The organism is Mesorhizobium sp. M0923 (assembly GCF_040319365.1).
GTDB lineage: Bacteria > Pseudomonadota > Alphaproteobacteria > Rhizobiales > Rhizobiaceae > Mesorhizobium.
Genome location: NZ_JAMYNW010000001.1, coordinates 618,767 through 675,505 on the forward strand (window position 1 = coordinate 618,767; position 56,739 = coordinate 675,505).

Genomic DNA, 56,739 nt, shown 5'->3' on the forward strand with positions numbered 1-56,739 from the left:
CTCCGGTACGCCCGGGTAGGGGCGCGATTTGCCGGGAATGTTAACGGTGTAATGGTCCAGAAACAGCTTTAGCAGGCGGTCGTGCTCCTCCACTGCCAGCGACCTGTGCTGCGCTGCATGGGCGCGCTCTATCATCACCCGGCCGCCATGGCCGACGAAGCGCTTGAAGCCGGCTTCGTCGACGGCCGTGAGCTGGCTGGCGGCAAGGCTGTGGTTGAGGCTGTCGAGCAGATCCGGCGCCGTGTCGATCAGCGTCCCGTCGAGGTCGAACACGATGATCGGTCGGGTCATGGCCTGTCCTGTGACGATTTGATTGCCGGCAGGCGATAACCGCTGCGGCCCGTTCAGGCAAGCCGGCTTATGCATCGCGGGCAAGGTCCTTTGACCAGCCCGGCAAAAATGCTACGAGCGCCGAAACGAATCTCGGGACCCGGCATGGATGCGAGGCAATTGAAGGTTGAGGCTGCGCGGGCAGCGCTTGCCCATGTCACGGACGGCATGCGGCTCGGCATCGGCACCGGCACGACAGCGGATGAGTTCGTGCGGCTGCTCGCCGACAAGGTCGCCACCGGCCTGACTGTCATCGGCGTGCCGACCTCGGAGCGCACCGCCGTCCTTTGCACCGAGCTTGGTGTGCCGCTGTCGACCCTCGAGGAAACGCCCGAGCTCGACCTCACCATCGACGGCGCCGACGAGATCGATCCGGCGCTGACACTGGTCAAGGGCGGCGGCGGCGCGCTGCTGCGCGAAAAGATCGTCGCGGCGGCCTCCGCCCGCATGATCGTCATCGCCGACAGCTCCAAGATGGTCGAGATGATCGGCCGTTTTCCGCTGCCCATCGAAGTCAACCGATTTGGCCTGCGCGCCACCGAAATTGCAGTTGGCGCAGTGGCTGCAAACCTTGGCCTTTCCGGCCCTGTTACACTGAGGATGACGGGGAGCCAGCCATTTGTTACAGACGGCGGCCATTTTATCCTCGATGCATCTTTTGGCCGCATTCCGGATACAAGAGCGCTTTCGAATGCTCTCCACGCCATTCCGGGCGTGGTCGAGCATGGTCTTTTCATCGGGCTGGCATCAACGGCCATCATAGCCGGCGGCGACGGCATCCAAACCGTCCATGCCGCCCGAAAACCAGGGAGTTTTACCGATCATGATGTTGCATAACCGGGTTGGCCGCTTTTTTGCCATTCTGGCGGCCTCGGCCGTTTTCGCGTTTTCGTCGCCGGCGTTTTCGCAGGATGTCACTGATGCGCATTTGAAGGCGGCGCGCGCCGCGGTCGCGGCGATCCATGCGACGGATACGTTCGACAACATCCTGCCGCAAGCTGCCGCGGCGCTCGAGCAGCAGCTGATCCAGAAGAACCCGGACATGCAGGAACTGATCGCCAAGACGATCAACGAGAAGGCGATGGCCCTGGCATCGCGCCGCGCCGACCTGGAAAAGGAAGCAGCGCTTGCCTATGCAAAAGTGTTCTCGGAAAAGGAGCTCACTGAAATCGCCGCCTTCTACAACTCCGATACCGGCAAGAAGCTGCTCGACAACGGCTCGATCGTGACGCGCGAGCTGGTGAAGGCTGCCGACATCTGGCAGAACGGCCTGGCTCGCGATCTCGCCCAACAGGTAGGCGAGACCCTGGGTGCAGCGGCGAATGCCAAGGCGCCGGCCGCACCTGCCGACGGTGCCGCCCCAGCCGATGGCGCTGCTCCTGCGGACGCGACACCGAATTGATCGCGAACTTCCGAGCGGCCTGACCGCCACTGGACCAGAAAGCCCGGCAAGTCCGGGCTTTTCTTTTGATGGTCGGCAGCCTACCTGTCTCGGTGTTTGAGGGGCAAGGAGTTCAGCCATGGCCGGTTACGACTACGATCTTTTCGTCATCGGCGGCGGCTCCGGCGGGGTGAGGGCGGCGCGCGTCGCGGCAGCACTCGGCAAGCGCGTCGGCATCGCCGAGGAATACCGCTATGGCGGCACCTGTGTGATCCGCGGCTGTGTGCCGAAAAAGCTCTATGTCTATGCCTCGCAATTCCCCGAGCATTTCGCCGACGCCGCCGGCTATGGCTGGACGGTGCCTGAGGCGCGTTTCGACTGGCAGACGCTGGTCGCCAACAAGGATCGCGAAATCAGCCGGCTGGAGGCCATCTACCAGAACAACGTGCAGGGCGCCGGCGGCGAAGTCTTTCACTCACGCGCCGTGCTGGTCGATCCGCATGTGGTGCATCTTCTCGGTGAGGATCGCACCGTTACCGCCGACCAGATCCTGATCGCTACCGGCGGGCGTCCGGCACCGCACCCGGCATTGCCCGGCCATGAGCACTGCATCTTCTCCAACGAGGCCTTCGACCTCAAGGAGCTGCCGAAGGCAATCATGATCGAGGGCGGCGGCTATATCGCCGTCGAATTCGCCAACATCTTTCACGGGCTTGGCGTCGACACGACGCTTGTCTACCGCGGCAAGGAAATCCTCAGCCGTTTCGACATGGACCTCAGACGCATGCTGCACGAGACGATGGAAAAGAAGGGGATAAGAATCCTCTGCCACGCCGTGTCAGAGTGGGTCAGGAAGCGGCCTGACGGCCGGCTCGACGCGCTTGTCACCGGCGGCACGGTGCTGACGGTCGATCAGGTCATGCTCGCCATCGGCCGCGTTCCCAATACCGAGAACATGGGCCTGGAAGGCGTCGGCATCGAGATGACCAAGACCGGGGCAATCCAGGTCGACGGATACTCCCGCACCAATATCGACAACATCTGGGCGATCGGCGACGTCACCCACCGCGTGCAATTGACGCCGGTGGCAATCCACGAGGCGATGTGCTTCGTCGAGACCGCCTTCAAGGACAAGCCGACGGCGCCCGACCACGACACGATCGCGACCGCGGTCTTTTCCCAGCCCGAGATCGGCACGGTCGGCCTGTCGGAGGATGAGGCGGCAAAACGCTTTTCGGATCTCGAAATCTACCGCGCCACCTTCCGGCCAATGCGGCACACGCTTTCCGGCCGCGATGAAAAGATGCTGATGAAGCTGGTCGTCGACGGCGCCTCGAAAAGAGTCCTCGGCGCCCACATCCTCGGGCCGGATGCCGGCGAAATGGCGCAGCTTCTCGGCATACCGCTGAAGGCCGGGCTGACCAAGGATGATTTCGATCGTACCATGGCGGTGCATCCGACCGCGGCGGAAGAACTCGTCACCATGTACAAGCCGACTTACCGGGTGAGAGATGGTGAGCGCGTCTGACGCGACAAGAACCCATCGCGGCAACGGGATTGCCGCGATGGAAGTGCGTGAGTTTTTTTACAGCAGCGTTCCGCGCAGGATCACCAGCGCCACAGAAAAATAAATCACCAACCCGGTGACGTCGACCAGCGTGGCGACGAACGGAGCCGATGCGCTGGCCGGATCGAAGCCGATGCGCTTCAGGGCGAACGGCAGCATCGATCCAGACAGCGAGCCGAAGGTGACGATGCCAACCAGCGTGGCGCCGATCGTCATTGCGATCAGCGGCCAGTGGGGGCCGTAGTCGTAGAAGCCGAGATACTGCCAGAGCGCGATGCGGCAAACGCCGACTACGCCAAGGATCGAGCCAAGCACCAGACCAGTCGGCAGCTCGCGCAGGGCCACCCGCCACCAGTCGCCAAGGCCGATTTCGCGCAGCGCCAGCGCCCGGATGACCAGCGAGGTCGCCTGCGAGCCGGAATTGCCGCCGGAGCTCATGATCAATGGAATGAATAGCGTCAGCACGATCGCCTTTTCCAGCTCGCCCTCGTAGCTCTGCATCGCGTTGGCTGTCAGCATCTCACTGACGAACAGCGCGCATAGCCAACCGGCGCGCTTCTGGATCATCGCCAGAAAGCTCATCTTCATGTAGGGCTCATCCAGAGCTTCCATGCCGCCGAAGCGATGCACGTCCTCGGTCGTTTCCTCGATCATCGTGTCGATGATGTCGTCGATGGTGACAATGCCGAGGAGTTTGCCGTTGTCCACGACCGGGACGGCGAGCAGATCGTATTTCGAGATCAGCTGTGCGACCTTCTCGCTATCGGTCAGCGGCGACACGGTAATAGGCGCGCGATCCGGCGCAACCGCCATGATCAGCTCATCCGGCTCACCGGCAATCAGCCGGCGCAAGCTGGTCGAGCGCAACAGGACATGCGTTTTCGGATCGACGATGTAGATCGCGTAGACGGTTTCGCGTGTCCGCTCCACCTTGCGGACGTAATCCAGCGTGCGGGCCACGCTCCAGTCCGGCGGCACGCTGACATATTCGGTCGTCATGAGCGAGGCGGCGCTGCCCTCGGGGTAGCCTAGAATGGCAAGCAGCGTCGCGCGCAGCGGCGGCGCCAGGCCGCCGAGCAGTTCGGAACGAGCCGGTTCGTTCAGATCGCGCAGTATGTCGGCGGCGCGGTCGACCGACATGGCCGCAAGCAGCCTGCCTGCCCTGCTGCGGGGCAGCGCCTCGACCAGTTCGGACGCGCCGTCGAGTTCAGGCTGGTCGAAGATCTCGACCAGCCGCTCGAACGGCACTTCGCAGAGCAGATCCGATGCTGTCTCGCGGGGCTCCTGATTCAAGGCCTCGACGATATCGGCGATGTGTTCGTTGGCAAGCACGCGGGCGATGGCGATAGCATCGCCGCCCGCGACAGGGGAAAACTCGTTCATGGCTCACTCCTTGCCGTCCGGCAGGACGTGAGCCGGTCAGGTCACGTCAAGCGGACGGCGGTTGCGTTCGACTGTGACTGTCGCCAGGCATGGCGCGGTGACCTTTCTGCTCGCGGGTTCGGGTTGGGATCTCTGCGAGCCGGCGCAACATAGGAGCGCGCCTTGCCGAGTCAATCGCGAGAGCGGGTCAAAACGGCGGCAAACCGACTGGATCGCGAGACTGTGATCGGGCTGCGTGGCAGGCTGGCTGGATGCCGGCAGTGGTGCCGCGGCTATCTCTGCTTCAGCCGGCGGGGAAAGCGCAGCCATTTGTCCTCGGCCGGCCGCGTCGGCTGCGTGAGGATGGTGGTGAGCTCGACCGGCAAGCTCGGAACCAGCGGCTTCTTGGTCGCGACGCCGTCGGCGATCGCAACCACGCTGTGGTAGAATTCGGTTCCCGCGACCGATCTCGGCGGCGTCGCCTCATGCATGATCGAGATCACCGTTGCGTCGGGGCAATTGTCCTTGATCGCCTGATGGAAGGCAATTCGTCCTTCAGGATCGAGCGCGCCGGTGGCTTCATCGAGGAACAGCAGTCCGGGCTGCTGCAGCACGATGCGGGCGACGACCAGCTTCTGTTTCTGCCCACCCGAAAGAACCTGATCCCAGATCTTTCCTTCACGGCTCTCATCGGCCAGATGCTCGATGAAGTCGCCGAGGCCGGCCTTGTGCAGGGCGGATGCGACTTGCCGGTCGGCGTAATCATGCTCGGAACCGGGCAGGCAGACAAGCTGCTTCAGCGAGACCTGCTGCAGCTTCACCTCCTGGGCGGCGTAGAAACTCCTGACCCCTTCAGGGAAGACAATGGTGCCGCGGCCATAAGGCCACAGGCCGTTGATCGCCTTGATCAGCGAGGTTTTGCCGCATCCGGATTCGCCCTTCAGGAACGTCCACTCGCCACGCCGGAAGCGCAAGTTTGCAGCGCTCAGGAACGGGGTGGCGTCCTCGCCCTGATGCGCCAATTCGAGCTTCTGGATGGTCAGGCCGAACACCGGGTTCTGGCGGTCATAACGAAAATCGGAGCGGCCGGTCAGCCCGTAGAATTCCTGCGGGTGCTGGACGTTTTCGATCGCATTTGCGAGTTCGGTGACTCGCTGGCTGTTGGCCCGCACCGCGGCGATGGCAGGCATGACGTGGATGAACCATGAACACTGGCTGATCAGTGAATTGACCATTTCAGAGCCAGTTATGTAACCCTTGAGATCGAACCCGTTGTGGATGAACGGCACTAGCCCAGGCCCGTAGGCCACAATGCGGGCGCCGATGAAATTGTAGATCAGCTCGAACGAATTGTAGCCTGTGTTGACGATGTTCAGCCGCGCCCAGGTGCGGTCGATGTCGACATAGCGCTGGCTGTGCACCGTCTTCTGCACGTTCTCGCCTTGCGATGCGGCGACATGAAAACTGCGGCGTAGGAACGTGATCAGCTCGCCGCGATAGCTGCCTTCGGCCTGCTGCATTCTGACATTGAGCCGTTCCAGCAGCCTGCCCAGCTTGACCGCGATCCAGGTGTTCAACGGCACGTAGGTGGCGACTGCCAGAAACGCGAGGACGGCGCTGCCATAGCTGCCGAGGAACTCCAACCCTTTGACCTCCGCCGAGTGTGCAAGCAGTTGCTGGCCGACGAAATACAATGAAGTAGCAACGGCCAGGACCCCCATGGCGAGGCCGATGGCTCCGCCCGTCATATCCTTGATCGATTCCTGGATGCGCTGGTCGATATTGTCGGGAGCGGCGGCGCCTGACGAACCATGCTGAGCGTGGAAATGCGTGTGATTGGAATCAAGCAGGGCTTCGTTGAACTGGCTGTCGAGCCAGCCTCGCCATTTGCGATGCAACGTTGCGGATACCAGGCTGCGGATACCGGTAAAACCCGCATCTTTGAGCACGACCAGGAGGACAAGTATCCCGGCATTGGTCAGCAATGTCTGAAGCGGCGTGGTGTTTGCGGCATCGTGGAAAAAGGCGATCGAGTTGACCAGCTCTCCGGATGCTACGGCAAACCATACGCCTGCCTTGCTGGAGAGCGCGGTGAGCAGGGCGATCACCAGTGTCAGCGTCCAGGCTTCCACCCAACGGTCTGAGAACCAGTAGGCCCGCATCAGTCCCCAGAAGCTGCGCATCGACGATACGGGCGTCAGGGGCGACTGCCTTGCGGCACCGCGGAGCCATTTTTCCGATATTGAATGTCGCGTTGGTCTATCGACCCGAATCACTAATCCCGCCCAAACGGTTTTTCTTTTGTTACGGACAGTAACACCAATTGATCATTTTCCATTAGCTTTTCTCCAACCGCAGGTGGATTGGCTGGCCGGCCGTTGCAGTGGAGCAACAGAATGAATGCTCACGGCGCTAAGCTGTCACGTTTCGAGGGGCGGAATATCAACGCAATTTCAAACAGTTACTTGCCCGCCCCAGAGCAGGTAGACACCTTCCCCTAGGGAAGGTCTTCACACAGCTTTGTGAACATAGAAGCGCCGTCCAGCAGTCGATTTTCACAAGCTGAACCGATCTTCAGCCCGCCTTTACGGTCAGGTCCGACCTCGTCGGTGGCCAGAACGTGACCGTATGATTCGTGGTTGAAGCCGCCTTGTCACGAACCCGTAATCAGCCAAGCAATGACTTCTCCGGCACAGTCTAGGATGCGGACCAACATCCATTAGACCATGCTTTTTTAGAGCGCGAACAAAACTGCGTTTGACAATGATGCGCTACGGATCGAACCTGCCGGGGCGCATCCACGTTTGAACCGGGGGGAGTTCTTCATGCTTGCACGGACTTTTTTTGCCGCGATGCTCGCAACATTTGCCTGGCTGCCGCAAACATATGCCGGCAGCCAGACCGTTCCTGCACACGCCGAGGGGCAGGTCGAGTTCAACACTCCGTCCGGCAATATCGGCTGCATCTATACGCCGAAGGGCGGCACCAGCACCTACGAGCCGCAGGATGGCGGACCGGAGCTGAGCTGTTCGCGTGTCGAGCCCAGCTACGACACCATCATCCTCGGGCCGAAAGGCCCGGCGACGCTGATCAAGAATCCGGGCGAGCAAGGCTGCTGCGGCGACGTCACCAAGCTGGCCTACGGCAATAGCTGGGGCAAGGGACCGTTTTCCTGCCAGTCATCCACCAAGGGATTGACCTGCACCGGCAAGCATGGCCATGGCTTTTTCGTCAGCAAGGCCAAGGTGACGGTGAAATAGTCCGGCTCAGTTCGCCGTTTCCAGCTCGCCGCGCGCCTTGGCCGCTGCAACCTGGCGGATCGCATCGGCAAGCGTATCGGCGTCCTGGGCGCCCATTACGGCATATTTGCCCTCAAGCAGAAAGCACGGCACGCCCGATATGCCCATGCGCGAAGCGGTGGCGATTTCGGTGCCCACCGCCTCGACATCAGCGTCGGTCGGCAGCAGCGTTTCGACCACGGAGGCATCCATGCCGGCCTCGCGGGCGGCTTCGATCAGCACGGCATGATCGCCGAGATTGGCGCCTTCCTCGAAATTCAGCTGGAACAGCCGGCGCACCAGCCGGTTCTGAACGGCCTCGCCGGCCGTCCCGGCCCAGCGAATGAGCCGGTGCGCATCCAGCGTATTGGGCGCGACCTTGATGGCGTCGAAGGCAAAGGAAATCCCTTCAGCCTCGCCCAACGGCTCGATCCGGGCATGGATTTCGCGGATGCGTTGCTCGCTGCCGAATTTCGCCACCATGTAGTCGCGGCGGTTCTTGCCTTCGGGCGGAATCGTCGGGTCGAGCTGGAAGGGCCGCCAGCGTATGTGAACGTCGATATCGACGGCGGCAATCGCCTTGTCGAGCCGCTTCTGGCCGATAAAGCACCAGGGGCAGACGACGTCGGAGACCACATCGACGGTAATCGAACTCTCGTCGTTCATCTTGATCTCCTGTTCTGAAGAGGTCACTTCGGTTTGCGCCACCAGGTCGGCAACTGATAACCGTATATGGGCGTCTTTTGCGGATGTTCCAGATAGTTCCAATAAGCGAGCCATTGCCGGTTGTTGTGCTGCGTCGGCACCATGTAGTTACCGGAGATCAACAGCCGGTCGAGGACGCGGACGGCGGCGACATAGTCCTCCTTCGAGCGAGCTCTCAACATCGCCTCGATCGCCGCGTCCACCGCCGGATCGGCGACGCCGGCGAGGTTGAACGAGCCTTCGGCGTTGGCGGCAGCGGATCCCCAGCGCCCGGTTTGCTCGATACCGGGCGACAGCGAGTTGTTGAAACCGGTCGAGCCGACCAGCACCTCGAAATCGAAACGCTGCTTGCGCGACTGGATCTGATCACCGTCGAGGCTGCGGATACCGACATCGATGCCGAGCTTCTCAAGCGTGCGCTGATAGATAGCGGCAAGTCGCTCTTCGTCCTGCGAGGCGGTCAGGATCTCGAAACCGAACGGCTTTCCCTCGGGATCGAGCATCGCGCCGTCCTGCACCGTATAGCCTGCGCTCTTCAGCAGCTTGAATGCGGCCTTCAGCACCTTGCGGTCCTGGCCAGAGCCGTCGGTGACAGACGGCCTGTAGGTGCCGTCCATGACATCTGCAGGCACGCGGCCGGGGTAGGGGGCCAGCAGGGCCTTTTCCTTTTCGCTGGCCGGGTGGCCGAGCGCGGAGAGTTCGGAATTCTGCCAAAAGCTCATCGTTCGCGTGTATTTGCCGCCGAATAGATTCTTGTTGGCCCATTCGAAATCGTAGAGCATGCCGAGCGCACGCCGCACGACCGGATTGGAAAATTTCGGCAGCCGCGTGTTGAACAGAAAACCGTTGACCACCGGCGGAATGCCGGTGTCGAAAGTTTCGGCGATGACCTCGCCCCGGTGGAAGGCCGGAAAGTCGAGATCGCGCTCGCGTTTGACCGGGTCGCTGTCGTCGTCGATGGCGCAGATGCCTTTCTTGAACGCTTCCTGCTTGGCGTTGGCGTTGAGGAAATATTCGATGGTGATCTGGTCGTAATTGTCGAAGCCGCGCTTGGACGAAACGTCCTTGCCCCAATAGTCCGGATTGCGCTTGAACACGATGCGCTGGCCAGGCACGACTTGCGCCACCGTGTAAGGGCCGCTGCCGACCACCGGCTTCAGCGTGGTCCTGTCGAATGTGTCCTTGTTGAAAGCGTGTTTCGGGATGATCGGCGTCAGCGCAATGATCAGCGGAAATTCGCGGTCGGCCTTGTCGTTGAAGGTGAAGCGCACGCTGCGGTCGCCGGTCTTTTCGAGCTTGGCAATCGCTTTCATCCGCTGGCTGTAAGGTGGCCGGCCCTTCTCGGTGAAGACGTCATAGGTGAACAACACGTCTTCCGGCGTCACCGGTTCGCCGTCCGACCATTTGGCCCTGGGATCGAGGTGGAATTCGATGCCCTTGCGCTCGGGATCCATGTCGGCGGTATCGGCTAGCAGGCCGTAGAGACTGAAGGCCTCGTCGTAGTTGCGCTGCATCAACGGCTCGAAGACGAGATTGCCAAAGGCTTGATCCATCATGCCGCGCGCCGTCGTGCGCAGGCTTTTCAGGATGAATGGATTCAGATTGTCGAAGCTGCCAACGACGCAATAGGTAATGCTGCCGCCCTTCGGCGCGTCGGGGTTGACGTAGTTGAAATGCTTGTAGTCGGCCGGCAGCGCCGGCTCGCCCTGCATGGCAAGCGCGTGCTTCGGTTCCGACAGGGTCGGTTGCAGGGAAAGGCCGACAAACAACATTGTGGCGATCAGCCAAATGACAACGCGGCCCATGACCGTCTCCTTCCCGATTCGATGCGCAGCATACATGAGCCGGTCGTGCACCGGCCAACCCCCTGAGCCAATCCTTCGGCCAAGATTCGCGAGGCTCGGGCTGGATTCGGCATCGCTTGCAGTGTAACACGCCGTCCGAAGTCATTCTGTTGCCTCATTTCGGCAACAGGTAGCTGGACCACACGGCGCGAAAAAGCCGGTTCCGGGATCATTTGAGAGGAATGCACGACATGACCAGCCTGAACAGCAACGCGTACCGCCTGTCGGTCATGGCCGCTGGCGTGGTCGGCATTCTCGGCGCCGGGATTCCCGCTGCTTCCGCGCAGCAGCAACAGCAGATTCCGCAAGGCTGGTTCAAGGCCTGCACCAAGCAGGAAGACGTCGACATCTGCAATGTCCAGAACATCACCACCGCCGGCAACGGCCAGCTCATCACCGGCGTCAGCCTGATCGAATTGAAGGGCAAGGTGAACCGCAAGGTGTTCCAGGTGACGGTTCCGACCGGCCGGCTGGTTCCTCCCGGCATCGGCCTCCAGATCGACGGCGGCAAGGCGCAGAAGCTCGACTATGTGATCTGCTTCCCGGACCGCTGCGTGGCGGAAGTGCCGCTGACCGATCAGCTCGTCGCATCCTTCAAGAAGGGATCGGCGCTGACACTGACCTCGATCAATTTCCAGAACCAGCCGAATCCGATCAAGATTGCGCTGACCGGCTTCAGCGGCGCCTTCGACGGCCCGCCGCTGCAGCAGTCGGACATCGAGGACCGGCAGAAGAAGCTCCAGGAGTTCGTCGCCAAGAACAACCAGGATTTTGCCAAGAAGCTCAAGGAAGAGCAGGAAAAGGCGAAGGCCGCAAACTGATCGACGGGTTTTCGAACCAAAAAAAGCGGGGTTCATGCCCCGCTTTTTTTGTTTGGACCGGCCGTTTGTCGGGCCCAGCCATGTCTCAAGCCTGTCCCAGCTCCCAGCCAGATCCCGACTAAGTCAATGTCTCAATTGGTGCTTCGGTTCGTAGCGCCCGTCCGGCCTCTTCTCGAACATCTCACCTATCTGTGGATGCCGGACCGGTTCGCCCGACCGGTCCTCGAGCAAATTCTGCTCGGACACATAGGCGATGTATTCCGTTTCCGAATTCTCGGCGAGCAGATGATAGAAGGGCTGGTCCTTGCGCGGTCGCACGTCAGCGGGGATCGCCTCGTACCATTCGTCGGTGTTGGCGAATTGCGGGTCGACATCGAAAATGACGCCGCGGAACGGAAACAGCCGGTGGCGAACCACCTGTCCGATCGAGAATTTGGCTGTCTTCATCGCACTCACCACTTGAACTTCTTGGACGCCACGCATCCTGGAACACGCAAGGAACGCTCCAAGACTTTAGACTCTAACGCATCGGTCCGGCAAAGATTGGTCCAGACCTTGCCGTCGACATGTTCGTTATTTGGCGCAGACTCTGCGTCAATTCAATCCCGAAGCGCGTGACGCCGGGTTGAGTTCGCAAGATGCGGAGCAAGGGCGGTACCCAAGATCGCTAGCGCTCAGCCGGTTTTCGCAATCCACCAAAAAATGCCGCAAAACCGCTGCCGGGTCGCAGACCCTCGCGCATAAAAAACGCCCGCAACGGCGCCAACCCTTCAAGCACGCCAAGACCAGCGCTGCGCGCCAACTGGGCCGGCAGCATGTCGGAAAGCAACGACATGTTGAGCAGGTTGACCGCGCTGCTGCGCGCCAGGATGTCCGGCCGCCGCTTGAAATCATAGGTCGCAAGCGCCTTGGCGGCGCCCGGGTCCGAGCGATTTCTGCTTGCGGTACCAATCAGGTCGTCGATGTCCCTGATGCCGAGATTAAGGCCTTGCGCGCCGATTGGGGGAAACACATGGGCGGCTTCGCCGACAAGCGCCACGCGGTGCTGCGCAAACCGCCACGGGCTCACCGCTGAAAGGGGGTAGACCTGTCGGCCGGGCTCAACCGACACGCGGCCCAGCATCGATTGCATCCGCTGTTCGACCCGCGTCGAAAGCTCGGCGTCGTCAAGTGCTGCAAGGTCCCTGGCGGTATCGGGCTCGAGCACCCAGACAAGGCTGGACCGGTTGCCGGGCAGGGGAACCTGTGTGAACGGACCGGTCTCGGTGTGGAATTCGGTCGAAGTAAAGGCATGGTCGCTGCGGTGACCGAAATTGAGCACCAGCGCCGCCTGCGGATAGGATCGGACCGATGTCCGGATGCCGGCTGCCTCGCGGGCCGGCGACTGACGGCCATCGGCGGCAACCGCCAACGACGCCTCAATCTCGCTGCCGTCGGCGAGAACGGCATGGGCATGGTCGGCATCGAGGCGCCATGCCTCCACCATCGACTTTCGCCACTCGATGCCCGCATGCGCGCCGACAGCCTCGGCTAGCGCGCGGTTGAGAACGCTGTTGGGCACGTTCAGTCCGAATTGCTCTTCGTCGATCTCGCTGGCGCGAAAGGTCACTGTCGGGCCGCGGATCAGCCGGCTTGTTGCATCGACGATGCGCATCACCTTGAGCGGCGCTGCGTGCGGCCTGATTCTATCCAGGATCCCGAGCCGTTCTAACATCTTCAGGGCAGGGTTCATCAAGGCTGTCGTCCGGGCATCGGGGCCGGCTGCCTCGGGTCCGACGAGCGTCACCGGAAAGCCGGTCTCGGCAAAGCCAAGCGCCGCGATCAGCCCTGCGGGGCCGCTGCCGGCAACGAGTATCCGTGCTGTTTCCCGATGATCCAAATTCGGCTTCCCGATTGCGAGGTGAGGCCTATCCGACCTGCCGGTCCATATAGGTCAGGTGATGTCGCTTGATCAACGCGGCGATTCGGCCCATTCGGTTGCCATGACCGGCCAACAAGACGATTTCAGCCACCTGGACGGTATCGGCCGTGCGATGGCGAGCGTTGCGCGCAGCCCTCGACTGACGGTGAGCGTTGTTGCTGGCATGGGCATCGCCCTTGCATGGCTCCTTCTCGGCGCAATTGCAGTTCGTGGTGCCGTAAAGCCGGCTCCCGGGCACCGATGCACCCGGTGACACTATGCTGAGATATCTGCCGCAACTGCCGCTGCCGGATTTCCTTGCGCGTTTCTTCGCCCTCTGCCTTGCGCCGGCGCCGCTTCACGCAAGCCTAGGCGCGCAAGGCGGGGCACTCACCGCGATGTGGCTGTTGATGGCCATCGCGACCATGCTGCCCTCCGCGGCGCCGATGATCCGGACCTATTGCGAGATCGCAGATACCGCTAGGATCAAGAGGGAGCCGGTCGCCCATCCGTTGGTCCTCGTCGCTGGATATTTAAGCGTCTGGCTTGCCGTCTCGGCAATGTTCGCAGCCCTGACGCTAGCAGTCGATGCATTCGCGTCACCCGGGCAGATGCTCGATCCGGCGGTTGGAATTGCCGGAGCAGCCGCGCTGTCGATCGCTGGTCGCTATCAGTTCAGCTGGCTGAAGGAAGCCTGTCTGGAGAAGTGCAGAAATCCGTTCTCGGTCCTGTTCGCCAACTGGAGCGCCAGGCCCATTCGCATTTTCCGGCTCGGCATGGAGCAGGGCCTGTGGTGCCTTGGATGCTGCTGGGCGCTGATGCTGGTAATGTTTGCCGTCGGCGTGATGAACGTGTTCTGGATGGCGCTCATCGGCCTGTTTAGCCTGGTCGAAAAACAGACGGCAGGCAATCTGCCGACGCGGCTGGCCGGCGCGATACTGCTTGTCTGGGCAGCCACGCTGCTAGTAGTCTCGACATGAGGGGGAGAATTCGATGACAGACCAAAACTGGGCAATGAAGGGAGAGCTCGTCCTCTCCTGCAATTGCACGGTTTTTTGCCCTTGCGTGCTGTCGCTCGGCAATCATCGGCCGACAGAAGGCTATTGCCAGACCTGGGCCGGATTCCGCATCGATGCCGGCCATTTCGGCGAGGTCGACCTGTCTGGTCTCAATCTTGGGCTGGTCATGGAAATCCCCGGCTATATGAGCCGCGGCAATTGGACTGCCGGCCTGTTCATCGACAAGCGCGCCTCGGTCTACGCTGTGAAGGCACTGACGAAGATATTCACCGGCAAGGCCGGCGGAACCACATCGCTGCTCTCGATCCTGGTCGGACAGTTCCTCGGCGCCGAGCAGGTGCCGATCACCTACGAGACGCGTGAGAAAACGCGCATCTTTCAGATACCGAAGATCATCGATGGCGCGGTGACGCCGATCACCGGCAAGGATCGCGACAAGGATACGGTCATCACCAATTCGGAATACTGGATCGCGCCGGAGATCATCGTCGCCAAATCCGACAGGAGCAAAATGCGGGCCTTTGGCCGCAACTGGAACTTTGCCGGCCGCTCGGCCGAAATCAGCAAGCTGGACTGGCGGGGACCGTGAGCAAGAAGACGACGGCCAGGAAAATCGCCGACCGGATTCCGCTGCCGAAGAAGAAAGTCACATGGCCGCAGGCGCGGGCGTTCTCGGTCCATCTCTTGACCGCGTCGGGCTCATTCCTGGCGTTTCTGTCGCTGGTCGCAGCAAGCGAGCAGCGCTGGACGGCGATGTTCTGGTGGCTAGGGCTGGCGCTGTTCGTCGACGGCATCGACGGGCCGATCGCCAGGAAGCTCGACGTCAAGGAAATCCTGCCGACATGGTCGGGCGAACTCCTCGACAACATCATCGACTACGTGACCTACGTGCTGATTCCAGCCTTCGCGCTCTATCAGCGCGGCTTCATGGGCGAGCGCCTGTCGTTCCTGTCGGCGGCGATCATCGTGGTGTCGAGCGCAATCTACTATGCCGATACCGGCATGAAGACGAAGGAGAATTTCTTCAAGGGCTTTCCAGTCGTCTGGAACATGGTGGTGTTCACGCTGTTCGTCATCGAACCCGGACAATGGGTTTCCTTCGCCGTGGTCGTGGTGGCCGGCATTCTCACCTTCGTGCCGATCCATTTCATCCATCCGGTGCGGGTGAAGCGGCTGCGGCCAGTCAATCTCGGCATGACGCTGCTTTGGTGTGCTTTCGGCGCGCTGGCGCTGGCGCAGGCCGCGCTTGCCTCCTTCTATGACAAGATCGGCGTGCTGGGCGAGCAGGTCAGCGATTTCATCAAGATCGGAATTACGGTCACCGGGCTTTACCTAGCTTGCATCGGCGCTATCATGCAGTTCTTTCCAAATCTCGGCGCCAAGCCGGACAAGAAAGCCTGATCCCAAGAGAGCTGGAAAATGTCCAAAGCGATCCGCATCCACGCCAATGGCGGTCCGGAGGTCCTGACCTATGAGGATACCGATCCCGGGCAGCCGGGCTCGGGGCAGATTCTGGTCAGGCACACCGCGATCGGTCTCAATTTCATCGACGTCTATTATCGCTCGGGCCTTTATCCGCCGCAGGGCGGATTTCCGCTGATCCCCGGCGGTGAGGCGGCCGGCGTGGTTTTGGAGGTCGGCACAGATGTCGACTGGCTGACGCCCGGGGATCGCGTCGCCTATGCGGTGACCACCGGCGCCTATGCCGGGCAGCGCGTGATCGCCGCCGACCGCGTGGTGAAGGTGCCCGACGGCATCAGCGACGAACAGGCCGCGGCTATGATGCTGAAGGGCATGACCGCCGAGTACCTGTTGCGCCGTACGTTCAAAGTGAAGGCGGGCGATACGATCCTGTTTCATGCGGCGGCCGGCGGTGTTGGCCTGATCCTCGGCCAATGGGCCAAGCATCTCGGCGCGACGGTGATCGGCACCGCAAGTTCGACCGACAAGATCGAGCTCGCCAAGGCGCACGGCTTCGACCACGTGATCAACTATCGCGAGCAGGATTTCGTCGCCGGTGTTGCCGCCATCACCGGTGGCAAGAAATGCGACGTGGTCTACGATTCGGTCGGCAACGATACGTTCCCGGCCTCGCTCGATTGCCTGCGGCCGCTCGGCACGTTCGTCAGCTTCGGTCAATCATCTGGGCCGATCCCGCCCTTCAGCATCTCATTGCTGGCGCAGAAGGGCTCGTTGTTCGCAACGCGGCCGACGCTGTTCGTCTATAATGCCAAGCGCGAGGACCTCGAGGCTTCCGCCGCCGCCTTGTTCGATGTCGTGCTCAGCGGTGCCGTCAAGATCAAGATCAATCAGCGTTACGCGCTCAGCGATGCCGGCAAGGCGCATTCCGATCTCGAAGGGCGCAGGACGACCGGGACAACGATACTTATCCCTTGAGCGCCCGCAGTTTCGGCCCGCCGACGCCGCGGTTCTTGCGAACTGCGCTTTACCGCTTGAGTTTCCGCTGAAATTCTTGAAGCTCTTTCAAGTCGTGAGGCGCTTACCGTCGAGAGCAGGGCGCGCATACGATGTTTGCGGGAACACAGAACATATCTGGCAAACCAGATGGAGGCACTGTGAGTGCAGATCAAGACGGCGCAAACCTGCTGGAGGTTCGCGGCCTCACCAAGATATTCGGCATGCTGACGGCGTGCGACCATGTCGATCTCAACATCGCCAAGGGCGAGATCCACGCGTTGCTTGGCGAGAACGGCGCCGGCAAGTCGACGCTGGTGAAAATGCTGTTTGGATCACTGGAACCGAATTCAGGCGAGATTTTCTGGAATGGCCAGGCAGTCCGGATCACCAGCCCCGGCACCGCAAAAAAGCTCGGCATCGGCATGGTTTTCCAGCATTTTTCGCTGTTCGAGGCGCTGACGGCGGCGGAGAACATCGCGCTGTCGCTGGATGACGGCTCGCCGATCAGCACGATCGCGGCCAAGGCGAGGGCGCTCTCCTACAGTTATGGCCTGCCTCTCGATCCGCTATCGCTGGTCGGTGATCTGTCGGTCGGCGAGCGTCAGCGTATCGAAATCATCCGCTGCCTGTTGCAGACGCCGCAACTCATCATCCTCGACGAGCCGACTTCGGTGCTGACGCCGCAGGAAGCCGATAAGCTGTTCGAGACGCTCGAGCGGTTGCGTTCGGAAGGAAAGTCCATCCTCTACATTTCGCACCGGCTGGAAGAGGTCAAACGCATCTGCGACCGCGCCACCGTGCTGCGTCACGGCAAGGTGGTCGGCCATTGCAATCCGCGCCAGGAAACCGCGTCTTCGTTGGCGCGGATGATGGTGGGCAACGAGGTTCAGGCTGTGGTGCGGGCGCCGGCCGAAGGTATCGAGACCGCGCCGGTGCTGCTTCAAGTCCGCGAACTCACCCGCAAGCCGGCGACTCCGTTCTCCATCCCGCTCAGGAACATCAATCTTGAAGTCCGCGCCGGCGAGGTGATCGGCATTGCCGGTGTCGCCGGCAACGGCCAGGGCGAATTCTTCGAGTCCGTTTCCGGCGAGGTGCTGCAGCAGGATGCCGGCTCGGTCCGCATCCGCGGCAAAGATGCCGGCGGCCTCACGATCACCGGCAGGCGCCTGATGGGCGCTGCCTTCGTCCCGGAAGAGCGGCTCGGCCACGGCGCAGCACCGCGCATGAAGCTTTCGGAGAACCTGCTTCTGTCGCGCCACGCCACCGATGGCAAGATGTTTGTCGGCGCCGGTGGAATGGTCAAGAGCGATGCAATCTATTCCGCTGCCCAGCGCATCATAAAGGCGATGGACGTGCGCAAGAGCGCGCCGGATCCGGAGGCTGCGGCTCTTTCGGGCGGCAATCTGCAGAAATTCATCGTCGGCCGCGAACTCGACCGCCGGCCAAGCGTCTTGGTGGTCAATCAGCCGACCTGGGGGGTCGACGCGGGTGCGGCGGCCCACATCCGGCAGGCGCTGATCGAGCTAGCGCGCAGCGGCTCGGCGGTGCTGGTGATCAGCCAGGACCTCGACGAGCTGTTCGAGATTTCCGATGCGATCACGGTCATGCACAATGGCGAACTGTCGAGGCCGCTGCCGATAACTGAAGCGACATTCGAGAAGATCGGGCTGCTGATGGGCGGCTCAGAACCCGGGCATGCCGAACATACGTTGGAGACGGCTTGATGCGCCTCGAACTTGTAAAACGCCCGCAGCGCTCGATGCTGTTTTCGGCACTCTCGCCGTTCATCGCTTTCGTTTTGACGATCATTGCTGGTGCTATCATGTTCGCGCTGCTCGGCGTCAACCCGTTGACGGCGTTCCGCATCTACTTCATTGAACCGATCAGCCAAGTCTGGCAGTTGCATGAGCTGGCGATCAAGGCCGCCCCCCTGATCCTGATCGCGGTCGGGCTGTCGGTCTGCTACAAGGCAAACATCTGGAACATCGGCGCCGAAGGCCAGTTCATCCTGGGCGGCATTGTCGGCTCGATCATTCCCGTGCTGTTTCCGCAGTTCGAAGGTCCATTGGTGCTGCCGCTGATGCTTCTGCTCGGCATGGTCGGCGGGGCCGCCTATGCCGCAATTCCGGCACTGCTGAAGACGCGCTTCAACACCAACGAGATCCTGACCAGCCTGATGCTGGTCTATGTCGCCCAGCTCTTCCTCGATTGGCTGGTGCGCGGGCCGTGGCGCGATCCGCAGGGTCATGGTTTCCCGCAGACCATCCAGTTCAACGACTCGGCTATCCTTCCGGAACTCCTCCCGGAATCCGGCAGGGCGAACTGGGGATTTGTCTTCGCGCTGATCGCGGCAGTACTGATCTGGATCCTGATGAGCCGGATGCTGAAAGGCTTTGAGGTCCGCGTGCTCGGCTCGAGCCCGAGGGCAGGGCGCTTCGCCGGTTTCGGCCTGAGCCGCATGGTTTTCTTTGCCTTTCTGCTGTCGGGCGCGCTGGCCGGACTTGCCGGCATTTCGGAGGTCTCTGGCGCCATCGGCCAGCTGCAGCCGGTGATCTCGCCCGGCTACGGATTTACCGCCATCATCGTGGCATTCCTCGGCCGGCTCAATCCGCTGGGCATCGTTGCCGCCGGCCTTGTGCTGGCGCTGACCTATCTCGGCGGCGAGGCGGTGCAAAGCGCGCTCGGCATCTCCGACAAGGTGGCGCGCGTGTTCCAGGGGATGCTTTTGTTCTTCGTGCTCGGCTGCGACACGCTCATTCACTATCGCATCCGCCTGACCGGCCTTTCCGCGCCGAAACTCGAGGCAGCACCGAAGCTGGAGGAAGCCCGCTGATGGACATCACCGTCAACATCCTCTTGACCATCGCGACGGCGGCGACGCCGCTGCTGATAGCGGCGATCGGCGAACTGGTGGTCGAACGTTCCGGCGTGCTCAATCTCGGCGTCGAAGGAATGATGATCATGGGTGCGGTCGGCGGCTTCGGCGCCGGCTATCTGACCGGCTCGCCGTGGATAGGGCTGTTGGCGGCAATTGCCATGGGGGCAGTGTTCTCGCTTCTGTTCGCCCTCATGACCCTGTCGCTGGCCACCAATCAGGTGGCCACCGGCCTGTCGCTGACGCTGCTTGGCCTCGGCCTTTCCGGCATGATGGGGACGAATTTTGTCGGCCAGCCCGGTGAGAGATTGCCCAACCTCGATATTCCCGGCCTGACCGCAATCCCCATCGTCGGCAGGCTGCTGTTCGGTCAGGATCCGATCTTCTACATCTCGATCGCGCTGACCGCCGCCGTCATGTGGTTCCTGTTCAAGACCCGCACCGGGCTCACTCTGCGTTCGATCGGCGACAGCCATGCATCCGCCCATGCGCTTGGCATCCACGTCATCCGTTACCGCTATCTCTCAGTGATTTTCGGCGGCGCTTGTGCCGGCCTCGCCGGCGGTCATCTATCGCTGGTCTACACACCGCAATGGGTGGAGAACATGACCGCCGGCCGCGGCTGGATCGCGCTGGCTCTGGTCGTCTTCGCCTCCTGGCGGCCATGGCGGGTGTTGGCCGGCGCCTATATCTTCGGCGCGGTCTGGATCGGCCAGCTTCATGCACAGGCATTTGGCATTCCGGTCCCCTCGCAACTGCTTTCTTCGCTGCCCTATCTGGCAACCGTCGTGGTTCTCGTTCTAATCTCCCGCAACAAGCGTCTGACGATGATGAACACGCCGGCTTCCCTGGGGCAGCCATTCGTTCCGGATCGTTGACAACAAAAAGACGGAAGCTCAAGGCTTAACTCAGAGAGGTAACACAATGAAAAAACTGCTTATTGCCCTGATGGCGACGACGGCCGCATTGTCGCTGGCGGCCTCAGCCGAGGCGGCGGACAAGCTGAAGGCCTGCTGGGTCTATACCGGCCCGATCGGCGATTTCGGCTACTCCTACCAGCACGACCAAGGCCGCCTCGAGGTGGAAAAGGCACTCGGCGACAAGGTCGAGACCGCCTATCTCGAGAACGTCTCCGAAGGCCCCGATGCCGACCGCGCCTTCGAACGCCTGGCACGCGAGGGCTGCAAGATCATTTTCGGCACATCCTTCGGCTTCATGGACCCGGAAGTGAAGATCGCCAAGAAATTCCCCAAGGTGATGTTCGAGCACGCCACCGGCTACAAGACGGCCGAAAATCTCGGCATCTACAATGCGCGTTTCTATGAGGGCCGCTACGTGCTTGGCCAGATCGCCGCCAAACAATCGAAGTCGGGCGTCGCCGGCTACATCGTTTCCTTCCCGATCCCGGAAGTGGTGATGGGCATAAATTCCTTCATGCTCGGCGCGCAGTCGATCAACCCGAACTTCAAGGCGAAGATCGTCTGGGTGAACTCCTGGTTCGATCCGGGCAAGGAAGCCGACGCAGCCAAGGCATTGTTCGATCAAGGCGCCGACATCATCGTCCAGCACACCGACTCGACCGCTGCTTTGCAGGTGGCGGAGGAGCGCAAGCTGCACGGCTTCGGCCAGTCCTCCGACATGATCAAGTTCGCGCCGCACGCGCAGCTGACCTCGCTGACCGACGAGTGGGGGCCGTACTACATCAGCCGGGTCCAGGCGGCGCTCGACGGCACCTGGAAGCCCGACAATGTCTGGCTCGGCATCAAGGACGGCGCCGTCAAGCTGGCGCCGTTCACCAATATGCCCGACGACGTCAAGGCGATGGCCGAGGCCACCACCAAGAAGATAGCCGACGGCTGGAATCCCTTCACCGGGCCGATCGCCAAGCAGGACGGCACACCATGGCTGAAGGACGGCGAGGTCGCTGACGACGGCACGCTGCTTGGGATGAATTTCTACGTGAAGGGCGTCGACGACAAGCTGCCACAGTAAGCAACCGGAAACACATCGAACGAAAGGGCGCCACGCGGCGCCCTTTTTGTTTTGGATTGAGTGATATCAGACCGCCGAGCCGTAGAGGTCGTAAGCGTCGGCACGATCGATCTTGACCGTGACGATGTCGCCGGCGCGCAACGGCCGCCGCGATTGGATATGCACCGCACCGTCGATTTCGGGCGCATCGTATTTGGTCCGGCCCTTGGCCGAATTGCCATGTGCTTCGTCGATCAGTACCGGCAGGCGCTTGCCGATTTTCTTGGCGAGCTGCGTTGCCGAAATCTTCTGCTGGCGCTGCATAAAGCGGTGCCAGCGGGCTTCCTTGACCTCCTGCGGCACTTGCTTGAGGCCGAGCTCGTTGGAACGGGCGCCTCTGACCGGCTCGTATTTGAAGCAGCCGGCACGATCGATCCTGGCCTCGTCCAGCCAGTCGAGCAGCATCTCGAAATCGTCGTCCGTCTCGCCGGGGAAACCGACGATGAAGGTGGAGCGAATGGCGAGATCCGGACAGATCTCGCGCCAGCCGCGAATGCGCTCGAGCGTCTTCTCGCCATGGGCGGGCCGGCGCATGTTCTTCAGCACCTGCGGCGAGGCGTGCTGGAACGGGATATCGAGATAAGGAAGGATAGTGCCTTCGGCCATCAGTGGGATGACGTCGGCGACATGCGGATAGGGATAGACATAGTGCATGCGCACCCAGACACCGAGCTTACCCAGCTCTTCCGACAGATCGAGGAATTTCGCCCGCACTTCGCGATCGCCGAACATGCTGGTCTGGTATTTGATGTCGATGCCGTAGGCGCTGGTGTCCTGCGAGATGACGAGGATCTCCTTGACCCCGGCCTTGGCCAGCTTCTCGGCCTCGCGCAACACGTCGGCGGCCGGCCGCGATACGAGATCGCCGCGCAGCGCCGGGATGATGCAGAAGGTGCAGCGGTTGTTGCAGCCTTCCGAAATCTTGAGATAGGCATAGTGGCGCGGCGTGAGCTTGACGCCCTGCGGCGGCAAAAGGTCGATATAGGGATCGTGGCTCGGGGGAGCGGCCTCATGCACTGCCGCCATCACGCTTTCATAAGCTTGCGGGCCGGTGATGGCGAGGACGTTGGGATGTCTTTCACGGATGACGTCCGGTTCGGCGCCGAGGCAGCCGGTGACGATGACCTTGCCATTCTCCGAAAGTGCCGAGCCGATGGCGTTGAGCGATTCGTCGCGGGCCGAATCGAGGAAGCCACAGGTGTTGACGACGACCAGGTCGGCGCCGTCGTGCTTGCGGGCGATCTCGTAGCCTTCGGCGCGCAGGCGCGTGATGATGCGTTCCGAATCCACAAGGGCTTTCGGGCATCCAAGACTGACGAAGCTGACACGAGGGGCGGACATCAAAGCTTTTCCGGATTTTCAGGATTGGCGGCGCAGTACCACAGTTGTTGCCGCATTGGTATGGGCAGCGGCTGCAGCGAAACGCAAGCGCCCCCGAAGGCTGGCCGAAGTCGAAGTGCCGGCCGATGCGAATTCGAGTCGATGCGTCAGCTCACCGCACTGCTGACATGCGGCAAGACTTCCACCGCGCCTCGATAGATCATATCGAGTGCGACATAGAAGATGATCAAAAGGCCGATATAGGCGATCCAGCGATGGCGGTGCAGCAGCTTGGCGATGAAGCTCGCGGCAAGGCCCATCAGCGCGATCGACAGGACCAGGCCGATCACCAGCACCTGGAAGTGATCGCGCGCTGCGCCGGCGACTGCCAGCACGTTGTCGAGCGACATAGAGACGTCGGCGATGACGATCTGCAATGCAGCCTGACCCAGGGTCTTCTTACGCGCCTTCCCGGCCACCATATTATCGCTGTTGATATCGGAATTGGACAACGCCTCGGTCGCCTCCACTTCGTCGGCATGGGAGGTGCGCAGTTCGCGATACATCTTCCAGCACACCCACAGCAGCAGGATGCCGCCGGCCAGCAGCAGGCCGACAATCTGGAGCAGAGTGACAGTGATAGCTGCAAAACCGATGCGCAGCACCGTCGCCGCCACCACGCCGATAAGGATCGCTCTCTTGCGCTGCTCGACCGGCAGGCCGGCAGCGGCAAGGCCGATGACAATGGCGTTATCGCCTGCAAGCACGAGATCGATGGCGATGACCTGGAGCAGGGCAGAGAAGCCCGCGGCGGTGAAAATTTCCATCGACTGGGAGTTCCCTTGCTGGTTGGCCGGCCGTTCGCGTCGAATGCCTGGAGGCCCTAACGTGTATGGTTCCCGCACGTCAAGGGACTGGTTGGAACAAGGTCGGCAAACCGCTCGTCACGGCGGCAACATACAGAGTTTGCGACGATCGGCCCGAAACACCGGCGAAAATGCGGCCAGAGGTCGCGAATGCCTAGTTGTAGAGATTGTATTTGGGCCAGTCGCTTTCGGGAATTTCGTCGCCAATCCGGTAGCGGAGCTGCAGGACCTCCATATGGTCCGGCGCTGTCTCGCATTTAAATTTCAGCCGGTACCATTGTCCCTTGCTGCGAAACGCAGCGCCCGGGCTCCTGATCGCATCGGCGCCCATTTCGGGCGTCGCAAAGGCGTAAGCGACGACGCGATCGGCTCTGTATTTGTGGTCGTCGCGGGTAATCCGGTCGAGAATTTCGGCGTCGCATCGCTGCTCCAGCCGGGTTTGCGGGTCGAGTTTAAGCAGGCCGGCGCGCAATGCGCTGTCCATCGCGGTGGCCGGCCAAGCCACTATCGTCCATGCGAAAACCGCAGAAAATAGTTTATTCATAGGCGGGAGAAGCATCATATTCGGACGGAGAAATCAACCCGATCGGGGGTCACTTCCCGGTCATCTCGACGCAAGCCCAGGAGATTGCTTTCGGGACAAGGCTTCAAATGGCGGAGGGAGTGGGATTCGAACCCACGGTGGGCTTGCACCCACGCCGGTTTTCAAGACCGGTGCCTTAAACCGCTCGGCCATCCCTCCAAGGTGATTTTTCAATCACTTAGGATATCGCGAGAGGGCGGGTTCGAGCAGTCGGTACCGGATTGGCACCAGGACGTTCCCCAACCGGTTCGCGCTTCATTCCTGTAAAGCCGCATTCAACACCAAGTCAACCATGGCGACCGCACCTTTGGGCGCGATTCAGGACGGTGAGCAGCCCGGCATGGCGACCTGTGTTTTGTGCTGAGTGTGGAAAATCGTTTTTAAAACCCGCACAGACTATTAATCGTTGTGCGCCGATATGTTGGGCGCATTAAACACATGTAAGTAAATCGTATTCCGGAGTTGATTTTGGCCGTACTTGGCGCTCTCCCGCCCGGTCTTCGCTGTAGACCAATTCGAGAAACCGACTGGGAGGGAGTGGTCGACTGTCTGTGCAGGGGCTTTCCGGCGCGTAACCGGAGTTACTGGATACAGGCTCTGACCCGTTTGTCGCAGCGGCCCGCAGTTGCCGAGTTCCCACAATATGGCTTTGTTTTGGAGCATGCCGGTCGGATCGTCGGCGTTGTGCTCACCCTTTATGCTCGCTACCAGGGGTCGGAGGGCGACGAAATCCGCTGCAATCTTTCAAGCTGGTCAGTCGACGCAGAATTCCGTCCCTACGGCGCCATGTTGGTTGCGGCGGTTCTCAAGCGAAGGGATGTGACCTACACGAACATTTCGCCGGCACAAGCGACATTGAAAGCCAACCGGGCGCTCGGCTTTCGGCTCTTCTCCAGCGGACAATTTACCTTCGTGCCGGCTTTAAGTTCGGCGCAGCGGTCATGTCGCGTGCTCGAAGCGCGTCCCGATCTTCCGGAATTGGCGATGCTGTCCGAGAGTGAGAGATACATACTCTCTGAACACTCCACGCTGGGCTGCCTGTCGTTGATCTGCATTTGCGACGGAGCAGCGTTTCCCTTGGTGTTGATGCCGCGCCGAATGTTGCACGGTCTTATCCGATGCCATCAGATCATCTATTGCCGCTCGCTCGCGGATTTAAGCCGGTGCGCCGGTGCCGTGGGGCGCTTTCTCTTGCGAAGGGGAATCCTGGTTTGCTTTGTCGACGCCAAGGAGCCGATTCCAGGTTTGTTGGGGTGGTACCGCGCCAACAAGGGGCTGAAATACTTCAAGGGCCCCAGACCACCCGCACTTGGAGATCTGACGTTCACCGAGCTTGTGATATTCGGTCCCTGAATCTGCGCTCGGAGACATGCCAACGCCGGGCAGCAAAGCGTGCGGGCACGAATGGCGCTGGTGATCGATACGCGATGATTTTCATGCCGATCGGCGAGACGGTCGTGCCACAATCTCGCCCGGTTCCGACCACAATCGGTTAATACGGTGATAAACAATTCCTGCGCACAAAAGGATTGGGGTTGGGAGTCGCCGGCGTTTCTGGAGTGGGTGCTTTGGCACCGCCAACGTTAAAGCTGCGGTGCCTTCGTCGAGACTGTAGGGGACAATCGAAAATGCAGACTACGGCGCGCCCGCGTCTTCGTCGCGCTTCCGCTTTCGCGCTGTTTGCCTTGTCGGCAGCCTTTCTTGCGGCATGTGCCGGGCCGCAGCAAAAGGCGATGGTCAACAAGAAACCACGCTCCAAGGAATATTTTTCCGAAGCCGAATACGGTGTGAAAGCCAGCCCGCGCGTGACGTTCAAGACGTCTCGCGGACGCGATCAGCTCGGCAGACCCTATCAGGTGCGCGGCAAGTGGTACTATCCAAAGGAAGACAAGCGTTACGCTAAGGTTGGCCTCGCATCCTGGTATGGTGAGGCCTTCCACGGCCGGTTGACCGCCAACGGCGAAGTCTACGACATGGCAGATCTGACGGCGGCGCATCCGACCATGCCGCTGCCGAGCTATGCGCGTGTCACCAACATGAAGACCGGCAGCTCGGTGATCGTGCGCGTCAACGATCGCGGACCCTATCATGATGGACGCATCATCGATGTGTCTAAGCGCGCTGCTGAAATGCTCGATTATGCCAATATCGGTACGGCCGAGGTGAAGGTCGAATATGTCGGCCGTGCGCCGCTCGAAGGCAATGACGGTCAATATCTGATGGCCTCGTACCATCCCGGCAACAGGGCACCGGATCCATCGGACGGTCTGCCCAGCGGTGTCATGGTCGCCATGAATGGGCCGTCGCCGAGCCTGCCGGTAAGCGCCGCGGTGGTGCCGTTCCCCGGTCAGCTGACGAATTCCGGGCAGGCATCGGAAGCTGTCGTTGCGACGCAGGCACTGGCCTCCGGCGATGTGACGCTGCCCGAATTTGGACCGATCGTGCCGGAGCGTCCGGAAATCAACCTGCCGGCGCAATCGCCATTCACTGTGGCGTCGCTGTCCTATGCCAATGAGCGCGTGCAGCGCGCCTCCAACGCCTTCGCCGCGCTGGATGGCGTCGGCATGTCGCCCGCCGAGATTCTTCAATCCTGGAAACGGCAAGCTCCTCCAGCCGGGTCGCCCACGGACTATGTCGCGGCGGGTTCGTTCGAGGATGCCGCCGAAGCCGAGCGGGTGGCGGCCAAACTTTCCAGCTTCGGCAAGACCGAGATCCAGCGCTCCGAACTCGACGGCAAAGGCTGGTACTCGGTCAACCTCTATGCCGACGGCCATGGCAGCCTGGACGAGATGCTGCTGGCCGCGTGGTCGCATGGTGCGCCGGATGCGCTTGCCGTACGCAACTGATGGCGGGTCGCCTGGCTTTCTCGTGCGCGATTGATCCGCCGCGGAAAAGCCTGCTAGCTTCGGCCAACTTGCAAAAGAGCGCCGGCTGACTGGTCGAACCCGATGAAATTTTTCCGTCCTTCCACCGGGCTCATGACGCTCGGCCTGCTGCTGCTCTCGCTTGTGCCGGTCTCAGCACAGCTTTTCGAGACCAAGGCCGCGCAGGCCTTCATGATCGACGCCGAAACCGGCACCGTGCTGTTTTCCAAGGATGCGGACAGGTTGATCCCGCCGGCCTCGCTGGCCAAGCTGATGACGATGGAAGTGGTCTTCGACGCCATCAAATCAGGGCGCATGACGCTCGACGACACTTTCGTGGTCAGCGAGAACGCCTGGCGCAAGGGCGGCGCTCCTTCGGGGACATCGACCATGTTCGCGAAACTCAAGTCGACGATCCGGCTGGAGGACCTGATCCAGGGCGTGACCGTGCAGGCGGCCAATGACGGCTGTATCGTCATCGCTGAAGGAATGGCCGGGTCCGAAGCGAATTTCGCGGCGCAGATGACCGAGCGCGCCCGCCAGATCGGCTTGCAGAAATCGACCTTCGTCAATTCCACCGGTCTGCCGGCCGACGGGCAGCAAACGAGCGTTCGCGAGCTTGCGCTTCTGGCCCTGCATATCTGGCGCAACTACCCGGATCTCTACCGCTATTATGGCCAGAAGGATTTTAGCTGGAACAAGATTTCCCAGAGGAACCGCAACCCGTTGCTGGCCATGGATATAGGCGCCGACGGCCTTGCAGTCGGCGCCAGCGAGCAATCCGGATTCGGCATAGTCGGCTCGGTCAGCCACAATGGAACAAGGATGATTGCGGCAATGAGCGGACTGGCAAACGACCGCGAGCGCGCCGAGGAAGCGCGAAAGCTGCTCGACTGGGGCGTTCGCTCGTTCGAGAAGACGGAGATATTCGCCAAGGACGAAGTGGTTGGCGAAGCCCAGGTCTTTGGCGGCTCCAAATCCGGCGTCGCGTTAAAGGCCAATGGACCCGTGGAGATCTTCCTACCGATCGCCAACCGCGACAAGCTCACCGCCAGGATTGTCTATGACGGACCCGTGGCAGCGCCGGTGGAGGAGGGGCAGCCGGTGGGTACGCTGCGCGTCTGGATCGGCGATACGCTGAGCCAGGAGACGCCGCTTTTTGCCGCCGAGTCGATCGGTGTCGGTTCGTTGCCGCAACGCGCGCTCGATGCCGCCAAGGAACTGGCCGTCGGCTGGCTGCGTTAGCACCGTCGCGGTGGACCTTTTTTCCCGCCGGGACTATACGGTCCCCGAAGTATGGACAAAGGCTTTGGCGCGCGGATTTTTCATCACTTTTGAAGGCGGCGAAGGAGCAGGCAAGTCGACGCAGATCGGGCGGCTGGCAAAGAAGATGCGCGCCAAGAAATACGATGTACTGGTGACGCGTGAGCCGGGTGGCTCGCCGGGCGCGGAGGCGGTCAGGCATGTCCTGCTTTCAGGCGCAGCCGAGCCGTTCGGCCCCAAGATGGAAGCGCTGCTTTTCGCCGCCGCGCGTTCCGACCATGTCGAACAGGTCATCCGGCCGGCAGTCGAGCGCGGCTCGGTCGTGCTTTGCGACCGCTTCATGGATTCCTCTCGCGTCTACCAGGGCGTCACCGGAGGCCTCGACCCGGCATTCATGGACGCGTTGGAGAAGGTCGCCATCAACGGCATGGTGCCGGACATGACGCTGATCTTCGACATCGACCCCGCCGAGGGACTGAGGCGCGCTACCGCCCGACGGGGCAGCAGTGACGGCCCGGACCGCTTCGAGAAGGAAACATTGGCCATCCACCAGCGCCGCCGCGGGGCGTTTCTGACCATCGCCGCGGCTGAACCCGAACGCTGCGTCGTCGTCGATGCATCAGCAGACCCGGACACGGTGGAGGATGTCGTTACCGCCACCGTCTTCGCGGCTCTCGAGAAGATGATGCCGGCGCAAAGCAGACAGGCGGCGCCGGCATGATTTTCGAACGCATCGCACCCGAACAGCACGATACGCTGGACGGGGTGCCGGAGCCATCCGAGACGCCGCGTCTCGTCGGACATCTTCAGGCCGCCGATATGCTTGCCGCCGCCTATCGCTCGGGAAAGCTGCCGCACGCGCTGATCTTTGCCGGGCCGGTCGGCATCGGCAAGGCGACGCTGGCCTTTCACCTGGCGCATCACCTGTTGAAGCACCCAGCCTTCGGGCAGGCGCCGGAAAGCCTTGCCGTTCCCGATCCGGCATCGTCGCTGTTTCGTCAGATCGCCACCGGCGCGCATCCTTCGGTGCTGCATCTTGCGCGCCCCGCAAACGACAAGACCAAGAGCTTCAAGACCGTGGTCACCGTCGACGAGATCCGCAAGGTCAGCCGCTTTCTGTCGCTGACCTCGCATGACGGCAGCTACCGGGTGGTTATCGTCGATCCCGCCGACGACATGAACACCAATGCTGCCAATGCCTTGCTGAAGAATCTTGAAGAACCACCGGCGCGCACCTTGTTCATCCTCATCGTCCATGCGCCGGGCAGCCTGCTGCCGACGATCCGGTCGCGCTGCCAGATGGTGCGGTTGGCGCCGCTCGATGCCGAGAGCTTGATGACGGTTCTGGAGGGCATCGAGCCACCGCCACCGGAGGATCCTGCGGCGCGCGCGGCGCTGGCGGAACGGGCAGGGGGCAGCGCCCGCAATGCGATCCTGCTGACGCAATATGGCGGGCTGGAAATCGCCGCCACCCTTGACGCCCTGGTGATGGCCAAAAAGACAGATGTCGCCGGCGCCTACCGTCTTGCCGATGCGGTCGCCGGCCGCGACCAGGCGATCCAGTTCGACATCTTCAATCGCCGTGCGCTCGACCTGCTGTCGGAGGGCGCCAGCCAAGCCGCGCTGGCCGGCGATCTGGCGCGGGCCAAAACGCTGTCGGATACTTGGCACGAGGCTTTGAACGCTATATCTGAAACCGAGACCTACAACCTCGACAAGAAGCAGCACGCCCTGACCATGATCGACCGCCTGAATTCTGCAATGCGAATGTGACGGCCGCTGGCGTGGCTTTGAAGCCCCTGAGTTTTGATCCCAATCAATCGCAGGAACTTCGAAGCCACCACATTGGCGTCGGATGGCAATTGCCGTTTCGATGCGATATCTCACCGCGACATCTTTCATTCAGACATTCATGACGGCTCATCCATGGCACGCGAAAAATACTACGTCACGACGCCGATTTTCTATCCGAACGGCAAGCCGCATATCGGCCATGCCTACAATGTCATCGCCAGCGACACGCTGGCCCGCTTCCAGCGGCTCGACGGCAAGGACGTCTTCTTCGTCTCGGGAACCGACGAGCACGGTTTGAAGATGCAGCAGACGGCGGACGCCGAAGGCTTAGCGCCGAAAGCGCTTGCCGATCGCAACTCGGCGATCTTCCGCTCGATGCTCGAAGCGACCGGTTGCTCGAACGACGTTTTCATCCGCACCACCGAGGAGCGTCATTACAAGGCCTGCCAGGCGATCTGGACGCGCATGGCTGAGAATGGCGACATCTACCTCGACCGCTACAGCGGCTGGTATTCGGTGCGGCAGGAAGCCTATTTCGACGAGGCCGAAACCAAGGTCGGTGACGACGGCGTGCGCCGCGAACCACTCGGCTCGCCCGTCGAATGGACCGAGGAAGAGAGCTATTTCTTCCGCCTTTCCGCCTATCAGGACAGACTGCTCGCGCTCTACGAGAACAGCCCCGAATTCGTTGGACCGGCGGAGCGGCGCAACGAAATCATCAGCTTTGTCAAATCCGGCCTGAAGGATCTGTCGATCTCGCGCACCACATTCAAATGGGGCGTGCCGGTGCCCGGCGATGAGAAGCATGTGATGTATGTCTGGGTCGATGCACTAACCAACTACATCACCGCCGCCGGCTATCCGGATCCGGCCAATGAGAGATGGTCTTTCTGGCCGGCAAACGCCCACGTCATCGGCAAGGACATCATCCGCTTCCACGCGGTCTACTGGCCGGCATTCCTGATGTCGGCTGGCATCGAATTGCCGAAGCGCGTGTTCGCGCATGGTTTTCTGTTCAACCGTGGCGAGAAAATGTCGAAGTCGGTCGGCAATGTCGTCGATCCGTTCGCGATGATCGAGCACTACGGCCTTGACCAGGTGCGCTATTTCTTCATGCGCGAAGTGCCGTTTGGCCAGGACGGCAGCTACAGTCACGATGCCATCGTCAACCGCACCAATGCCGATCTTGCCAACGATCTCGGCAATCTGGCGCAGCGCTCGCTGTCGATGATCGCCAAGAACTGCGGCGGCGTGGTGCCTAAGCGCGGCCAATTGAGCAATGCCGACAAGGCGATCCTCGATCAGGCCAATGCCGCCCTTGTCACGGCGCGCAGGACGATGGCCGACCAGGGCATCCATCTGGCGCTGGCGGCGATCTTTGGCGTGGTGGCGGAAGCCAACCGCTATTTCGCCGGCCAGGAGCCATGGGCGCTGAAGAAGACCGATCCGGCACGCATGGAAACGGTGCTGTGGACGACGGCTGAAGTGATCCGGCGTGTCGGGCTGCTGTGCCAGCCCTTCATTCCGAAGTCGGCGGCAAAGCTGCTCGACCTTTTGGCGGTGCCGGCGGACAGCCGCGATTTCGCGAATGTCGCCGAGGCTCACGCGCTTGTATCCGGCACGGCACTGCCGGCGCCGGAACCGGTATTTCCACGCTATGTCGAGCAAACGGATACAAGCGCCTGATGCTGGTCGACAGTCACTGCCATCTCGACTTTCCGGATTTCGCCGAGGAGCGGGCGGCCATCGTCGCCCGCGCCCTTGCGGCCGGTGTCGGCCGCATGGTGACGATCTCGACGCGGGTGAAGCGGTTTCAACAAGTGCTTGAGATTGCGGAGACTTTCGATGAGGTCTATTGCTCGGTCGGTACCCATCCGCACAATGCGGCCGAAGAGCTTGATGTGACTGTCGAGGATCTGGTGCGGCTGTCCGATCATCACAAGGTGGTGGCGATCGGCGAGGCCGGGCTCGATTATTTCTACGATCATGCGCCGCGCGATGCACAGGCGCAGGGCTTTCGCACCCACATCGCCGCGGCTCGTGAGACCGGTCTGCCGCTGGTCATCCATTCACGCGACGCCGACGACAACATGGCTGATATCCTCGAAGAAGAAACAGGGAAGGGCGCCTTCCCCTTCATCTTGCACTGTTTTTCATCGGGGCGCCGGCTGGCCGAGATCGGCGTGGCGCTCGGCGGCTACGTTTCGTTTTCCGGCATCCTGACTTTCAAGAACTCCGCCGAGCTGCGCGCCGTCGCCGGCGATGTGCCGCGCGACCGTCTGCTGGTCGAAACCGACGCGCCATACCTTGCGCCGATCCCGTTTCGCGGCAAGCGCAACGAGCCTGCCTATGTCGCGCATACAGCCAAGGTGCTGGCCGACACGATCGGCGTCAGCGAGGCCGAGATCGCTGCCATCACCACCGACAATTTCTTCCGGTTGTTCAGGAAAATGCCGCGCCCGAGCGCGCCGGGCGCCTGACGCATGAGCGATCGGTTGCGTCTTACCGTCCTCGGCTGCGGCTCATCGCCGGGCACGCCACGCATCACCGGCGACTGGGGCAATTGTGATCCGACCAACCCAAAGAACCGGCGCATGCGCACCGCAGCGCTCGTCGAGCGGATCGCGGCGAATGGCGCCAGGACCACGGTCGTCATCGACACCGGCCCGGATTTTCGCGAGCAGATGCTGCTGGCATCGGTCAGGCGCATCGATGCGGTCGTCTATACGCATCCGCATGCCGACCACATCCACGGCATCGACGATTTGCGCGGCTTCGTGCTCGAGCAGCGCCACCGGATCGACATCCATGCCGATCAGGTTACCATGCTGCGGCTGAGGCAAGCGTTCCGCTACTGTTTCGAAACACCGAAAGGCAGTTCGTATCCGCCGATCGTCAACGCCCATATCATCGACCACAACAGGCCGGTGGTGATCGAAGGCGAGGGCGGCGCCCTCACCATCGAACCGCTGCCGCAAATCCACGGCGACATCATCTCGCTGGGTTTTCGTATCGGCAATCTCGCTTATTGCCCTGACATCAGCGACTTTCCGGGAGCGACAGCCGAGCGTATGCGCGGGCTGGACATGCTGGTCATCGACGCGCTGCAATACACCTTCCATCCGAGCCATCTGTCGCTTGGCCAGGCGCTCGGCTGGATCGAAAGACTGGCGCCGAAGAACGCGGTGCTGACGCATATGCATGTGCCGCTCGACTACGCCACGGTAATGGCCGAGACGCCGGCCAACGTCGAGCCTGCCTATGACGGCATGACGATCGAAATCCCTTACAAATCAGCGTAAAGGACCAAGGTTTTCATAGCTGGGTTACAGAGTTCGCTCCAAACCGCCCAGCGGCTCGCTTATGCTATCTTCGCCACGTCCTATCGGCCATGTCAGTTCCATAATCTATCTTATGCGACTGAAGCCTGTAGCGTCCGTTGGCAGCGAGACAGCATTTGTGGGGCAACGGCGTGCTAGGTTGCGAATCATGAACACACTGCTTGCAAGTCTTGCCCTCACCCTCGCCTGCGCATTCACTGACGCGCGAGCGCAGGACTTTGATCGTGCGCCAGGCGAGAATGACCTGGCTTTCGCGAAACGTGTGGTTGGGTTCGCGGACAACGCTGATCCGCACACCACAGCCGTGACCTGGAACGGCCTCCAGACACTGTTCGTCGATTACCAGACCACTGAGGAATATCCGGAACGCCCACTCGTCGCACTACAGCAGCAACCCGACGGGTACCGTACAATCCAGGTCACGCTTGGCGAACACGAAGGCGGCACGCCAGAGATTACAGCGCTCGGCCTCGTCAACGCCGATCACGATCCGGCAAAGGAACTGACTGTCATACTTGCCTGGCCTGTTTCGCACTACGACGTTTCGGGGACGCTCTACGAAGTTCGCATCTTCGACGCCCCCAAACCGGGCCAGAAGGCGCTGACGCAATTGAAAGTGAGCCAAAAGTTCGACGCCACCTGCGACTGCGGATGGCGCGACGGCACGACGAAGCGTTTCCGTTTCAAGACGATCAGGGCGGTCAAGGCTGAATTGAAGCGCTTGGGCGATTAGCCGCCGGCGAGGGCTCGCTTGCCGGATGCTGCCTCCGCCTACCCGGTGACCGGCAATCGTCACGAGCGCCGGCACAGGCTGGGTCGCTCGTCAGAATTCCATATCCCCGAAGTCACCGCCATTATCGGAGCTGGCATCGTCTGCCTGGTCGGCTTCGTCCGGCTGCGGTGCCGGCCGTTCGGCTGCCTGCGCTTCGCTGCCGCCAAACATGCCGGCGATCGCATTGCCGAGCAGCACGCCGCCTGCCACCCCCATCGCGGTCTGCGCGGCGCCGGCAAGGAACCCGCCGCCGGCCCGCTGTGACTGGTCTTGTGGCTCCTCCGCGGCAGCAGAGGCGGTGCGCGCTATCCGCGGAACCGAGCCTGAGCGCCTGCCGCCGCTGCGGCCGAAGAAGCCACTGAGCGGTCCACCGCCGGCAGGCTGCCGCGCCTGCTCCTCCAGCTCTTCGATGCGCGCCTGCGCTGCGTTCAGGGCCCGCTCCTGCACCACGATCGTCTGTGCCATGTAGTATGGCGCCCCAGGCTGCTGGGTGATCTGGTCCTGGATCAAGCGTTCCGCTTCGGCATCGCGCGGCGGCGCCTGGCGCTCGACATTTGCGAGCTTCTCGAAGAGCTGTCCGATCGCCTGCTGGTCGTTTCTGTCCATGATGTACTATTCCGGTCTCGGTCCGACGCGGCTATTCGCGCTCGCCGGTGAAGTTCAGCAACAGCTGGAAGATGTTGACGAAGTTCAGATAGAGCGAGAATGCACCAAAAACGGCGAGCTTTTGCTGTGTTTCGGCGCCGAAGTTTTCGGCGTACTGCTCCTTGATCGTCTGCGTGTCCCAGGCCGTGAGCCCGACGAAGACGGCGATTCCGATCACCGAGATCGCAAACTGCAGCGCTGTCGAACCCAGGAAGATATTGACGATGCTGGCGATCACCACGCCGATCAGGCCCATGATCAGGAAGGACGAGAACTGCGTCAGGTCGCGACTGGTTGTATAGCCATAAAGGCTGGTGGCGCCGAACATGGTGGCGGCGATGAAGAAGGTGCGGGCGATGCTGGTGCCGGTAAAGACCAGGAACACGGAAGCCAGCGACAGACCCATGACCGCGCAGAACGCCCAGAACATTGCCTGGGCCCCGGCCGCCGACATCGTCTGCATACGGAACGAGAACAGCAGCACAAAGGCCAGCGGCGCCAGCATCACCACCCATTTCAGCGGGGTGGAGAAGATCGGCACGTAAAGGGCGGGCGTGGAGGCCACCACGAGGGCGATCACGCCCGTAACGACGAGGCCAAGGCCCATGTAGTTATAGACGCGCAGCATGTGCCGGCGCAGGCCTTCGTCGTAGACGGCTCCGGCTCGGGCTCTGGTCCCAATGTATCCCAGATTGTTCATTTGGTTCTCCTTCTTAGAGGTAGTCGATCAGTAGAGTGTTTTGGCGAGCGCTTCGGCCGTGCGATCGAGGCCGCGGACATCGCTACGTGCGACGACTGCGTAGGCGACCTCGCCGATCTGGAAATAGGCCGAGGAAACCTCGCCCGACGGAACGACAGTCGGCTTGACGACGTCGAATGTTCCGGGCCGGATGGCGAACAGCGAGAGCAGCCCCATCTCTTTTGTCTCGACAGCCATCTCGACGCTCGGGCCGAACTGCGATGGGTAGATCTGCACGTCACGGACCGTCCAGTCCGTTGGCAGCGATGGCATGACGATCGCCGTGGCGGCGCGGATTTCGTCGGCATTGTAGCCGGGCGCCTCGAGTTGTGACGACATCGCCTCGCGCACGAGCGTCGTCCGATGCGCCCGGACTGCGTCCTCCACATAGGCGGGCGGATGGGTCGAAGCGACGACTTCCGTCACCGATATCGGTCCGATGAGCCCGTTCGCAAGCCAGCCGGCGGCGACGAAAACAGCGACAGCCGCCGCGCGCTGCAAAGCACCAAGGACACGGCCGCGCGCTAACCCCCGCTCCAGCCGCCGTGCCGCATCAGCCGTCGCCGGCCGCGCCATGCCTTTCGATCCGGCAAGCGCCACGCGCAGCTCGTCACGCGTCCTCAGATCAGTCATCACCCGCGCGGCCGCTTCCGGGCGAGCCGAAAGGAACGCCTCGACCTCGATGCGACGAGCAACGTCCAGCTGATCGTCGACATAGGCGTCGAGATCGGTGTCGGTGACGGGATCGCGCAGTTGGTTCATGATCCACCTCCGACGATCTTCAGATGGCTTTTCGTGCGTGCCGGTGCCGCGTCCTCCATCTCGCGGAGTGCCGCACGCGCCCTGCCGATGCGCGACATCAGCGTGCCAAGCGGCACGCCGCTAACCTCGGCCGCCTCGCTGTAGCTAAGCCCCTCGATGGCGACGAGATGCAGCGCGCAACGTTGCTCTTCCGGCAATGTGAAAAAAGCGTCGCGCACCTGTGCCAGCCGGACGGAATGTTCCTGCGGAGCCTGGACGCTGGCCTCGGTGAGATGGCCGGCCTGTTCGATGCGCACCGCTTCGGATTTGCGGGATCGCAAGCCGTCGATGAACGCATTGTGGACGATTGACAGCAGCCATACGCGAAGATTTCCGCCTGAGCGGAAGCTGCCGCGTCGCTCATAGGCACGCACCAGCGCATCATGCACCAGATCCTCTGCATCGGCGCTGTCGCGCGTCAGCGAGCGTGCGTAGCGGCGCAGCGAACCGAGCTGTCCCAGAATATCGAAGCGTGGCATCGGCCGTTTCATGTCCTGTTTACGGAGCAGGTCGGGGTTTTAATCCCGCTCTCCCCGAATTTTTTCGGCTCGCCGCGCTCTCGTCCTGGGAGATCTCGGGCCTGCCCTCGCCCGGCAGATAGTATCGGCCGCCCTCGAGGCAAACCGGCGCCGAGTTGGCGCATATGAAACCGCTGGCAAAGCACGGCCGGTTTGCGTATCACTCCGCCGCCAACGGAACCTTATCGATGTTCGAAAATCTCCAGCCCGCGCCCGCCGACAAGATCCTTGCCTTGATCGGGCTCTATCGCGCCGACCCGCGTCCCGACAAGGTCGATCTTGGGGTCGGCGTCTATAAGGATCGCGACGGCAAGACGCCGGTGATGCGCGCGGTGCGCGAAGCCGAAAAGCGGCTGCTGCGAGGCCAGGACACCAAGACCTATCTCGGCCTTGCCGGCGATACCGCCTTCAACGCGGCAATGGCTAGGTTGGTGTTCGGCCCAAAAGCCGACATGACGCGCATTCGTGCGGCACAGGCGCCCGGCGGCTCCGGCGCGCTGCGGCTGGTGGCAGAGCTGCTGAAAAGGACCCGCGCCGACGCGACGGTCTGGCTATCGGATCCGACATGGCCGAACCACATGCCGGTGATGCGCGCCGCTGGCCTGCAGATGCGCGAGTACCCCTATTTCGACGTTGCTTCTGGTGCGGTTCGCTTCGACGACATGCTGGATGCGTTGAGAACCGCGAATCCCGGCGACGTCGTGCTGTTGCATGGCTGTTGCCATAACCCGACGGGCGCCAATCTAGACATCTCGCAATGGGCTGCCGTTGCCGATCTCGTCGTTGAGCGTGGTCTGCTGCCCTTTGTCGACATCGCCTATCAAGGCTTTGGCGAGGGGCTTGATGCGGATGCCGCCGGCTTGCGCCTGCTGGCGGCGAAAGTTCCGGAAATGGTCGTTGCCTCGAGCTGCTCGAAGAACTTTGCCGTCTATCGCGACCGCGTTGGTGCAGCGCTGATCATGGCGAAAGACGGTGCGCAGGCGGATATGGCGATGGGCCAGATGCTGTCGGCGGCGCGCGCCATGTATTCGATGCCGCCGGACCATGGCGCGGCTGCGGTGCGCATGGTGCTCGAGGACGCTACGTTGCGGGCCGACTGGGAAGCAGAGCTTGAAGAGATGCGCCTGCGCATGCTGCGGCTGCGCGTCCAGTTCGCCGAAGCGCTGCGGCGGCAGTCCAACTCCGACCGTTTCGATTTCGTCGCCAGCCATCGCGGCATGTTTTCCCGGCTTGGCCTGTCGGAAGCGCAAGTCGAGCGGCTGCGCGCCGAGCATGGCATCTACATGGTCGGCGACAGCCGCATCAACGTTGCCGGCCTGCCCGAGGACGGCATGGACGCGCTCGCCAAGGCGATTGTCTCCGTGCTCGACTGATACTTTTTGCTTGACCATGATCTTTTCCGAAAACCGGCTTCCACGATCATGGTCTGGCCGCCGATCTGTGGACAAGGCGCCCTCACCGGCTGAAGCTGTTGGCCGCACAGCCGTGTACAGGATAGCGTTTCCCAGATGAAACCCTCGAAAGACATTTCCCGGCTGATCGAGATCATGGCAGCGCTGCGGGCGCCGGAAACCGGCTGCCCGTGGGATATCGAGCAGGACTTTTCGACAATCGCGCCATACACGGTAGAGGAAGCCTACGAAGTGGCGGACGCCATCGCGCGGGGCGACCTGGACGATCTGCGCGATGAACTCGGCGATCTCCTGTTGCAAGTGGTCTACCACGCGCAAATGGCCGAGGAGGCCGGCGAATTCTCATTCGGCGATGTGGTCGAGGCCATCACCACAAAAATGATCCGCCGCCACCCGCATGTTTTCGGCGACGAAAAGGCGCGCAGCGCCGGCATGGCGAAGGGCATGTGGGAAAAGATCAAAGCGGAGGAAAAAGCGGAGAAGCGCAGCGCCCGCCTCGTCCGAGGGCTCGACCCCGAGGACCATGGCAAGGGCTTTCTCGACAGCGTGCCGGTCGCCCTGCCCGCGCTGACCCGGGCCCTCAAACTGCAGGAAAAGGCCGCCCGCGTCGGCTTCGACTGGAGCGAGGCGGCACCGATCCTCGAAAAGATCGAGGAGGAGATCGGCGAATTACGCGAAGCGCTGGCCAAAGGCGACAGCGCACCGATCAAGGACGAGTTCGGCGACATGCTGTTTGCGATCGTCAATCTCGGCCGGCACCTCAAAATCGATTCCGAAGCGGCACTCAGCGGCACCAACGAAAAATTCCGGTCGCGCTTCCACCATGTCGAGCAGGCGCTGCAAGCGTCGGGAAACAACCTCGAAGAGGCGACGCTGGACGAGATGGAAGCGCTCTGGCAGCAGGCAAAAAGCGCGAAATAAACGCCCTACCCATTGTTTTGACGTCGCAATCGGCTTTCTATCTCTTGTCGAGCACTGTGTGTGGCCTTGAGCGCGATGGTCACGCTGCCATCCTCATTGTCATCACGCGAGACGATGTCGCCGTTGCGGTAAAGCCAGTCGACGACGCCGAGTTGGTCGGCCTTGAGCGTGACCGTGAACGTCTCCAGTTCGCCCGACATCATCGTCTCGATGATCGCCTTCAGCGCATCGATGCCTTCGCCGGTAACCGCCGATATGGCGATAGGCGGCGCCTTCCTGCCGTCAGCACCATCGGCAAGCAGCCGCGCGCGGTTGCCCTCGTCGAGCCGGTCGATCTTGTTCCACACTTCGATGACGCGCTTGCTATCGCGGGCATCAACGCCGAGATCGGCAAGGATGCGCTCGACATCTTCGGCCTGTGCGGCCGTATCGGGGTCGGAGATATCGCGCAGATGAATGACGAGGTCTGCCTCGACCACTTCCTCCAGTGTCGCCCTGAAGGCCGCGACCAGATGCGTTGGCAGGTCGGAAATGAAGCCGACCGTATCGGAAAGGATGACCGGCGTTCCGTGCCGCAGGCGCACGCGGCGCAGCGTCGGGTCGAGCGTGGCAAACAGCATGTCTTCCGCCAGCACCCCTGCTCCGGTCAGCCGGTTGAACAGCGTCGACTTGCCGGCATTGGTGTAGCCGACGATCGCCACCACCGGAAACGGCACCTTCTTGCGCTTGGCGCGGTGCAGGTCGCGGGTGCGGCGCACCGTTTCGAGCTCATGCTTCAGCTTGGTGATCTTGTCCTGCAACACACGCCGATCCGACTCGATCTGCGTCTCGCCAGGGCCGCCGAGAAAGCCGGCGCCGCCGCGCTGGCGCTCAAGGTGGGTCCAGCTCCGCACAAGGCGGCCCTTCTGGTAGTTGAGATGGGCAAGGTCGACCTGCAGCGTGCCTTCCTTGGTGCGGGCGCGCTCGCCGAAAATCTCCAGGATCAGCCCGGTGCGGTCGAGCACCTTGGCGTTCAACTCTTTTTCGAGATTGCGCTGCTGTACCGGTGTCAGCGGATGATCGACAATGACCACTTCCGCGTGCCCCTCTTTGACGATCTCGGCGAACTCCGCGACCTTGCCGCTGCCGAGCAAGGTCGCCGGGCGTGGATCGTTGACGGTCACCACTGCCGTGTGGACCAGGTCAAGGTCGATGGCGCTGGCGAGGCCGACCGCCTCGTCGCGACGGGCCTCGGCGGAACGGGTCAGGCGCGGGCGATTGGTGTCGTCGTTGCCACGCGGCTGCCGGGTAAGCACCGGCACGATGACCACCGCCCGGGTCGGACCGTTGGCCTCTGTCCCGGTCTGATGTGCTGGTTTTCCGCGAACGCTGCGGTCCGCGTCTTTCTCACGTGCCAATCAGGCGCCCTGGCTTTCCTCACCATCGAACATCTGAACCGGCTGGCTCGGCATGATCGTGGAAATGGCGTGCTTGTAGACGAGCTGGGAATGGCCGTCGCGACGCAGCAGAACGCAGAAATTGTCGAACGAAGTGACCACGCCGGTCAGCTTCACGCCGTTGATGAGAAAGATGGTGAGTGGGTTTTTGCTCTTGCGAACTGAATTCAGGAACAGGTCCTGAAGATTTTGCGATCGTTCCGCCATTGTTCTTGTCTTTCGCCGATCCCCTTCGGTTTGCAAGCCAATGCGCCAAATTAGCTGGCACATGTCAAGCACGCAAACACCATCTTGCCGTCAGTAACGACAAGCAGAACGAGATATATTGATGTTCATTCCATCTGTGCGGTTATCAGGCTGGACTTTTTTCCGCAACGTCAAAAAAGGCCCGCCGTAGTGAAACTGTTATCGAGCCCGGGTGGCCGTTGGCGACGGGAGCGCCATCGATTGCCACCACCGGCATGGCGATCGTGGTCGCGGAGCTGATGAAAACCTCGCGCGCGGCCTTGGCCTCGGCAACCGAAAAGCCGCGCTCCTCGATCTTCAGGCCGAGCTTGGCGGCGACATCGAACAGTGTCGTGCGGGTGATACCGCGCAGGATGCCATGCTCGGCCGGCCGCGTCACCAGCACGCCGTCCCTGGTGATGATCCAGGCGTTCGACGATCCACCTTCCTTGACGGTGCCGTCAACATCGACGAACCACGCCTCCTGGGCGCCTGCTTCCTTGGCTTTCTGTTTGGCCAGCACGTTCGGCAACAGGCCGACCGACTTGATATCGACCCGATCCCACCGGTTCTCCGGCACCGTGATAACCCGGATCCCGCTCTCGGCCCGCTTCGCGGCAGCTGCAGGATCGGCTTTTTTGGCAGTCACCACCAGCGACGGCTTCGTGCCCGCCGGCGGGAAGAAAAACTCACGGCTGGCGACACCGCGTGTCACCTGGACATAGACCAGGCCGTCGACGACATGGTTGCGGCGCACCACCTCGCCCATGACGAGCGGCAGCACGCCGCGCGTGATCGGCCAGTCGATCGAGAGTTCGGTGAGCGAGCGGTTCAATCGGGCGAGATGGCGCGGCATGTCGACGATGAAGCCCCGCGCCACCTCGCAGACCTCGTAGACGCCGTCGGCGAATTGATAGCCACGGTCCTCGATGTGCACGGAAGCTTCGGCGTGAGCGACATAGCGTCCGTTCACATAGGCAATGCGCGGCATGGATAACCCCTGGAGAAGTCAGCGCATGAGCCCGAAAATCGGAATCGATTTCGGAAAGGATCATGCGCAAAAATCAAAATGCTACAGCCTCCTTTATGCGTCCCAAAGACGCGCGGCGCTGCAGTGCTCTTATGCGATTCCACGACCGCCGTAACCGGTAATTGCGTGGGCCACGGCTGGTTTGGCTCTCAGACGCCCAGCGACTTCAGCTTGCGGTGCAGTGCAGAGCGTTCCATGCCGATAAACTCTGCCGTCTTCGAGATGTTGCCGCCAAAACGGTTGATCTGGGCGATCAGATAGTCCTTCTCGAATTGTTCGCGTGCTTCACGCAGCGGCAGTGCCATTATGTGCTGATCGGACTTGGTTGGAGTGCGCGGCATGACGTCGCCGATCTCGGCTGGCAGGAGGTCGGCGGTGATCGGCGCATCGACATCGTCGCCGCGCGCCAGGATCATCAGGCGCTCGACATTGTTGCGCAACTGCCGAACGTTGCCCGGCCAGTTGTGCGCCTGCAGCACCGCCAGCGCGTCGTCGCCGATGCGGCGCGGCTTGATGCCGGCCTGGCGAGCGATCTGCTTCATGAAATTGTCGACCAGATAAGGAATGTCCTCGCGACGCTCGGCCAGTCCCGGCACCATGACCGGAACCACGGCCAGGCGATGATAAAGGTCCTCACGGAAACGGCCGTCGGCGATCATGGCTTCCAGGTTCTGCGAGGTCGACGAGATGATGCGTACGTCGACCTTGACCCGCTTGGTGCCCCCTACCCGCTCGAACTGCTGTTCGACCAGCACGCGCAGGATCTTGTTTTGCGTCTCACGCGGCATGTCGGCCACTTCATCGATGTAGAGAATGCCGCGATGGGCCTCCTCCAGCGCACCGACCTTGCGTTCGACGCCGTTCGATTCGGTGCCGAACAACTCGATCTCCATACGCTCAGGCGTGATGTTGGCGGCACTCAGCGTCACAAACGGTGCACTCTTGCGCGCCGACAGTGCGTGGATGGCGCGCGCCGCCAGTTCCTTGCCCGAGCCGGAGGGGCCGATAATCATGACGCGGCTGTTGGTCGGCGCGACGCGCTCGATGGTCTGGCGCAATTGGCTCATTGCCGACGACATGCCGATGAGGTCAAAAGTCTCGCCGCTGCGCAGCTTGAGATCCGAAACCTCGCGTCTCAATTTGGACGTTTCAAGCGCCCGTTCGGCAATAAGGATCAGCCTGTCGGCCTTGAACGGCTTTTCGATAAAATCATAGGCGCCGCGGCGGATGGCCGAGACTGCCGTTTCGATATTGCCGTGGCCCGAGATCATCACCACCGGCAGGTTCGGGTGCATCGTCTTGATCTCGTCCAGCAAAGCGAGGCCATCGAGCCGCGAACCCTGCAGCCAGATGTCGAGGAAGATCAGCCTGGGTGCCCGGTCGGCAACCACCGCCAGCGCGCTGTCGGCGTCAAACGCCGTGCGGGTTTCGTGACCTTCGTCGCTCAGGATACCGGCGACGAGTTCGCGGATGTCTTCCTCGTCGTCGACGATGAGAATATCAGACGCCATTACCGACCTTTTCAGTTTCTTTTTCGTGTTCCGTCTTGCTTTCGCCGCGTATCGGAACGGTGGCGGCAACCGGCAGGATGATGCTGATCATCGCACCCCGCCCATCGTGGAATTCCGCTGGTGCATCGTGCAATTCGAGTCGCCCGCCATGGTCCTCCACGATCTTCTTGACGATAGCGAGGCCAAGCCCGGTGCCTTTCTCGCGTGTCGTCATGTAAGGCTCGAGCAAGCGCTGCCGGTTTTCGCGCGGCAAGCCCCTGCCGTTGTCGATGACGTCGATTCGAATCGCGCCATTCTGACGCCCGGCTTGAATCCGGATTATGCCGTGCGGACGATCCTCTGCATCAAGTCCGTCGATAGCTTCGGCAGCATTCTTGATGACGTTGCCGAAAGCCTGCGCCATCAGGCGGCTGTCGAACGTGCCTTTGAGCGGCTCATTGCCGAAGACGCGCTCGAAGATGATGTCGGCGCGGCTCACTTCGACCAGGAACGAGGCCTCCCGCAACGAATCGCGCAGATCGATGGCCTTCATTTCTGGTTTCGGCATGCGGGCGAACGCCGAGAACTCGTCGACCATGCGGCCGATGTCCTCCACTTGCCGGATGATGGTGTCGGTGCATTGATCGAAAACCTCACGGTCCTCGGTGATGACCTTGCCGTAACGGCGCTTTATACGCTCGGCCGAAAGCTGGATCGGCGTCAGCGGGTTCTTGATCTCGTGGGCGATGCGCCGCGCCACGTCGGCCCATGCAGAGGAACGCTGTGCCTGGACCAGATCGGTAATGTCGTCGACTGTCACGACGTAGGATTTATCCTCCGAACCGTCGTCGCCGGCTTCAATCGTGATCTGCACGTTGAAGGTCCGTTCGGTGCCGGCACGATAGAAGGTGACCTGTTCGCGATAGACCGGCTTGCCCGACTTGCGGCCGATCTCGAAGACGCGGCCGACATGCGGTAGCACGGCGGAAAGGTTCTGCCCAAGCGCCGCGGTGGCGGATATGGCCAGCATCGTTTCGGCGGAACGATTGACGATGGTGACGATGCCATATGGATCGACGCCGATGACCCCGGCGGTGACGCCGGCAAGCACAGCCTCCGAAAAGCGCCGCCGCTCGTCGATCAGATCCTTGGCCGACAGGATCTCGTTGCGCTGCGATTTCAGCTCCATCAGCATCTTGTTGAAGGTGTCGCCGAGCGAGGCGACGTCGCCATCGGAGGGGCGGACTGGCACGGCCACATCGAGATTGCCGGTAGCGACCTCGTCGGCCGCGCCGATGAGCTGACGAATCGGCCGCACCAGGCGGTCGGCCACCGCAATGCCGGTCCAGATGGCGGACAGGATGATGATCAGCGTCAGCGACAGATAGGGAAGCGCGAAAGCCACTTGCGAGGTGCGGCGATTGTCTTCGAGACCGCGATATTCTGCGGTGTTGGATTTGACGATCTGTCGTGCCTTGATCACCTCGGGATCGACGAGGCGAATGGTGTAGAGATAGAGCCCGTCGATCTCGCGCAGCTTGACGATGGCCCCCATGATGTTACGGGTGCGCGGCTCGATCAGCACCGGCTTGCCGTTGGCAGCGCTTGCCACAGCGCCCTCCGGCGGCTCCGGCATGGCAAAGTCCGCGTCGGTCTTGGCGCTCATGACGAAGGAACCATCGGGCTTGATGAGTGCTGCGTGTGCCAGGGAGCGTCCAACCGCCTCCTTGTTCATGAGGTCAAGGAAGCCGGTCCGATCGAGGCCGTAAAGCGTGCGCGAAGCGTCGAGGTCGTAAGCCATCGACAACGTCGTGCCCTGAAGATTTCGTGCGTTTTCCTGCACATAGGCGTCGGCGATCGACAACGACGAATTGACGATCGTCTTGGTGCGGATCTCGAACCAGCGGTCGAGGCCGATGTCGAGCGTGATCGACGCGATGATCGCCACCATGATCGCGGGGATGGCGGCGACCAGCGCAAACATCGCCACGATGCGCACATGCAGGCGCGACGCAGCCTTGCCGTGCCGGCGTGCCATCAGGATGCGATGCACTTCGCGGCCGACCAGCAAGATCAGAAACAGCACGAACGCGGCGTTAAGCGCGATCAGCGCCAGCGTCGTCCGCGCGTCGGGCGTGATCGGCGTGGCGCCAACCAGAATGGCGAAGGAGATCGCCGCCGTCACCAGCGCACCGGCAATGGCGACCACGCCGGGCAGCGCAAGCAGCCGGCGACCGTCTCGCGCGCCGGAAGTGCTGAAAAGCGGTTTGCTCAGTGTCGGTGCGTGCAGAGCCATGTCGCCGTCTAGAGCCAGTGATTGCGTCGGATGTATGCAACGCATTGTGGCGATTATGCAACAAGTGTGGCCGAGACGGAAATCTTTCGGCGATCGATCCCCTGGAAAGCGCTCGTAAGGGGTTCGTCTAGACCTGCCTGGAGGACTTGTAGACGTTGACGCCGAGTTCGCGAATCTTCTTGCGCAGCGTGTTGCGGTTGAGTCCTAGCAGTTCGGCGGCCTTGATCTGGTTGCCGCGCGTTGCAGTCATAGAGGCGAGGACCAGTGGATACTCGACCTCGGAGAGGATTCGCTGATAGAGGCCGGCCGGCGGCAAGTCGCCGGCAAACGAGGCAAAATAGCGTTGCAGGAAATGCTCCACCGCCTGGCCGATGGAAAGGTCGTCGGGAATGAGGTTGCCGCCACCTGGAACGACAGGCCTTTCGCCAGTCTTCAACTCCGCCTCGATGATCTCGGCGGATATCTCGTCCTGCGAATACAGTGCAGCCAGCCTGCGGATGAGGTTTTCGAGTTCGCGCACGTTGCCAGGCCATGGGTAGCGCTTCATCAGCTCGATGCCGCCGGTGGAAATGCGCTTGGTCTGCAGGCCTTCACTGGCGCCGAGCTTGAAGAAGTGCCGGACGAGGTCCGGAATGTCCTCCGATCGCTCGCGCAGCGCCGGCAGCCTGAGCGGCACAACGTTCAAGCGGTAGAACAGGTCCTCGCGGAAAAGCCCCTGATTGATCAGCGTGCGCAGGTCCTTGTTGGTGGCAGCGACGATGCGCACGTCGGTCTTGATCGGCGTGCGGCCGCCGACCGTGGTGTATTCGCCCTGCTGCAACACACGCAGAAGCCGCGTCTGCGCTTCCATCGGCATATCGCCGATCTCGTCGAGGAACAGCGTGCCGCCTTCGGCCTGCTCGAAACGGCCAGTGGAGCGGCTCTGTGCGCCGGTAAAGGCGCCCTTCTCGTGCCCGAATAGTTCCGATTCGATCAGGTCGCGCGGGATCGCCGCCATGTTGATCGCGACGAAGGGGCCACCACGACGACGGCCATATTCATGCAGCGCGCGCGCCACCAGTTCCTTGCCGGTACCCGATTCGCCTGAGATCATCACCGTCAGGTCGGTCTGCATCATTCGCGCCAGCATGCGGTAGATGTCCTGCATGGCCGCCGAGCGGCCGACCAGCGGCATCGTTTCAGGCGGCTCGTCGGCACGCGTATCGATCTTGGGCCGCCGCGGCTCGGAAAGCGCCCGATTGACGATGTTGAGCAGCTCCGTCAGGTCGAACGGTTTTGGCAGATATTCATAGGCTCCGGTTTCGGAGGCCCGGATCGCCGTCATGAACGTGTTCTGCGCACTCATGACGATGACCGGCAGTTCCGGTCGCGCCTTCTTGATGCGCGGTAGCATGTCGAAGGCGTTCTCGTCAGGCATGACAACGTCGGTGATGACCAGATCCCCCTCGCCCGCGGCCACCCAGCGCCACAGCGTCGAGGCATTGGAGGTGACGCGCACGTCGTGACCGACGCGCGAAAGCGCCTGGTTGAGGACAGTGCGGATGGCCGCATCGTCGTCGGCGACGAGAATATTGCCGCGAATGGTCATTTGCGGTCTCCTTCACCGTCGTCGTCGGCAAACTGGGTTTCTTTCCACGCCGGCATCAGGATGCGGAAGGTGGTCCCGCGCGGCGTCGATTCGCATTCAATGATGCCGCCATGCTCGCCGACGATCTTTGCGACCAGCGCCAGACCGAGACCGGAGCCGTTCGGCTTGGTGGTGATGAAGGGATCGAACAGGATCGGCAGGATATCCTCGGAGACACCCGAACCGTTGTCGCGCACGCAGAATTCCAATGGCAGCGACACCCGGTCCTGCGTTCCGGGCACGGAAACACGGATGCCCGGGCGGAAGGCGGTCGACAGCATGATCTCGCCCTGCGGATCGCTGCCGATCGCCTCGGCGGCATTTTTTACCAGATTGAGGAACACCTGGATGAGCTGGTCGCGATTGGCAAAAACCGGAGGCAATGATGGATCATAGTCCTCTAATATCTTGATCCGCTTGGCAAAACCGTTCTTGGCGATTGCTTTGACATGGTCGAGCACGACATGGATGTTGACGGGGTAGCGGTCGATCGGCCGCTCGTCCGAAAACACCTCCATGCGGTCGACCAGCGAGACAATGCGGTCGGTCTCGTCGGTGATCAAACGCGTCAGCGCGCGATCCTCATCGGACGCCGACAGTTCTAGCAGCTGCGCGGCGCCACGAATGCCGGACAGCGGGTTCTTGATCTCATGGGCAAGCATCGCGGCAAGGCCGGTGACCGAGCGCGCCGCACCGCGATGCGTCATCTGCCGGTCGATCTTGTCGGCCATTGAGCGTTCCTGGAACATCACCACGACGGAGCCTGGAAATTCCGTCACCGGCGCGACGTAGAGATCGACCACCTTCTCGATGCCGAGACGCGGCGACGACACGTCCACCCGGTATTCGTTCACCGGCGCACGGCGCTCGCGCACCTGGTCGACAAGCGTCAGCAGCGGACTGCCGAAAGGAATGAGCTTGTGCAGCGTGTTGCGGGCGAGCATCGTGGCGCTCGAGCGGAAAAAATCCTCGGCATCGGCATTGGCGAAGGTGATGAAGCCTTGCGGATCGACCATGATCACCGGCCGACGAATTGTGTTGAGCACAATATGCGCGGCGTCCGCCATGTCCGTGCTCTGTGTGACGGTGGCGTTCATGCCGCACTCCGCAGATTCGGCGCTTCGGGAGCGCTTGAAAACATGTCGCGCAGCAAGGCAATGACCCGCCCAGGCTCGAAAGACGTGAGGATGGCCTTGCGCCAGTCATCGCTTGTGACGGCATGGCGGTCGAGATACCAGCCGAGATGCTTGCGCGCCTGGCGCAATCCGCTTTCGGCGCCATAGAGCGTCAGCATGTCTTCGTAATGGGCAATGACGTAGTCGGTCAGCGCTTGCGGGCTGTCCGGCATGCCGGATACTGGCTCGGCCAGCGCGGCCGCTACAATGCTGCCGGCAGTCCACGGCGCGCCATAGTGCGCACGGCCGATCATCACCGCGTCGGCGCCGGACTGGTCGAGGATCAAGGCTGCCTCTGCCGGCGAGCCGACATCGCCATTGGCAACCACAGGGATGGAGACGGCCTGCTTGACGCGTGCGATGGCACGCCAGTCGGCCGTGCCCTGATAGAACTGGCAACGTGTGCGGCCGTGCACCGTCACCATCCTGACGCCGGCCTGCTCGGCGCGTCGCGCCAGCATCGGCGCGTTGAGCGCGCTCTCGTCCCAGCCAAGCCGCATCTTGACCGTGACCGGCACGTCGACCGCGCCGACTACCGCTTCGATCAGCGACAGCGCGTGGTCGAGGTCTCGCATCAGTGCCGAACCGGCATAGCCGCCCGTCACCTTCTTGGCCGGACAGCCCATGTTGATGTCGATGATGTCGGCGCCTTCGCCGGCTGCGATTCGTGCGCCCTCGGCCATGTGCACCGCGTCGCGGCCGGCAAGCTGGACCATGTGGACAGGCAGCCCGGAATGACGGATGCGCAGGCCCGAGCCAGCCCTGCCCTTTGCAAGCTCGCCGCTCGCCACCATTTCCGATACAACCAGCCCGGCGCCATGCGCATGGGCGCGCTGCCGGAACGGTTCGTCGGTAATGCCCGACATCGGCGCGAGAAACACGCGGTTGCGGATTCTCACGCCACCCACCTCCAGCGGCGAAGCCAATTTGGTCACATCAGGCATGCACAAAAACCAAGCACCTTCGATTGCTGCACATTCTCTAGCCAGAACGACGGCAATGTGCAACGCGCAATGTCGTGACATTAAGGCGCATTTGGGAAAAATATGGATCGCCGGACGGCATCAATCCTAGGTCTTGTGAAAGCGATACCACTTTTCAGGATCATGCGCTAAGCGTCTCGGCATGAGACATGTCAGCGAAAAGCCAGCTGCCGACGACAAGGTCGCCGTGGTCATCGTTGCTGCCGGGCGCGGCGCGCGCGCGGGGCAGGCCAATGGGCCGAAGCAGTACCAGCAGATTGGCGGCGGCGCCGTTATCGCACGCACGCTCGACGCCTTTCTGACGCATCCGAAAATTGGACCTGTCGTCGTTGCTATCCATGCCGAAGACGGCGCGCTTTTCCGCCGCGCCGCCGGCGCGAACGCCGACCGTGTCGTCGCTGTGATCGGCGGTACGTCACGGCAGGAGTCCGTCCGGCTTGGACTGCTGGCGTTGAGAAGCCATGCGCCGGGCCGGGTCCTGATCCATGATGCGGCTCGGCCGTTTGTCGATGCGGAACTGATAGATCGCACGATCGCCGCCATTGAAGAGCGCCAGGGAGCGCTGCCTGCTTTGCCCGTTGCCGATACGCTGAAGCGCGAAACGGCCGAAGGCATGAGCGGCGAAACAGTGTCCAGGGCCGGGCTCCATGCCGCACAGACACCACAAGGCTTTCCGTTCTGGCCGATCCTGGCCGCGCACGAAAAGGCTCATCAATTGGGCAAGGCGGATTTCACCGACGATGCGGCAATCGCCGAATGGGCGCATATTCCGGTGAAGATCGTTCCCGGCTCGCCGGACAATGTCAAACTGACCTGGGCACGGGATATTGCGATGGCGGATCAGCGGCTTTCCAGCGCCTCACGTTTTCCGGACATCCGAACCGGCAACGGCTACGACGTCCATGCCTTCGAGCCCGGCGACCATGTCACCCTGTGCGGTGTCGCTATTCCGCACGACAGGAAATTGTCCGGCCATTCGGATGCCGATGTCGGCCTGCATGCGTTGACCGACGCGCTGCTCGCCACCTGCGGCGCCGGTGACATCGGCACGCATTTCCCGCCCTCCGACCCGCAGTGGAAAGGGGCCGCTTCACGCATCTTCGTCGAACACGCAGCGAAGCTGGTGCGCGAGCGCGGCGGGCGCATCGCCAACGCCGACATCACATTGGTTTGCGAGGCGCCGCGCGTCGGCCCGCATCGCGAGGCCATGACCGAAACGCTTTCCGCAATGTTGCGAATTTCGCGCGACCGCATCTCGATCAAGGCGACAACCAATGAGAAGCTCGGCTTCGTCGGCCGTGAGGAAGGCATAGCGGCCATCGCGACCGCCAGCGTTGTGTTTCCAGGGGATGTCCCCGAATGAGCAATAGCGATCTCGCAGATGCCCTGCTTCAGGCCTGCCAGCAGCGCGGCATCATGCTGGCGACGGCGGAGAGCTGCACCGGCGGCATGATCATCGCCACGCTGACCGACATTGCCGGCTCTTCCACTGTGGTCGATCGCGGCTTCATCGCCTATTCCAACCACGCCAAGACCGAGATGCTCGGCGTCTCGGCCGTTACACTCGAGGCGAACGGGGCGGTCTCGCGCGAGACTGCGGTGGAGATGGCGGCCGGCGCCTTGGCCCATTCGCCCGCCGGGCTTGCGCTCGCGGTGACCGGCATCGCCGGTCCGGGCGGTGGCTCAGCGGAAAAACCTGTCGGCCTGGTCTGGTTCGGCGTTGCCGTGGCTGGCCGGCCGGTGGTCAGCGAATGCCAGCTGTTCGCCGACAAGGGCCGTGATTTCATCCGCCGGGAAACGGTCCGGCATGCGCTTGAACTGGGTCTGCGCGCGCTCGCTGCGGATCAGGCCGCCGATGGCGTGCCGTAGATGATTTCGGCGCGTTTCTCGAACGCCTCGGAGAACATGCGGAAGGCGCGGTCGAACATGGTTCCCATGAGCGCACCCAAAATGCGGCTCTTGAACTCATAGTCGATAAAGAAGCAGACGTTGCAACCACCGCCGTCCGCCGGGTCGAAGCGCCAGACATTGCTCAGATATTTGAACGGGCCGTCGATATATTTGACGTCGATGGCGTTCTCGTCAGGCTTCAGCAGCACCTGCGTGGTGAAAGTCTCGCGGATCGCCTTGTAGCCAATGCTCATGTCGGCGATGAGCAGCGTGCGTCCGTCGCGTTCCTTGCGCGAACGAACCGTAAGTGCCTCGCAAAGCGGCAGGAATTGCGGATAGGATTCGATATCCGCGACCAGAGCGAACATCTGTTCAGGCGTATGCGCGACGCGGCGATGGGCTTCGAATTGTGGCATGAAACCAGTTTGTTAGGCGGACTTCCTGAGAAACGCTTCGCGCGCCGCGCGCAACCTGGCGAAATCGTCGCCGGCATGGTGCGACGAGCGCGTCAGCGGGCTCGACGCCACCAGCAGGAAGCCCTTGGTCCGGCCGATCGTCTCGAAAGACTTGAACTCCTCCGGTGTGACAAAGCGGATCACCGGATGGTGCTTCTTCGACGGCTGAAGATATTGGCCGATGGTCATGAAGTCGACATTGGCCGAACGCAGATCGTCCATCAGTTGCAGGATTTCGTTCCGCTCCTCGCCAAGGCCAACCATGATGCCGGACTTGGTGAAGATCGAGGGGTCGAGTTCCTTGACTCGCTGCAAGAGCCTGATCGAGTGGAAATAGCGCGCACCCGGCCGAACCGTCAGATAGTTCGACGGCACGGTCTCGAGATTATGGTTGAAAACGTCGGGCTTGGCCGCCACGACGATCTCCAGTGCGCCGTCCTTGCGCAGGAAGTCGGGCGTCAGGATTTCGATCGTCGTCAGAGGCGTTGCCGCCCGGATGGCGCGGATGACCTCGGCAAAGTGCTGAGCTCCGCCATCGGCGAGATCGTCGCGGTCGACTGAGGTGATGACGACATGGCTTAGGCCCATTTGCTTGACGGCGTGTGCGACGCGCGCCGGCTCGTCGGGATCGAGTGCGGTCGGTATACCGGTAGCCACGTTGCAGAACGCGCAGGCGCGCGTGCAGATCTCGCCCATGATCATGAAGGTGGCGTGCTTCTTTTCCCAGCACTCGCCGATGTTGGGGCAACCGGCCTCTTCGCACACCGTCACCAGCTTATGCGACTTCACGATCTCGCGCGTCTCGGCATAGCCTTTCGACATCGGCGCCTTGACGCGGATCCAGTCGGGCTTGCGCAGCACATCCTGGTCGGGCTTGTGCGCCTTTTCGGGATGCCGCAGGCGCGGCGCATTGGCGATCGTGTCGAGGACGGTGACCATATGAAATCCGGTTCATTCGCGATCGCCTGTCCGACGTTCGCTTTCCCAAGTCATCTAGGACTTTTCGCTGCAAAGAAAAAGGCCGCGGCGGCGCATGCCGCCACAGCCGTTTTCGCATGGCATGAGTTCAGCAATTAACGGCGCACCATGCGTCCTACCCAGATCAGCAGGCAGGCACCAATGAAACCGGTGATCAGATAGGCGATCCAGCCGGCGCCGAAGGCGCCGATGTTGAGCGCCTGCAGGATGGCATTCAGCACGATCGCGCCGACGATGCCAAGAATGATGTTCATCAAGATGCCGGTGTTGCTCTTCATGAACATCTCGGCAAACCAGCCTGCCAAACCGCCGATGATGATGGCTGCTACCCAGCCCACGCCGTTCACGTCCATATGCCCTCTCCTGTGGTGATGAATGCATCCGGAAACGAATTACCTTGCCGTCGAGTTCCTTGACATACATGTGTGAGTCTCGCGCAGCCAATTTATCATGCGTTCAGCGCACGGCCATAGGCGTCGAGAACACTCTCCTTCATCATCTCCGACAGCGTCGGGTGCGGGAAGATTGTGTGCATCAGCTCTTCCTCGGTGGTTTCCAGGTTCATAGCCACGACGAAGCCCTGGATCAGTTCGGTTACTTCTGCGCCGACCATGTGGGCGCCCAGCAACTGGCCGGTCTTCTTGTCGAAAATGGTCTTGACGAAGCCTTGGTCTTCGCCCAGCGCAATCGCCTTGCCGTTTGCGGCGAACTGGAAGCGGCCGACGCGGATGTCCTTGCCATCGGCTTTCGCTTTGGCTTCCGTCAGTCCGACCGAGGCGACTTGCGGATTGCAATAGGTGCAGCCCGGGATCTTCAGCTTGTCGATGGCATGCACGCCGGCGAAATTGGCAATCTTTTCCACACACACCACGCCCTCATGCTCGGCCTTGTGGGCGAGCATCGGCGGTCCGGCGACATCGCCGATGGCATAGATGCCGGGCACGTTGGTCTTGCCGTAGCCGTCGACGACGATGCAACCGCGTTCGGTCTTCACGCCGAGCGCCTCGAGGCCGAGATTTTCGATATTGCCCTGTACCCCGACGGCTGAAATCATGCGGTCGGCGGTGATCTTCTCGACCTTGCCGTCCTTCATCTCGACATGCGCGGTGACCGAATTGGCGCCCTTCTCGACCTTGGTCACCTTGGCCTCGAGGATGATCTTCATGCCCTGCTTCTCGAACTGCTTTTGCGCAAACTTCGACACTTCGGCGTCCTCGACCGGCATCACAGCCGGCAGCAGTTCAACCACCGTCACCTCTGCGCCCATAGTGCGGTAAAACGAGGCGAACTCGATGCCGATGGCGCCCGAGCCCATCACCAGCAGCGACTTCGGCATCTCTTTCGGCACCATCGCCTCGAAATAGGTCCAGATCAACTTGCCGTCCGGCTCGATGCCGGGCAATGCGCGCGGCCTGGCTCCGGTCGCCAGGATGATGTGCTTGGCGGTGTAGGTGCCCTCGCCTTTGACGCCCTTGGGCGCCGGCGGCTGCGGCTCCATCGGCTTCTTCGACGATTTCGACACGACGATCTCGCCGGGTTTCGTCAGTTTGGCTTCGCCCCAGATGACGTCGACCTTGTTCTTCTTCATCAGGAAGCCGACGCCGCCGTTGAGCCGCAGCGAGACCTTTCGCGAGCGATCGACGACGGCGGCGGTGTCGACGCTGACCTTGCCGTCGATCTTCAGGCCGTAATCCTTCAGATGATCCGAATAGTGCATGATCTCGGCCGAGCGCAGCAGCGCTTTGGTCGGAATGCAGCCCCAGTTGAGGCAGATGCCGCCCAAGTGCTCGCGCTCGACAATCGCCGTCTTGAAGCCAAGCTGCGCCGAACGCACTGCAGTGACATAGCCGCCGGGGCCGGAGCCGATGATGATAACGTCGTAGTTCTCAGCCACGGCTTTTCTCCTTCACAATTCCAGCATGACGCGCACGAGCGGCGCCAGCGCTTGCCCGATGCTCCGCGTGTTTTCCGCGTCAAGGTGGACGCCGTCCAGCGGCGTCGTTTCGGCCACCGTGCCCGCATTGAAGAAGCCGCAGCCGGCCTCGTCGGCAAGGGCGGAATATTGCGGCGCCAGCCGCTTTGACGCGTCATCTCCGCCGGCGAACATTTCTTTGAACTCGGCGTCTTCCGTGCGGCTGACTACGGGCGGCGCGACGATCAGGATCTGCGGCGCCGGCCAATCGAACGGGTAATCATGACCGCGCACAATATCGATCAGGCGTTGCACGCCTTGTTTGGCCGCGACCGGATTGCCGTGAATCCACGGCTTCATATCGTTGGCGCCGAGCATGATGACGATCAAATCGATCGGCGCATGAGTCGTCAGGATCGTTGGCAACAGCCTTGCGCCATTGCGGTCCGCTCCGGCCAAGTGATCGTCGAAGGCGGTGGTTCGGCCATTCAGGCCTTCGGCGATGACCTCGACGCCGCTGCCCAATGCCGCCTGCAGCACGCTCGGCCAGCGATCTTCCAGCGGATGTCGGCCGAGGTTTGCCGCGTCATAGCCCCAAGTAAGCGAATCGCCGTAGCAGAGGACCGTCTTCATGTGCCTGCCCCGCCGAAACCTGGTTGCGAGCGCGCCAATCGCCAGCGCACGAAAAGCCACTGGACCAGCACCGTAGCGATGCCCGGCAGGACGAGACCCGCGACTATGGGAAGATCGCCCGACCATTGGCTCTTGCCTGGGGGCTGGGAGAAAGTCCAGCCGATCAGGGAAACTCCAACGAGCACAAAAAACGCTACCCCTATGGTCGCCGTCAGCTTTGTTGCCCGTCGTGGGTCCGACATGAATTGTGCGATGAAGAACGCGACCGTCACGAGGACGGTGACGAGAGCCGAGATCATAAACACAAGGATGTACTCTACGTCGGCATTGGTTGCGACGGCGAGCCACTGCGCCACCAATCCGCCGGCCAAACCGGAAAGAAAGAAGGCAAAAAGGCTGGTGAAGAATTTCCGCACCGCCCTGTTCCCTTCTCTTAGACCAGCATGCCCATCGGGTTTTCGACCATGCGTTTGAAGGCGACGAGCAGCTCGGCGCCGAGCGCACCGTCGACGGCGCGGTGATCGGTCGACAACGTCACCGACATGATCGTGGCGATCTTGATCTCGCCGTTCTTGACCACCGCGCGTTGCTCTCCGGCGCCGACCGCCAGGATCGTCGCATGCGGTGGGTTGATGACGGCAGAAAAATCCTTGATGCCGAACATGCCGAGATTGGACACTGCCGTGGTGCCGCCCTGATATTCTTCCGGCTTCAGCTTGCGGCTGCGGGCGCGGCCGGCAAGATCCTTCATCTCGTTGGAGATAACGGACAGCGTCTTTTCGTCGGCACGCCGGATGATTGGCGTGATCAAGCCGCCGGGGATCGACACTGCAACACCGACATCGGCATGCTTGTGCTTGACCATGGCGTTTTCTGTCCACGACGCATTGGCATCCGGCACCGCCATCAGCGCCATGGCCAGAGCCTTGATGACCATGTCATTGACGGAAAGCTTATAGGCCGGCGTTTCCCCCTTCTCGGTCTTCTTCACCGGGGCGGCCGCATTGATCTGCGTGCGCAGGGCCAGAAGTGCGTCGAGCTCGCAGTCGAGCGTCAGATAGAAATGCGGGATGGTGGTCTTGGCCTCGACCAGCCGCCGCGCAATTGTCTTGCGCATATTGTCGTGGGGGACCAGCTCGTAGGAGCCTTCGGCAAACAGTTTGAGCACCTGCTCGTCGGACATTGGCTTGGGTGCTGCTGCCGCAGGTGCCGGAGCACCGGCGGCCGCTGCTTTTGCTG

55 protein-coding genes and 1 tRNA gene (2 of these 56 only partly in view) are annotated in these 56,739 nt (G+C 61.8%); 26 read left to right on the forward strand and 30 right to left on the reverse strand.

The genetic code is table 11. The features are described from left to right. Window positions 1-291, reverse strand: the 5' portion of a protein-coding gene (locus tag NKH89_RS02965; RefSeq protein WP_352482587.1) for a phosphoglycolate phosphatase. The gene continues 393 nt to the left of window position 1, outside the view; only the first 291 of its 684 coding nucleotides appear in the window; it begins with the start codon at window positions 289-291; its stop codon lies off the left edge, out of view. Window positions 292-435: 144 nt separating this feature from the next. Between NKH89_RS02965 and rpiA the strand changes: the two genes are divergently transcribed. The 3 genes from rpiA to gor all read left to right on the forward strand — a co-directional run bounded on the left by rpiA (window position 436) and on the right by gor (window position 3,239). Beyond that, the gene (rpiA, locus tag NKH89_RS02970) at window positions 436-1,167 is read left to right on the forward strand and encodes a ribose-5-phosphate isomerase RpiA (RefSeq protein WP_023717615.1); all 732 of its coding nucleotides are present in this window, start codon (window positions 436-438) and stop codon (window positions 1,165-1,167) included. Then, a complete protein-coding gene (locus tag NKH89_RS02975; RefSeq protein WP_352494650.1) occupies window positions 1,154-1,732 on the forward strand; it encodes a DUF2059 domain-containing protein in 579 nt (192 codons plus the stop codon). Before rpiA ends, NKH89_RS02975 begins: the two co-directional genes overlap by 14 nt. A gap of 118 nt (window positions 1,733-1,850) precedes the next feature. Next, window positions 1,851-3,239, forward strand: a complete 1,389-nt coding sequence (gene gor, locus NKH89_RS02980; protein WP_352494651.1) for a glutathione-disulfide reductase — start codon at window positions 1,851-1,853, stop codon at window positions 3,237-3,239. 57 nt (window positions 3,240-3,296) lie between these two features. Here the strand turns inward: gor and mgtE are convergent, their stop codons facing one another. Beyond that, window positions 3,297-4,661, reverse strand: coding sequence for a magnesium transporter (mgtE, locus tag NKH89_RS02985; RefSeq protein WP_352494652.1), 1,365 nt, complete (start codon window positions 4,659-4,661; stop codon window positions 3,297-3,299). A gap of 272 nt (window positions 4,662-4,933) precedes the next feature. Then, window positions 4,934-6,823, reverse strand: coding sequence for an ABC transporter ATP-binding protein/permease (locus NKH89_RS02990; protein WP_023717611.1), 1,890 nt, complete (start codon window positions 6,821-6,823; stop codon window positions 4,934-4,936). A 642-nt stretch (window positions 6,824-7,465) separates the two neighbouring features. On the opposite strand from NKH89_RS02990, the gene NKH89_RS02995 reads away from it, so the two are divergent. Beyond that, a complete protein-coding gene (locus NKH89_RS02995; protein WP_352494653.1) occupies window positions 7,466-7,900 on the forward strand; it encodes a hypothetical protein in 435 nt (144 codons plus the stop codon). Window positions 7,901-7,906: 6 nt separating this feature from the next. On the opposite strand, the gene NKH89_RS03000 is transcribed toward NKH89_RS02995, so the two are convergent. Continuing rightward, entirely contained in the window at window positions 7,907-8,584 is a 678-nt protein-coding gene (locus NKH89_RS03000; protein ID WP_352494654.1) for a DsbA family oxidoreductase, read from the reverse strand. A gap of 23 nt (window positions 8,585-8,607) precedes the next feature. Then, window positions 8,608-10,428 (reverse strand): extracellular solute-binding protein, encoded by a 1,821-nt coding sequence (locus NKH89_RS03005; RefSeq protein WP_352494655.1) that lies wholly within the window; start codon window positions 10,426-10,428, stop codon window positions 8,608-8,610. Between the two features lie 230 nt (window positions 10,429-10,658). Between NKH89_RS03005 and NKH89_RS03010 the strand changes: the two genes are divergently transcribed. Then, window positions 10,659-11,288, forward strand: a complete 630-nt coding sequence (locus NKH89_RS03010; protein WP_023717607.1) for an invasion associated locus B family protein — start codon at window positions 10,659-10,661, stop codon at window positions 11,286-11,288. Window positions 11,289-11,411: 123 nt separating this feature from the next. On the opposite strand, the gene hspQ is transcribed toward NKH89_RS03010, so the two are convergent. After that, window positions 11,412-11,735, reverse strand: a complete 324-nt coding sequence (hspQ, locus tag NKH89_RS03015; RefSeq protein ID WP_023717606.1) for a heat shock protein HspQ — start codon at window positions 11,733-11,735, stop codon at window positions 11,412-11,414. A gap of 220 nt (window positions 11,736-11,955) precedes the next feature. Further along, the gene (locus tag NKH89_RS03020; RefSeq protein WP_352515827.1) at window positions 11,956-13,167 is read right to left on the reverse strand and encodes a UbiH/UbiF family hydroxylase; all 1,212 of its coding nucleotides are present in this window, start codon (window positions 13,165-13,167) and stop codon (window positions 11,956-11,958) included. 299 nt (window positions 13,168-13,466) lie between these two features. On the opposite strand from NKH89_RS03020, the gene NKH89_RS03025 reads away from it, so the two are divergent. From NKH89_RS03025 to NKH89_RS03060, 8 genes are all read left to right on the forward strand, one after another. Continuing rightward, the gene (locus NKH89_RS03025) at window positions 13,467-14,168 is read left to right on the forward strand and encodes a DUF2182 domain-containing protein (protein WP_352494657.1); all 702 of its coding nucleotides are present in this window, start codon (window positions 13,467-13,469) and stop codon (window positions 14,166-14,168) included. 13 nt (window positions 14,169-14,181) lie between these two features. Then, window positions 14,182-14,796: a DUF1326 domain-containing protein gene (locus tag NKH89_RS03030; RefSeq protein WP_352494658.1), complete on the forward strand. Its 615-nt coding sequence runs from the start codon at window positions 14,182-14,184 to the stop codon at window positions 14,794-14,796. Next, window positions 14,793-15,608 carry a phosphatidylcholine synthase gene (gene pcsA, locus NKH89_RS03035; protein WP_352494659.1) on the forward strand — a complete coding sequence of 272 codons (816 nt, stop codon included), beginning with the start codon at window positions 14,793-14,795 and terminating at the stop codon, window positions 15,606-15,608. Before NKH89_RS03030 ends, pcsA begins: the two co-directional genes overlap by 4 nt. 18 nt (window positions 15,609-15,626) lie before the next feature. After that, window positions 15,627-16,604, forward strand: a complete 978-nt coding sequence (locus NKH89_RS03040) for a quinone oxidoreductase family protein (protein ID WP_352494660.1) — start codon at window positions 15,627-15,629, stop codon at window positions 16,602-16,604. A gap of 179 nt (window positions 16,605-16,783) precedes the next feature. Further along, entirely contained in the window at window positions 16,784-18,349 is a 1,566-nt protein-coding gene (locus NKH89_RS03045) for an ABC transporter ATP-binding protein (protein WP_352908386.1), read from the forward strand. Beyond that, window positions 18,346-19,458 (forward strand): ABC transporter permease, encoded by a 1,113-nt coding sequence (locus tag NKH89_RS03050; protein ID WP_352855986.1) that lies wholly within the window; start codon window positions 18,346-18,348, stop codon window positions 19,456-19,458. Before NKH89_RS03045 ends, NKH89_RS03050 begins: the two co-directional genes overlap by 4 nt. Beyond that, window positions 19,458-20,378: an ABC transporter permease gene (locus tag NKH89_RS03055; protein WP_352482567.1), complete on the forward strand. Its 921-nt coding sequence runs from the start codon at window positions 19,458-19,460 to the stop codon at window positions 20,376-20,378. Before NKH89_RS03050 ends, NKH89_RS03055 begins: the two co-directional genes overlap by 1 nt. A 46-nt stretch (window positions 20,379-20,424) precedes the next feature. Next, window positions 20,425-21,492, forward strand: a complete 1,068-nt coding sequence (locus tag NKH89_RS03060) for a BMP family ABC transporter substrate-binding protein (protein WP_352482565.1) — start codon at window positions 20,425-20,427, stop codon at window positions 21,490-21,492. Between the two features lie 66 nt (window positions 21,493-21,558). Here NKH89_RS03060 and rimO read toward each other — a convergent pair whose 3' ends face one another. The 4 genes from rimO to NKH89_RS03080 form a co-directional block, all read right to left on the reverse strand. After that, window positions 21,559-22,872: a 30S ribosomal protein S12 methylthiotransferase RimO gene (rimO, locus tag NKH89_RS03065; RefSeq protein WP_352641841.1), complete on the reverse strand. Its 1,314-nt coding sequence runs from the start codon at window positions 22,870-22,872 to the stop codon at window positions 21,559-21,561. Between the two features lie 146 nt (window positions 22,873-23,018). Beyond that, window positions 23,019-23,678: a TerC family protein gene (locus NKH89_RS03070; RefSeq protein ID WP_023717595.1), complete on the reverse strand. Its 660-nt coding sequence runs from the start codon at window positions 23,676-23,678 to the stop codon at window positions 23,019-23,021. A gap of 193 nt (window positions 23,679-23,871) precedes the next feature. Further along, window positions 23,872-24,279, reverse strand: coding sequence for a DUF930 domain-containing protein (locus NKH89_RS03075; protein WP_352482561.1), 408 nt, complete (start codon window positions 24,277-24,279; stop codon window positions 23,872-23,874). Window positions 24,280-24,369: 90 nt separating this feature from the next. After that, window positions 24,370-24,459: transfer RNA gene (locus tag NKH89_RS03080), tRNA-Ser, on the reverse strand. Window positions 24,460-24,906: 447 nt separating this feature from the next. On the opposite strand from NKH89_RS03080, the gene NKH89_RS03085 reads away from it, so the two are divergent. From NKH89_RS03085 to NKH89_RS03125, 9 genes are all read left to right on the forward strand, one after another. Then, a complete protein-coding gene (locus NKH89_RS03085; protein WP_245278523.1) occupies window positions 24,907-25,653 on the forward strand; it encodes a hypothetical protein in 747 nt (248 codons plus the stop codon). A gap of 275 nt (window positions 25,654-25,928) precedes the next feature. Continuing rightward, window positions 25,929-27,146: a septal ring lytic transglycosylase RlpA family protein gene (locus tag NKH89_RS03090; RefSeq protein ID WP_352789988.1), complete on the forward strand. Its 1,218-nt coding sequence runs from the start codon at window positions 25,929-25,931 to the stop codon at window positions 27,144-27,146. A 132-nt stretch (window positions 27,147-27,278) separates the two neighbouring features. Next, window positions 27,279-28,409 carry a D-alanyl-D-alanine carboxypeptidase family protein gene (locus NKH89_RS03095; protein WP_036244342.1) on the forward strand — a complete coding sequence of 377 codons (1,131 nt, stop codon included), beginning with the start codon at window positions 27,279-27,281 and terminating at the stop codon, window positions 28,407-28,409. Window positions 28,410-28,473: 64 nt separating this feature from the next. Next, the gene (gene tmk, locus NKH89_RS03100; protein WP_352908387.1) at window positions 28,474-29,148 is read left to right on the forward strand and encodes a dTMP kinase; all 675 of its coding nucleotides are present in this window, start codon (window positions 28,474-28,476) and stop codon (window positions 29,146-29,148) included. Then, complete coding sequence (locus NKH89_RS03105) at window positions 29,145-30,200, forward strand: DNA polymerase III subunit delta' (RefSeq protein ID WP_352855989.1); 1,056 nt, start codon at window positions 29,145-29,147, stop codon at window positions 30,198-30,200. Before tmk ends, NKH89_RS03105 begins: the two co-directional genes overlap by 4 nt. A gap of 120 nt (window positions 30,201-30,320) precedes the next feature. Beyond that, entirely contained in the window at window positions 30,321-31,907 is a 1,587-nt protein-coding gene (gene metG, locus NKH89_RS03110) for a methionine--tRNA ligase (RefSeq protein ID WP_352856001.1), read from the forward strand. Further along, window positions 31,907-32,701 carry a TatD family hydrolase gene (locus NKH89_RS03115; RefSeq protein ID WP_352908388.1) on the forward strand — a complete coding sequence of 265 codons (795 nt, stop codon included), beginning with the start codon at window positions 31,907-31,909 and terminating at the stop codon, window positions 32,699-32,701. Before metG ends, NKH89_RS03115 begins: the two co-directional genes overlap by 1 nt. A 3-nt stretch (window positions 32,702-32,704) precedes the next feature. After that, window positions 32,705-33,523 carry an MBL fold metallo-hydrolase gene (locus NKH89_RS03120; protein WP_352908389.1) on the forward strand — a complete coding sequence of 273 codons (819 nt, stop codon included), beginning with the start codon at window positions 32,705-32,707 and terminating at the stop codon, window positions 33,521-33,523. A gap of 187 nt (window positions 33,524-33,710) precedes the next feature. Further along, complete coding sequence (locus NKH89_RS03125; RefSeq protein ID WP_352587524.1) at window positions 33,711-34,295, forward strand: hypothetical protein; 585 nt, start codon at window positions 33,711-33,713, stop codon at window positions 34,293-34,295. A gap of 90 nt (window positions 34,296-34,385) precedes the next feature. Here the strand turns inward: NKH89_RS03125 and NKH89_RS03130 are convergent, their stop codons facing one another. From NKH89_RS03130 to NKH89_RS03145, 4 genes are read right to left on the reverse strand one after another with little or no spacing between them, the layout of a single operon-like run. Beyond that, window positions 34,386-34,940 (reverse strand): DUF2076 domain-containing protein, encoded by a 555-nt coding sequence (locus tag NKH89_RS03130; RefSeq protein ID WP_352587527.1) that lies wholly within the window; start codon window positions 34,938-34,940, stop codon window positions 34,386-34,388. 31 nt (window positions 34,941-34,971) lie between these two features. After that, window positions 34,972-35,679, reverse strand: a complete 708-nt coding sequence (locus tag NKH89_RS03135; RefSeq protein ID WP_023717585.1) for a Bax inhibitor-1/YccA family protein — start codon at window positions 35,677-35,679, stop codon at window positions 34,972-34,974. Window positions 35,680-35,706: 27 nt separating this feature from the next. Further along, window positions 35,707-36,480 carry an anti-sigma factor family protein gene (locus tag NKH89_RS03140; protein WP_023717584.1) on the reverse strand — a complete coding sequence of 258 codons (774 nt, stop codon included), beginning with the start codon at window positions 36,478-36,480 and terminating at the stop codon, window positions 35,707-35,709. Further along, window positions 36,477-37,010: a sigma-70 family RNA polymerase sigma factor gene (locus tag NKH89_RS03145; RefSeq protein WP_023717583.1), complete on the reverse strand. Its 534-nt coding sequence runs from the start codon at window positions 37,008-37,010 to the stop codon at window positions 36,477-36,479. The genes NKH89_RS03140 and NKH89_RS03145 overlap by 4 nt, the downstream gene beginning before the upstream one ends. Window positions 37,011-37,225: 215 nt before the next feature. Here NKH89_RS03145 and NKH89_RS03150 point away from each other — a divergent pair, with 215 nt between their 5' ends. Further along, a complete protein-coding gene (locus NKH89_RS03150) occupies window positions 37,226-38,410 on the forward strand; it encodes an amino acid aminotransferase (RefSeq protein WP_352908390.1) in 1,185 nt (394 codons plus the stop codon). A 135-nt stretch (window positions 38,411-38,545) separates the two neighbouring features. Continuing rightward, window positions 38,546-39,370 carry a nucleoside triphosphate pyrophosphohydrolase gene (gene mazG, locus NKH89_RS03155; protein WP_023717581.1) on the forward strand — a complete coding sequence of 275 codons (825 nt, stop codon included), beginning with the start codon at window positions 38,546-38,548 and terminating at the stop codon, window positions 39,368-39,370. Between the two features lie 5 nt (window positions 39,371-39,375). On the opposite strand, the gene hflX is transcribed toward mazG, so the two are convergent. The 8 genes from hflX to dusB form a co-directional block, all read right to left on the reverse strand. After that, on the reverse strand, window positions 39,376-40,767 hold the full coding sequence (gene hflX, locus NKH89_RS03160; RefSeq protein WP_023717580.1) for a GTPase HflX: 1,392 nt from the start codon (window positions 40,765-40,767) through the stop codon (window positions 39,376-39,378). Next, window positions 40,768-41,013, reverse strand: a complete 246-nt coding sequence (gene hfq / locus NKH89_RS03165; RefSeq protein WP_006202172.1) for an RNA chaperone Hfq — start codon at window positions 41,011-41,013, stop codon at window positions 40,768-40,770. A gap of 145 nt (window positions 41,014-41,158) precedes the next feature. Continuing rightward, a complete protein-coding gene (locus NKH89_RS03170; RefSeq protein WP_023717579.1) occupies window positions 41,159-42,022 on the reverse strand; it encodes a D-amino-acid transaminase in 864 nt (287 codons plus the stop codon). 188 nt (window positions 42,023-42,210) lie between these two features. Next, window positions 42,211-43,572, reverse strand: coding sequence for a nitrogen assimilation response regulator NtrX (gene ntrX, locus NKH89_RS03175; RefSeq protein ID WP_352482545.1), 1,362 nt, complete (start codon window positions 43,570-43,572; stop codon window positions 42,211-42,213). Continuing rightward, window positions 43,562-45,847, reverse strand: a complete 2,286-nt coding sequence (locus tag NKH89_RS03180; protein WP_352496545.1) for a sensor histidine kinase NtrY-like — start codon at window positions 45,845-45,847, stop codon at window positions 43,562-43,564. The genes ntrX and NKH89_RS03180 overlap by 11 nt, the downstream gene beginning before the upstream one ends. A 127-nt stretch (window positions 45,848-45,974) precedes the next feature. Then, the gene (ntrC, locus tag NKH89_RS03185) at window positions 45,975-47,435 is read right to left on the reverse strand and encodes a nitrogen regulation protein NR(I) (protein ID WP_023717576.1); all 1,461 of its coding nucleotides are present in this window, start codon (window positions 47,433-47,435) and stop codon (window positions 45,975-45,977) included. Then, complete coding sequence (locus NKH89_RS03190; RefSeq protein WP_352496544.1) at window positions 47,432-48,571, reverse strand: two-component system sensor histidine kinase NtrB; 1,140 nt, start codon at window positions 48,569-48,571, stop codon at window positions 47,432-47,434. Before NKH89_RS03190 ends, ntrC begins: the two co-directional genes overlap by 4 nt. Next, complete coding sequence (dusB, locus tag NKH89_RS03195; protein ID WP_023717574.1) at window positions 48,568-49,593, reverse strand: tRNA dihydrouridine synthase DusB; 1,026 nt, start codon at window positions 49,591-49,593, stop codon at window positions 48,568-48,570. Before dusB ends, NKH89_RS03190 begins: the two co-directional genes overlap by 4 nt. Before the next feature lie 181 nt (window positions 49,594-49,774). Between dusB and NKH89_RS03200 the strand changes: the two genes are divergently transcribed. Further along, a complete protein-coding gene (locus NKH89_RS03200) occupies window positions 49,775-50,995 on the forward strand; it encodes a bifunctional 2-C-methyl-D-erythritol 4-phosphate cytidylyltransferase/2-C-methyl-D-erythritol 2,4-cyclodiphosphate synthase (protein WP_023717573.1) in 1,221 nt (406 codons plus the stop codon). After that, a complete protein-coding gene (locus NKH89_RS03205; protein ID WP_352908391.1) occupies window positions 50,992-51,501 on the forward strand; it encodes a CinA family protein in 510 nt (169 codons plus the stop codon). Before NKH89_RS03200 ends, NKH89_RS03205 begins: the two co-directional genes overlap by 4 nt. Here NKH89_RS03205 and NKH89_RS03210 read toward each other — a convergent pair. From NKH89_RS03210 to NKH89_RS03240, 7 genes are all read right to left on the reverse strand, one after another. Next, entirely contained in the window at window positions 51,477-51,938 is a 462-nt protein-coding gene (locus NKH89_RS03210) for a type II toxin-antitoxin system RatA family toxin (protein ID WP_023717571.1), read from the reverse strand. The genes NKH89_RS03205 and NKH89_RS03210 overlap by 25 nt on opposite strands. Window positions 51,939-51,950: 12 nt before the next feature. After that, window positions 51,951-52,916, reverse strand: coding sequence for a lipoyl synthase (lipA, locus tag NKH89_RS03215; RefSeq protein WP_023717570.1), 966 nt, complete (start codon window positions 52,914-52,916; stop codon window positions 51,951-51,953). 134 nt (window positions 52,917-53,050) lie between these two features. After that, window positions 53,051-53,308: a GlsB/YeaQ/YmgE family stress response membrane protein gene (locus NKH89_RS03220; RefSeq protein ID WP_023717568.1), complete on the reverse strand. Its 258-nt coding sequence runs from the start codon at window positions 53,306-53,308 to the stop codon at window positions 53,051-53,053. 95 nt (window positions 53,309-53,403) lie between these two features. Then, window positions 53,404-54,849: a dihydrolipoyl dehydrogenase gene (gene lpdA, locus NKH89_RS03225; RefSeq protein WP_023717567.1), complete on the reverse strand. Its 1,446-nt coding sequence runs from the start codon at window positions 54,847-54,849 to the stop codon at window positions 53,404-53,406. 12 nt (window positions 54,850-54,861) lie between these two features. Then, window positions 54,862-55,500, reverse strand: a complete 639-nt coding sequence (locus tag NKH89_RS03230; RefSeq protein WP_352908392.1) for an SGNH/GDSL hydrolase family protein — start codon at window positions 55,498-55,500, stop codon at window positions 54,862-54,864. Beyond that, the gene (locus NKH89_RS03235) at window positions 55,497-55,916 is read right to left on the reverse strand and encodes a hypothetical protein (protein WP_023717565.1); all 420 of its coding nucleotides are present in this window, start codon (window positions 55,914-55,916) and stop codon (window positions 55,497-55,499) included. The genes NKH89_RS03230 and NKH89_RS03235 overlap by 4 nt, the downstream gene beginning before the upstream one ends. 17 nt (window positions 55,917-55,933) lie before the next feature. Continuing rightward, on the reverse strand, window positions 55,934-56,739 hold the 3' portion of the coding sequence (locus NKH89_RS03240; protein WP_352908393.1) for a pyruvate dehydrogenase complex dihydrolipoamide acetyltransferase. 610 nt of this gene lie beyond the right edge of the window; only the last 806 of its 1,416 coding nucleotides appear in the window; the start codon falls outside the window, past its right edge — the gene reads right to left on this strand; it ends in the stop codon at window positions 55,934-55,936.

Excerpts from the sequence above, each read along its gene's own strand:
- NKH89_RS03145 (WP_023717583.1), bottom strand. The coding sequence starts at position 37,010 with ATGAAACGGCCGATGCCACGCTTCGATATTCTGGGACAGCTCGGTTCG.
- mazG (WP_023717581.1), top strand. The coding sequence starts at position 38,546 with ATGAAACCCTCGAAAGACATTTCCCGGCTGATCGAGATCATGGCAGCG.
- NKH89_RS03010 (WP_023717607.1), top strand. The coding sequence starts at position 10,659 with ATGACCAGCCTGAACAGCAACGCGTACCGCCTGTCGGTCATGGCCGCT.
- NKH89_RS03055 (WP_352482567.1), top strand. The coding sequence starts at position 19,458 with ATGGACATCACCGTCAACATCCTCTTGACCATCGCGACGGCGGCGACG.
- gor (WP_352494651.1), top strand. The coding sequence starts at position 1,851 with ATGGCCGGTTACGACTACGATCTTTTCGTCATCGGCGGCGGCTCCGGC.
- NKH89_RS03180 (WP_352496545.1), bottom strand. The coding sequence starts at position 45,847 with ATGGCTCTGCACGCACCGACACTGAGCAAACCGCTTTTCAGCACTTCC.
- lipA (WP_023717570.1), bottom strand. The coding sequence starts at position 52,916 with ATGGTCACCGTCCTCGACACGATCGCCAATGCGCCGCGCCTGCGGCAT.
- NKH89_RS03140 (WP_023717584.1), bottom strand. The coding sequence starts at position 36,480 with ATGAACCAACTGCGCGATCCCGTCACCGACACCGATCTCGACGCCTAT.
- NKH89_RS03210 (WP_023717571.1), bottom strand. The coding sequence starts at position 51,938 with ATGCCACAATTCGAAGCCCATCGCCGCGTCGCGCATACGCCTGAACAG.
- NKH89_RS02990 (WP_023717611.1), bottom strand. The coding sequence starts at position 6,823 with ATGCGCAGCTTCTGGGGACTGATGCGGGCCTACTGGTTCTCAGACCGT.
- NKH89_RS03130 (WP_352587527.1), bottom strand. The coding sequence starts at position 34,940 with ATGGACAGAAACGACCAGCAGGCGATCGGACAGCTCTTCGAGAAGCTC.
- NKH89_RS03120 (WP_352908389.1), top strand. The coding sequence starts at position 32,705 with ATGAGCGATCGGTTGCGTCTTACCGTCCTCGGCTGCGGCTCATCGCCG.
- NKH89_RS03000 (WP_352494654.1), bottom strand. The coding sequence starts at position 8,584 with ATGAACGACGAGAGTTCGATTACCGTCGATGTGGTCTCCGACGTCGTC.
- hspQ (WP_023717606.1), bottom strand. The coding sequence starts at position 11,735 with ATGAAGACAGCCAAATTCTCGATCGGACAGGTGGTTCGCCACCGGCTG.
- NKH89_RS03170 (WP_023717579.1), bottom strand. The coding sequence starts at position 42,022 with ATGCCGCGCATTGCCTATGTGAACGGACGCTATGTCGCTCACGCCGAA.
- NKH89_RS03190 (WP_352496544.1), bottom strand. The coding sequence starts at position 48,571 with ATGAACGCCACCGTCACACAGAGCACGGACATGGCGGACGCCGCGCAT.
- NKH89_RS03090 (WP_352789988.1), top strand. The coding sequence starts at position 25,929 with ATGCAGACTACGGCGCGCCCGCGTCTTCGTCGCGCTTCCGCTTTCGCG.
- NKH89_RS03060 (WP_352482565.1), top strand. The coding sequence starts at position 20,425 with ATGAAAAAACTGCTTATTGCCCTGATGGCGACGACGGCCGCATTGTCG.
- ntrX (WP_352482545.1), bottom strand. The coding sequence starts at position 43,572 with ATGGCGTCTGATATTCTCATCGTCGACGACGAGGAAGACATCCGCGAA.
- NKH89_RS03075 (WP_352482561.1), bottom strand. The coding sequence starts at position 24,279 with ATGATGCTTCTCCCGCCTATGAATAAACTATTTTCTGCGGTTTTCGCA.
- rimO (WP_352641841.1), bottom strand. The coding sequence starts at position 22,872 with ATGTCCGCCCCTCGTGTCAGCTTCGTCAGTCTTGGATGCCCGAAAGCC.
- mgtE (WP_352494652.1), bottom strand. The coding sequence starts at position 4,661 with ATGAACGAGTTTTCCCCTGTCGCGGGCGGCGATGCTATCGCCATCGCC.
- ntrC (WP_023717576.1), bottom strand. The coding sequence starts at position 47,435 with ATGACCATTCGCGGCAATATTCTCGTCGCCGACGACGATGCGGCCATC.
- NKH89_RS03200 (WP_023717573.1), top strand. The coding sequence starts at position 49,775 with ATGAGACATGTCAGCGAAAAGCCAGCTGCCGACGACAAGGTCGCCGTG.
- NKH89_RS03025 (WP_352494657.1), top strand. The coding sequence starts at position 13,467 with ATGCTGAGATATCTGCCGCAACTGCCGCTGCCGGATTTCCTTGCGCGT.
- rpiA (WP_023717615.1), top strand. The coding sequence starts at position 436 with ATGGATGCGAGGCAATTGAAGGTTGAGGCTGCGCGGGCAGCGCTTGCC.
- NKH89_RS03135 (WP_023717585.1), bottom strand. The coding sequence starts at position 35,679 with ATGAACAATCTGGGATACATTGGGACCAGAGCCCGAGCCGGAGCCGTC.
- NKH89_RS03040 (WP_352494660.1), top strand. The coding sequence starts at position 15,627 with ATGTCCAAAGCGATCCGCATCCACGCCAATGGCGGTCCGGAGGTCCTG.
- NKH89_RS03030 (WP_352494658.1), top strand. The coding sequence starts at position 14,182 with ATGACAGACCAAAACTGGGCAATGAAGGGAGAGCTCGTCCTCTCCTGC.
- NKH89_RS03220 (WP_023717568.1), bottom strand. The coding sequence starts at position 53,308 with ATGGACGTGAACGGCGTGGGCTGGGTAGCAGCCATCATCATCGGCGGT.
- NKH89_RS03150 (WP_352908390.1), top strand. The coding sequence starts at position 37,226 with ATGTTCGAAAATCTCCAGCCCGCGCCCGCCGACAAGATCCTTGCCTTG.
- hfq (WP_006202172.1), bottom strand. The coding sequence starts at position 41,013 with ATGGCGGAACGATCGCAAAATCTTCAGGACCTGTTCCTGAATTCAGTT.
- NKH89_RS03115 (WP_352908388.1), top strand. The coding sequence starts at position 31,907 with ATGCTGGTCGACAGTCACTGCCATCTCGACTTTCCGGATTTCGCCGAG.
- NKH89_RS03005 (WP_352494655.1), bottom strand. The coding sequence starts at position 10,428 with ATGGGCCGCGTTGTCATTTGGCTGATCGCCACAATGTTGTTTGTCGGC.
- NKH89_RS03205 (WP_352908391.1), top strand. The coding sequence starts at position 50,992 with ATGAGCAATAGCGATCTCGCAGATGCCCTGCTTCAGGCCTGCCAGCAG.
- NKH89_RS03095 (WP_036244342.1), top strand. The coding sequence starts at position 27,279 with ATGACGCTCGGCCTGCTGCTGCTCTCGCTTGTGCCGGTCTCAGCACAG.
- NKH89_RS03230 (WP_352908392.1), bottom strand. The coding sequence starts at position 55,500 with ATGAAGACGGTCCTCTGCTACGGCGATTCGCTTACTTGGGGCTATGAC.
- NKH89_RS03105 (WP_352855989.1), top strand. The coding sequence starts at position 29,145 with ATGATTTTCGAACGCATCGCACCCGAACAGCACGATACGCTGGACGGG.
- NKH89_RS03125 (WP_352587524.1), top strand. The coding sequence starts at position 33,711 with ATGAACACACTGCTTGCAAGTCTTGCCCTCACCCTCGCCTGCGCATTC.
- NKH89_RS02975 (WP_352494650.1), top strand. The coding sequence starts at position 1,154 with ATGATGTTGCATAACCGGGTTGGCCGCTTTTTTGCCATTCTGGCGGCC.
- NKH89_RS02995 (WP_352494653.1), top strand. The coding sequence starts at position 7,466 with ATGCTTGCACGGACTTTTTTTGCCGCGATGCTCGCAACATTTGCCTGG.
- dusB (WP_023717574.1), bottom strand. The coding sequence starts at position 49,593 with ATGCCTGATGTGACCAAATTGGCTTCGCCGCTGGAGGTGGGTGGCGTG.
- NKH89_RS03070 (WP_023717595.1), bottom strand. The coding sequence starts at position 23,678 with ATGGAAATTTTCACCGCCGCGGGCTTCTCTGCCCTGCTCCAGGTCATC.